The sequence below is a fragment of the Paracoccus tibetensis genome (assembly GCF_900102505.1).
GTDB lineage: Bacteria > Pseudomonadota > Alphaproteobacteria > Rhodobacterales > Rhodobacteraceae > Paracoccus > Paracoccus tibetensis.
Map to the genome: position 1 here is coordinate 162,113 of NZ_FMVT01000001.1, position 54,095 is coordinate 216,207.

Annotated in this window: 54 protein-coding genes and 1 tRNA gene (2 of these 55 running past the window's edge); 37 read left to right on the plus strand and 18 right to left on the minus strand. The window is 68.5% G+C overall.

Going from position 1 to position 54,095, the window contains the following annotated elements; translation table 11 throughout:
- Positions 1-451, plus strand: the final stretch of a protein-coding gene (gene aspS, locus BLP73_RS00860) for an aspartate--tRNA ligase (RefSeq protein ID WP_090739633.1). 1,325 nt of this gene lie to the left of the window's left edge; only the last 451 of its 1,776 coding nucleotides appear in the window; its start codon lies off the left edge, out of view; it ends in the stop codon at positions 449-451.
- Between the two features lie 2 nt (positions 452-453).
- Here the strand turns inward: aspS and BLP73_RS00865 are convergent, their stop codons facing one another.
- Positions 454-1,188: a response regulator gene (locus BLP73_RS00865; protein ID WP_090740023.1), complete on the minus strand. Its 735-nt coding sequence runs from the start codon at positions 1,186-1,188 to the stop codon at positions 454-456.
- Between the two features lie 129 nt (positions 1,189-1,317).
- On the opposite strand from BLP73_RS00865, the gene mce reads away from it, so the two are divergent.
- Together mce and BLP73_RS00875 are read left to right on the plus strand one after the other, a co-directional pair.
- Positions 1,318-1,722, plus strand: a complete 405-nt coding sequence (gene mce / locus BLP73_RS00870; RefSeq protein WP_090739634.1) for a methylmalonyl-CoA epimerase — start codon at positions 1,318-1,320, stop codon at positions 1,720-1,722.
- On the plus strand, positions 1,722-1,991 hold the full coding sequence (locus tag BLP73_RS00875) for a DUF1467 family protein (protein WP_090739635.1): 270 nt from the start codon (positions 1,722-1,724) through the stop codon (positions 1,989-1,991). The genes mce and BLP73_RS00875 overlap by 1 nt, the downstream gene beginning before the upstream one ends.
- Here BLP73_RS00875 and BLP73_RS00880 read toward each other — a convergent pair.
- Genes BLP73_RS00880 through BLP73_RS00890 form a run of 3 tightly spaced genes read right to left on the minus strand, consistent with a single transcriptional unit; the run spans position 1,948 to position 3,493 of the window.
- On the minus strand, positions 1,948-2,664 hold the full coding sequence (locus BLP73_RS00880; protein ID WP_245686486.1) for an EI24 domain-containing protein: 717 nt from the start codon (positions 2,662-2,664) through the stop codon (positions 1,948-1,950). The genes BLP73_RS00875 and BLP73_RS00880 overlap by 44 nt on opposite strands.
- Entirely contained in the window at positions 2,661-3,236 is a 576-nt protein-coding gene (locus BLP73_RS00885; protein ID WP_090739636.1) for a nitroreductase family protein, read from the minus strand. Before BLP73_RS00885 ends, BLP73_RS00880 begins: the two co-directional genes overlap by 4 nt.
- On the minus strand, positions 3,236-3,493 hold the full coding sequence (locus BLP73_RS00890; RefSeq protein WP_090739637.1) for a hypothetical protein: 258 nt from the start codon (positions 3,491-3,493) through the stop codon (positions 3,236-3,238). Before BLP73_RS00890 ends, BLP73_RS00885 begins: the two co-directional genes overlap by 1 nt.
- Positions 3,494-3,642: 149 nt before the next feature.
- Between BLP73_RS00890 and BLP73_RS00895 the strand changes: the two genes are divergently transcribed.
- Entirely contained in the window at positions 3,643-4,410 is a 768-nt protein-coding gene (locus tag BLP73_RS00895) for a M48 family metallopeptidase (RefSeq protein ID WP_281179903.1), read from the plus strand.
- Positions 4,411-4,605: 195 nt separating this feature from the next.
- Positions 4,606-4,971 (plus strand): hypothetical protein, encoded by a 366-nt coding sequence (locus BLP73_RS00900; RefSeq protein WP_090739639.1) that lies wholly within the window; start codon positions 4,606-4,608, stop codon positions 4,969-4,971.
- Positions 4,972-4,987: 16 nt separating this feature from the next.
- Here the strand turns inward: BLP73_RS00900 and ilvN are convergent, their stop codons facing one another.
- The 3 genes from ilvN to BLP73_RS00915 form a co-directional block, all read right to left on the minus strand.
- Positions 4,988-5,548: an acetolactate synthase small subunit gene (gene ilvN, locus BLP73_RS00905; RefSeq protein WP_090739640.1), complete on the minus strand. Its 561-nt coding sequence runs from the start codon at positions 5,546-5,548 to the stop codon at positions 4,988-4,990.
- Between the two features lie 68 nt (positions 5,549-5,616).
- Positions 5,617-7,371 (minus strand): acetolactate synthase 3 large subunit, encoded by a 1,755-nt coding sequence (locus BLP73_RS00910; RefSeq protein ID WP_090739641.1) that lies wholly within the window; start codon positions 7,369-7,371, stop codon positions 5,617-5,619.
- Positions 7,372-7,524: 153 nt separating this feature from the next.
- Positions 7,525-8,364: an arginyltransferase gene (locus BLP73_RS00915; protein ID WP_090740026.1), complete on the minus strand. Its 840-nt coding sequence runs from the start codon at positions 8,362-8,364 to the stop codon at positions 7,525-7,527.
- A 202-nt stretch (positions 8,365-8,566) separates the two neighbouring features.
- Between BLP73_RS00915 and BLP73_RS00920 the strand changes: the two genes are divergently transcribed.
- Entirely contained in the window at positions 8,567-11,368 is a 2,802-nt protein-coding gene (locus BLP73_RS00920) for a [protein-PII] uridylyltransferase family protein (RefSeq protein WP_090740028.1), read from the plus strand.
- Positions 11,369-11,384: 16 nt separating this feature from the next.
- On the opposite strand, the gene BLP73_RS00925 is transcribed toward BLP73_RS00920, so the two are convergent.
- Positions 11,385-13,514: a glycosyltransferase gene (locus BLP73_RS00925; RefSeq protein ID WP_090739642.1), complete on the minus strand. Its 2,130-nt coding sequence runs from the start codon at positions 13,512-13,514 to the stop codon at positions 11,385-11,387.
- Between the two features lie 109 nt (positions 13,515-13,623).
- Positions 13,624-14,772 (minus strand): glutamine-hydrolyzing carbamoyl-phosphate synthase small subunit, encoded by a 1,149-nt coding sequence (gene carA / locus BLP73_RS00930; RefSeq protein WP_090739643.1) that lies wholly within the window; start codon positions 14,770-14,772, stop codon positions 13,624-13,626.
- A gap of 157 nt (positions 14,773-14,929) precedes the next feature.
- On the opposite strand from carA, the gene BLP73_RS00935 reads away from it, so the two are divergent.
- Together BLP73_RS00935 and BLP73_RS00940 are read left to right on the plus strand one after the other, a co-directional pair.
- Positions 14,930-15,391 carry a GatB/YqeY domain-containing protein gene (locus BLP73_RS00935; RefSeq protein ID WP_090739644.1) on the plus strand — a complete coding sequence of 154 codons (462 nt, stop codon included), beginning with the start codon at positions 14,930-14,932 and terminating at the stop codon, positions 15,389-15,391.
- Positions 15,392-15,433: 42 nt separating this feature from the next.
- Entirely contained in the window at positions 15,434-15,616 is a 183-nt protein-coding gene (locus BLP73_RS00940) for a DUF3008 family protein (RefSeq protein ID WP_090739645.1), read from the plus strand.
- A 3-nt stretch (positions 15,617-15,619) separates the two neighbouring features.
- On the opposite strand, the gene BLP73_RS00945 is transcribed toward BLP73_RS00940, so the two are convergent.
- The 4 genes from BLP73_RS00945 to lipB all read right to left on the minus strand — a co-directional run bounded on the left by BLP73_RS00945 (position 15,620) and on the right by lipB (position 19,255).
- A complete protein-coding gene (locus tag BLP73_RS00945) occupies positions 15,620-16,069 on the minus strand; it encodes a DUF2244 domain-containing protein (protein ID WP_342672076.1) in 450 nt (149 codons plus the stop codon).
- A gap of 61 nt (positions 16,070-16,130) precedes the next feature.
- Positions 16,131-17,807, minus strand: a complete 1,677-nt coding sequence (locus BLP73_RS00950) for a cytochrome c oxidase subunit I (protein WP_090739647.1) — start codon at positions 17,805-17,807, stop codon at positions 16,131-16,133.
- Between the two features lie 199 nt (positions 17,808-18,006).
- A complete protein-coding gene (locus BLP73_RS00955) occupies positions 18,007-18,495 on the minus strand; it encodes a c-type cytochrome (RefSeq protein ID WP_090739648.1) in 489 nt (162 codons plus the stop codon).
- Between the two features lie 115 nt (positions 18,496-18,610).
- On the minus strand, positions 18,611-19,255 hold the full coding sequence (gene lipB, locus BLP73_RS00960; RefSeq protein WP_090739649.1) for a lipoyl(octanoyl) transferase LipB: 645 nt from the start codon (positions 19,253-19,255) through the stop codon (positions 18,611-18,613).
- Positions 19,256-19,372: 117 nt separating this feature from the next.
- Here lipB and BLP73_RS00965 point away from each other — a divergent pair.
- The 23 genes from BLP73_RS00965 to trmB all read left to right on the plus strand — a co-directional run bounded on the left by BLP73_RS00965 (position 19,373) and on the right by trmB (position 40,637).
- Positions 19,373-19,459, plus strand: a tRNA-Leu gene (locus tag BLP73_RS00965).
- A gap of 320 nt (positions 19,460-19,779) precedes the next feature.
- Complete coding sequence (locus BLP73_RS00970; RefSeq protein ID WP_425415680.1) at positions 19,780-20,103, plus strand: NADH-quinone oxidoreductase subunit A; 324 nt, start codon at positions 19,780-19,782, stop codon at positions 20,101-20,103.
- Positions 20,094-20,627: a NuoB/complex I 20 kDa subunit family protein gene (locus BLP73_RS00975; protein WP_090739651.1), complete on the plus strand. Its 534-nt coding sequence runs from the start codon at positions 20,094-20,096 to the stop codon at positions 20,625-20,627. The genes BLP73_RS00970 and BLP73_RS00975 overlap by 10 nt, the downstream gene beginning before the upstream one ends.
- Positions 20,628-20,629: 2 nt before the next feature.
- The gene (locus tag BLP73_RS00980) at positions 20,630-21,247 is read left to right on the plus strand and encodes an NADH-quinone oxidoreductase subunit C (RefSeq protein ID WP_425415677.1); all 618 of its coding nucleotides are present in this window, start codon (positions 20,630-20,632) and stop codon (positions 21,245-21,247) included.
- A gap of 4 nt (positions 21,248-21,251) precedes the next feature.
- Positions 21,252-22,493 (plus strand): NADH-quinone oxidoreductase subunit D, encoded by a 1,242-nt coding sequence (locus tag BLP73_RS00985; RefSeq protein ID WP_090739653.1) that lies wholly within the window; start codon positions 21,252-21,254, stop codon positions 22,491-22,493.
- Positions 22,493-23,413: an NADH-quinone oxidoreductase subunit NuoE gene (gene nuoE, locus BLP73_RS00990; protein ID WP_090739654.1), complete on the plus strand. Its 921-nt coding sequence runs from the start codon at positions 22,493-22,495 to the stop codon at positions 23,411-23,413. Before BLP73_RS00985 ends, nuoE begins: the two co-directional genes overlap by 1 nt.
- A 30-nt stretch (positions 23,414-23,443) precedes the next feature.
- Positions 23,444-23,656, plus strand: coding sequence for a DUF5337 family protein (locus BLP73_RS00995; protein WP_090739655.1), 213 nt, complete (start codon positions 23,444-23,446; stop codon positions 23,654-23,656).
- Between the two features lie 27 nt (positions 23,657-23,683).
- Complete coding sequence (gene nuoF / locus BLP73_RS01000) at positions 23,684-24,979, plus strand: NADH-quinone oxidoreductase subunit NuoF (RefSeq protein ID WP_090739656.1); 1,296 nt, start codon at positions 23,684-23,686, stop codon at positions 24,977-24,979.
- Between the two features lie 101 nt (positions 24,980-25,080).
- Positions 25,081-25,500, plus strand: coding sequence for a DUF5333 domain-containing protein (locus tag BLP73_RS01005; protein WP_090739657.1), 420 nt, complete (start codon positions 25,081-25,083; stop codon positions 25,498-25,500).
- A gap of 10 nt (positions 25,501-25,510) precedes the next feature.
- Positions 25,511-27,529: an NADH-quinone oxidoreductase subunit NuoG gene (gene nuoG / locus BLP73_RS01010; RefSeq protein WP_090739658.1), complete on the plus strand. Its 2,019-nt coding sequence runs from the start codon at positions 25,511-25,513 to the stop codon at positions 27,527-27,529.
- Between the two features lie 5 nt (positions 27,530-27,534).
- Positions 27,535-28,281, plus strand: coding sequence for a hypothetical protein (locus BLP73_RS01015; protein WP_139165868.1), 747 nt, complete (start codon positions 27,535-27,537; stop codon positions 28,279-28,281).
- Between the two features lie 18 nt (positions 28,282-28,299).
- Positions 28,300-29,331, plus strand: a complete 1,032-nt coding sequence (gene nuoH / locus BLP73_RS01020) for an NADH-quinone oxidoreductase subunit NuoH (protein WP_090739660.1) — start codon at positions 28,300-28,302, stop codon at positions 29,329-29,331.
- Positions 29,332-29,434: 103 nt separating this feature from the next.
- Positions 29,435-29,926 (plus strand): NADH-quinone oxidoreductase subunit NuoI, encoded by a 492-nt coding sequence (gene nuoI / locus BLP73_RS01025; protein WP_090739661.1) that lies wholly within the window; start codon positions 29,435-29,437, stop codon positions 29,924-29,926.
- Positions 29,923-30,336: a carboxymuconolactone decarboxylase family protein gene (locus BLP73_RS01030; protein ID WP_090739662.1), complete on the plus strand. Its 414-nt coding sequence runs from the start codon at positions 29,923-29,925 to the stop codon at positions 30,334-30,336. The genes nuoI and BLP73_RS01030 overlap by 4 nt, the downstream gene beginning before the upstream one ends.
- Positions 30,333-30,935, plus strand: coding sequence for an NADH-quinone oxidoreductase subunit J (locus BLP73_RS01035; protein ID WP_090739663.1), 603 nt, complete (start codon positions 30,333-30,335; stop codon positions 30,933-30,935). Before BLP73_RS01030 ends, BLP73_RS01035 begins: the two co-directional genes overlap by 4 nt.
- 59 nt (positions 30,936-30,994) lie before the next feature.
- Positions 30,995-31,300, plus strand: a complete 306-nt coding sequence (gene nuoK, locus BLP73_RS01040) for an NADH-quinone oxidoreductase subunit NuoK (protein ID WP_090739664.1) — start codon at positions 30,995-30,997, stop codon at positions 31,298-31,300.
- Between the two features lie 4 nt (positions 31,301-31,304).
- The gene (gene nuoL / locus BLP73_RS01045) at positions 31,305-33,437 is read left to right on the plus strand and encodes an NADH-quinone oxidoreductase subunit L (RefSeq protein WP_090739665.1); all 2,133 of its coding nucleotides are present in this window, start codon (positions 31,305-31,307) and stop codon (positions 33,435-33,437) included.
- A 1-nt stretch (position 33,438) separates the two neighbouring features.
- Complete coding sequence (locus BLP73_RS01050; protein ID WP_090739666.1) at positions 33,439-34,995, plus strand: NADH-quinone oxidoreductase subunit M; 1,557 nt, start codon at positions 33,439-33,441, stop codon at positions 34,993-34,995.
- Between the two features lie 10 nt (positions 34,996-35,005).
- A complete protein-coding gene (nuoN, locus tag BLP73_RS01055) occupies positions 35,006-36,478 on the plus strand; it encodes an NADH-quinone oxidoreductase subunit NuoN (RefSeq protein ID WP_090739667.1) in 1,473 nt (490 codons plus the stop codon).
- Positions 36,471-37,241, plus strand: coding sequence for a biotin--[acetyl-CoA-carboxylase] ligase (locus BLP73_RS01060; protein WP_245686487.1), 771 nt, complete (start codon positions 36,471-36,473; stop codon positions 37,239-37,241). The genes nuoN and BLP73_RS01060 overlap by 8 nt, the downstream gene beginning before the upstream one ends.
- Positions 37,242-37,245: 4 nt before the next feature.
- Positions 37,246-38,028 (plus strand): type III pantothenate kinase, encoded by a 783-nt coding sequence (locus BLP73_RS01065; protein WP_090739668.1) that lies wholly within the window; start codon positions 37,246-37,248, stop codon positions 38,026-38,028.
- A complete protein-coding gene (locus BLP73_RS01070; RefSeq protein WP_090739669.1) occupies positions 38,021-39,697 on the plus strand; it encodes a ribonuclease J in 1,677 nt (558 codons plus the stop codon). Before BLP73_RS01065 ends, BLP73_RS01070 begins: the two co-directional genes overlap by 8 nt.
- Positions 39,698-39,923: 226 nt before the next feature.
- Positions 39,924-40,637, plus strand: coding sequence for a tRNA (guanine(46)-N(7))-methyltransferase TrmB (gene trmB / locus BLP73_RS01075; protein ID WP_090739670.1), 714 nt, complete (start codon positions 39,924-39,926; stop codon positions 40,635-40,637).
- 63 nt (positions 40,638-40,700) lie between these two features.
- On the opposite strand, the gene glmS is transcribed toward trmB, so the two are convergent.
- Positions 40,701-42,518, minus strand: a complete 1,818-nt coding sequence (glmS, locus tag BLP73_RS01080) for a glutamine--fructose-6-phosphate transaminase (isomerizing) (protein ID WP_090739671.1) — start codon at positions 42,516-42,518, stop codon at positions 40,701-40,703.
- Complete coding sequence (gene glmU / locus BLP73_RS01085) at positions 42,518-43,861, minus strand: bifunctional UDP-N-acetylglucosamine diphosphorylase/glucosamine-1-phosphate N-acetyltransferase GlmU (protein WP_090739672.1); 1,344 nt, start codon at positions 43,859-43,861, stop codon at positions 42,518-42,520. The genes glmS and glmU overlap by 1 nt, the downstream gene beginning before the upstream one ends.
- A gap of 129 nt (positions 43,862-43,990) precedes the next feature.
- Between glmU and BLP73_RS01090 the strand changes: the two genes are divergently transcribed.
- Positions 43,991-44,665, plus strand: a complete 675-nt coding sequence (locus BLP73_RS01090) for an HAD-IA family hydrolase (RefSeq protein ID WP_090739673.1) — start codon at positions 43,991-43,993, stop codon at positions 44,663-44,665.
- Positions 44,666-44,686: 21 nt separating this feature from the next.
- Here the strand turns inward: BLP73_RS01090 and bfr are convergent, their stop codons facing one another.
- Positions 44,687-45,172: a bacterioferritin gene (gene bfr, locus BLP73_RS01095; protein WP_090739674.1), complete on the minus strand. Its 486-nt coding sequence runs from the start codon at positions 45,170-45,172 to the stop codon at positions 44,687-44,689.
- A complete protein-coding gene (locus tag BLP73_RS01100; protein WP_090739675.1) occupies positions 45,120-45,413 on the minus strand; it encodes a (2Fe-2S)-binding protein in 294 nt (97 codons plus the stop codon). The genes bfr and BLP73_RS01100 overlap by 53 nt, the downstream gene beginning before the upstream one ends.
- A gap of 123 nt (positions 45,414-45,536) precedes the next feature.
- On the opposite strand from BLP73_RS01100, the gene queA reads away from it, so the two are divergent.
- The 4 genes from queA (at position 45,537) to lpdA (ending at position 50,586) form a co-directional block, all read left to right on the plus strand.
- Positions 45,537-46,583, plus strand: a complete 1,047-nt coding sequence (gene queA / locus BLP73_RS01105) for a tRNA preQ1(34) S-adenosylmethionine ribosyltransferase-isomerase QueA (RefSeq protein ID WP_090740032.1) — start codon at positions 45,537-45,539, stop codon at positions 46,581-46,583.
- A gap of 86 nt (positions 46,584-46,669) precedes the next feature.
- Complete coding sequence (locus tag BLP73_RS01110; RefSeq protein ID WP_090739676.1) at positions 46,670-47,932, plus strand: MFS transporter; 1,263 nt, start codon at positions 46,670-46,672, stop codon at positions 47,930-47,932.
- 51 nt (positions 47,933-47,983) lie between these two features.
- A complete protein-coding gene (locus BLP73_RS01115; protein ID WP_090739677.1) occupies positions 47,984-49,162 on the plus strand; it encodes a rhamnan synthesis F family protein in 1,179 nt (392 codons plus the stop codon).
- 32 nt (positions 49,163-49,194) lie between these two features.
- The gene (gene lpdA, locus BLP73_RS01120; protein ID WP_090739678.1) at positions 49,195-50,586 is read left to right on the plus strand and encodes a dihydrolipoyl dehydrogenase; all 1,392 of its coding nucleotides are present in this window, start codon (positions 49,195-49,197) and stop codon (positions 50,584-50,586) included.
- Between the two features lie 103 nt (positions 50,587-50,689).
- On the opposite strand, the gene BLP73_RS01125 is transcribed toward lpdA, so the two are convergent.
- The gene (locus BLP73_RS01125; protein ID WP_090739679.1) at positions 50,690-53,107 is read right to left on the minus strand and encodes a penicillin acylase family protein; all 2,418 of its coding nucleotides are present in this window, start codon (positions 53,105-53,107) and stop codon (positions 50,690-50,692) included.
- A gap of 139 nt (positions 53,108-53,246) precedes the next feature.
- Here BLP73_RS01125 and BLP73_RS01130 point away from each other — a divergent pair, with 139 nt between their 5' ends.
- Positions 53,247-54,095, plus strand: partial view of an NAD(P)-dependent oxidoreductase gene (locus BLP73_RS01130; RefSeq protein ID WP_090739680.1) — the 5' portion only. Its footprint extends 18 nt past the window's final position; only the first 849 of its 867 coding nucleotides appear in the window; it begins with the start codon at positions 53,247-53,249; its stop codon lies beyond the right edge, outside the window.

The following is a 54,095-nucleotide window of genomic DNA, read 5'->3' on the forward strand; positions in this document are numbered from 1 at the left end:
GAAGACCGACGACGGCAAGATCGACTTCAGCCACAACCCCTTCTCGATGCCGCAGGGCGGGATGGAGGCGCTGGCGGGCGATCCGCTGGCGGTCAAGGGCTACCAGTACGACCTCGCCTGCAACGGCTACGAGCTGATCTCCGGCGCCATCCGCAACCACAAGCCCGAGATCATGTTCAAGGCCTTCGAACTGGCCGGCTACCCGGCCTCCGAGGTGGAGAAGCGCTTCGGCGGCATGGTCAAGGCGTTCCGCTATGGCGCCCCGCCCCATGGCGGCTGCGCGGCGGGGATCGACCGGATCGTGATGCTGCTGGCGGACGAGCAGAACATCCGCGAGGTCATCATGTTCCCCATGAACCAGCGTGCCGAGGACCTGATGATGGGCGCCCCGTCCGAGCCCACCAACGAGCAGATGCGCGAGCTGCGGCTGCGCGCCCTGCCCAAGGAGTAGCCCTACATCTCGGCCACGCGGGCGAGGCGGTCATGCACCATGCCGCTGAGCCGCGCGAGGTCGGTCGCCAGCGCGTTTCCTGCCTGATGATCGCGGGCGAGGGCGCTTGCAGCCTCTTCCAGCGCCGGATCATGGGCCGAGTGGGCGACTCCCGCCAGGAAGCGCGCGATGTAGTCGATGGCCGAAGTATCCTCGGCGCTGGCCAGGATCTCGGCCACATGGGCCAGGTCGTCGCGCAGGCCCGACTGGTCGGGCTGGATCATGTCGTCGGGCAGGATGCGCGGGCCGAACCCCGTCTGCTCGACCGGCAGGGCCGAGAGGATCGCCTGCTGGAAGGCCGCCAGACTCTCGATCGGCTTGGCTAGGAAACCGTCCGCCCCGGCCGCCAGCGCCGCCCCGGCGGCATCGGGATCGCCCGAGATGCCGAGGATCACAGGCACGCGGGGCTGGGTCTCGTGCATCTTTCGGATCAGGCCGGCGCCGTCGCCGTCGGGCAGGCCCAGATCGACGATCACCACCGCCGGCCGGTAGGTCTGCAGGTGCCGCGCCGCCGAGCGCAGGCAGTCGGCGCGGCGAATGCGCGCACCCGAGCGCAGGCAGAGCAGGCGCACCGCCTCGGACGCGAAGCGCGAGTCCTCGACCACCAGCACCGTCAGGCCAGTCAGGGGGCGGCGCGGCATGGACAAGCGCCACATCGGCAAGGGCTTATCGGCCTGGCTCTGCGTCTGCGTCAACATCTTCACACCCTCGTTCATCCGCTTTCCCGCAGTAGAGCCCCGAATCGCTAACGGCAGGTTAACCGAAGCGGTTTTCCTTTCGCCGGCCGCGCAAAGCGCGTAAAAAGCCGCCGTCGATGGAGGGCGCAGATGATCGGACGGTTGAACCACGTGGCCATCGCAGTCCCGGACCTCGCGGCTGCGGCGGCTCAGTATCGCGGCACGCTCGGCGCCACGGTGCGCGATCCGCAGGACGAGCCGGACCACGGCGTCACGGTGGTCTTCATCGAGCTGCCGAACACCAAGATCGAGCTTTTGCACCCTCTGGGACCGGACAGCCCGATCCGCAGCTTCCTGGACAAGAACCCCTCCGGGGGCATCCATCACATCTGTTACGAGGTCGAGGACATCCTTGCGGCGCGTGACAGGCTGAAGGCCGATGGCGCGCGCGTGCTGGGCACGGGCGAGCCGAAGATCGGCGCCCATGGCAAGCCGGTGCTGTTCCTGCATCCCAAGGACTTCAACGGCTGCCTCGTCGAATTGGAGCAAGTCTGATGAACCTGACCGGTGGAATCGTCCTCTTCGCCTCGCTGTGGTTCCTGACGCTGTTCGTGGTCATGCCGATCGGCCAGCGCAGCCAGGCCGATGCGGGCGAGGTCGTTCTGGGCACGCACGAGGGCGCGCCGGCGGGCGTTCCGTGGCGGCGCAAGCTGGCGCTGACGACGGCGATCACGGCGCTGATGTGGGCGGCGATCGCCTATGTGATCTTCAGCGGCACGATCACCCGCGCGGATATCGCGAATCTCGACCAGCTGATCCGCTGACGATCTGGAAGAGATGCGTGAAGGCCGCGGCCGCCAGCAGCGGCAGCGCGATGTTGACGATCGGGATCGTCAGCCCGATCGCCACCAGCACGCCCGTCGCCAGCACCTTGCCGGAATGGGCGCGCCGCAGATCATGCGCGCCGGCCTCGGAAAGGTGGCGGCGCGCGGCCATCTGGAAGAACTCGCGCCCCAGCAGCCAGCCGTTCAGCCCGTAGAACAGCACCGGCGCGAAGGGTCCGAGGAACGGCGTCAGCACCAGCGAGAGCAGCGCCACGCCCAGCACCGCCAGCACCACCGCGGCCGATTCGAGCAGCCCGTCGAAGAAGTCCAGCGAGGCGCCCAAGCGGTCCGGGTAGTGGATGCGCTCGACCGCCTCGGCGACGTTTTCCGCGAAAAGACCGGCAAATCCGGCCGCGACCGGCGCCATCAGAAAGATGCTCAGCAGCGGGAAGAGGGCCAGCGAGCCCCAGGACAGAAGGGCGCCGAACTCGAGCTGGCCGAGCCAGGGCAGCGTGAGCCCGCCCGGCACCCACAGGCGCAGGAGCCAGAAGATCCCTGCCTGAAGCGCCGCGAAGAGCAGCAGCGTCAAGCCGACCCCCAGCAGCACGAGGCGCAGGACCTGCGGCCGCAGAAGGTCCTGCCAGCCCAGCAGCAGCGCGCGCAGCGGCGTCACGGCTGAAGCCAGGTGGTCTTGGCCGCGATGTCGGGGCGGGGGCGGTCGGGCGGCGCCGCCGTGCTGCTGCCGATATGGATCAGCCCGGCCATCATCTCGCCGTGTCCAAGGCCCAGATGCGCCTCGGCGAAGTCGCGGTTTGTCGCAGCGAAGCCGGTCAGCCAGCAGGCCCCCCAGCCCTCGGCCAGCGCCGCGTTCACGAGGCTGAGGCAGACGGCGCCGGTCGAGAGCTGCTGCTCCCAGAGCGGGATCTTCGCACTTTCGACAGGCGTGTGGATCACGGCCACCACGACCGGCGAGGCCAAAGCCGAGGCCGCCTTGTCGGCCGCCGCCTGGTCCTGGCCGTCGCGGAGGACCGCCGCATGCAGCAGCGGCGCCAGCCGGTCCAGCGCCGCCCGCTCCAGCACCACGAATCGCCACGGCTCCAGCTTGCCGTGATCGGGCACACGGGCGGCCAGCGTCAAAAGCCGCAGGAGCGATTCGCGGTCCGGTCCGGGCGCAGCGAGCAGCTTCGGCGGATGCGAGCGGCGGGCGGCGAGGAAGGCGAGGGCGGCGTCGTTCGCGGTGGGCATCACAGGCCCTTTCCGTCGCGCTGCTCGAGGCGATAGTTCCCCTCGGGCAGGTTCAGCGCCAGCCGCAGCTCGGTCAGCTGGTGCATGGTGAAGACGACCCGGACCACCTCGTCGCCCTCGGGGCTCATCTGCTCGACCACGACGCGGTCGTCGAAGGACAGGATCACCACGTCCTCGTTCAGCGGACGCGTGTTCGGCTCGGCCTCGTCGATGAGGGTGATGACCGTGGCGTCGAAATCGTGTTCGATGGTGAACATCGGGCTCTCCTCTTACTGGAGCCGACAATTGCGTGATCCGCCCCCGGGGGCAAGCCGCCGGGGTTTGCGCGGCGCGTTCCCGCAGGATAGGATATTTGCCAAAAGCAGGGAACGAGGCGGGCGCCATGATCTTGAAACGCGGACGGTTTATGGCGGCGCTCACCGCGGGACTGCTGGCGCTGGCGGCCTGTGCGCCGCTGCCGATGGACATGCCGCCGGCCGCACCGCCCGTGAACGCGCCCGTCACCGCGCCGGCCGGCCCGATCCGCGGCCTACCGCCCCCGTCGGCCCCCCATGCCGGCACGCCCGACGCCGCCGCCCGGACCTTCGTGCAGGTCATGCGCCGGATGGAGCCCGCCGTGCGCGAGGAATGCTTCGCCCGCCGCACGCGCCCGATCAGTTGCGACTTCACCTTCGTGGTGGACGACCGCCCGGGGCTCGAACCCAACGCCTTCCAGACCGTCGACCGCAACGGCCGGCCCATCGTCGGCTTCACCCTGTCGCTCATCGCCCAGACCCGCAACGCGGACGAGATCGCCTTCGTCGTCGGCCACGAAGCCGCGCACCACATCCTGAACCACCTCGACCGCCGCTCGGGCGCGGCGACGGCGGCGGCGGTGGTGCTGGGCAGCATCGCGACGGCCTATGGCGGGGATACCGCCGCGGTCGAGCGGGCGCAGCAGGTCGGCGCCTCGGTCGGCTCGCGCTACTACTCGCGGGACTGGGAGCTGGAAGCTGACTATCTCGGCTCGATCATCACGCTCAATGCGGGGTTCGATCCGGTCAACGGCGCCCGCCTCTTCGAGCGAATCCCCGATCCCGGGAACCACATCCTCGGCACCCATCCCTCGCGCGGGCAGCGGATCGCGCAGGTCGCTCGCGCTGTGGGAGACGTGCAGGCCGGGCGCACCCGCTGAGCGCGCAAATCGTCTGCACTACTTGAGGATGAGTGCGGCGCAGCAACCGCAGGGTGAAAGAATCTCAACAAGAAGTTAAATTAAAGCTTCCATATCGGCGGATTTCTGCTTTAGTTCGCTCGAGTTCTGGTTGAATGGACTTTCAGGTTGACACTACCGGCGGTTGTTAGAGCCGATTGACAGGAAGGGGCGCCGATGATCGGGGTGGTCGTTTGGGCGAGTGAGATTCGCGAGAAGGCGATCATCTGGTGCGAGGACCAGGCGACGTTGGCCTACCTGCAGGGTCGGGAGAACCTGTCCAGTGCAGAGGCCTCCTGGCCGCGCCCCGGCGATCTCGTCGAGCTCGAGACCGAAACGCTCGGCAGCCTGCGCCACGCGCGCGGCGTCACCCTGATCTCGGAACAGTGCTGCCCCGACCTGCCGCGCCTTCTGGCCGACGCCAAGCCCACCGCCGCAGCCGAGCCGACGCACCTGCGCGTCGTCAGCAGCACGGACATCCGCCCGGCGCCTGCCGCCGACGAAGCGGCCTGCGCGTTCCCCCGCATCGGCGCGGCCGGCTAAGGCCGCGCGCCGCGGCTCAGGCGCCGCGTGCCAAGGCCGCCACCCCGGTCCGCGCCAGGTCGTTCAACCCGAGCGGCCGCATCAGGTCGGCGAAGGCGTCCAGCTTGCTCGACGTCCCCACCAGCTCGAAGACGAAGCTTTCCAGCGTCGAGTCGACCACGTTGGCCCGGAAGATCTCGGCGATCCGCAGCGCCTCGACGCGCTTCTCGCCCTGTCCCCGCACCTTGAAAAGACCCAGCTCCCGCTCGACCGACGGCCCCTCGACCGTCAGGTCATGGACCTCGTGCACCGGCACGATCCGCCCCAGCTGCGCCTTGATCTGCTCGATGACCGACGGCGTGCCGCGCGTCACCACGGTGATGCGCGAGCGGTGGCCCGTGTGATCCACCTCGGCCACGGTCAGGCTGTCGATGTTGTATCCGCGCCCAGAGAAGAGGCCGATCACGCGCGCCAGCACGCCCGGCTCGTTCTCGACCATGATCGCCAGCGTGTGGCTCTCCTCGATCTGCGAATTCGGATCGCGCAGGTCATAGGCCGAATGGCTCGACATGCCCTTCTGGATGTTCAATGCGTTCATCGCCGCGCCTTTATCTTCTTTGCTGAAATATCCCGGGGGGTCCGGGGGGCTGGCCCCCCGGCGTGCTGTCAGACGAGCACCGCGCCCTCGGACTCGATCACGCCCTGCGTCACCGCCTCGCCCAGCAGCATCTCGTTATGCGGCTTGCCCGAGGGGATCATGGGGAAGCAGTTCTCGTGCTTCTCGACCAGCACGTCCAGGATGAACGGGCCGTCATAGTCGAGCATCTGCTGGATCGCGTCGTCCAGGTCCTTGGGATCGCGCACCTGCGCGCCCTTGCAGCCGAAGGCCTCGGCCAGCTTGACGAAATCGGGCAGGCTGTCCGACCAGCTCTGGCTGTACCGCTCGCCATGCAGCAGCTGCTGCCACTGGCGCACCATGCCGAGACGCTCGTTGTTCAGGATGAACTGCTTGACCGGCAGGCGGAACTGCACAGCCGTGCCCATCTCCTGCATGTTCATCAGCCAGCTCGCATCGCCCGCGACGTTGATCACCAGCGCGTCGGGATGCGCCATCTGCACCCCGATCGAGGCCGGCAGCCCGTAGCCCATCGTCCCAAGCCCGCCCGAGGTCATCCAGCGGTTCGGTCCCTCGAACCCGAGATATTGCGCGGCCCACATCTGGTGCTGGCCGACCTCGGTCGTGATGTAGCGGTCGTGGTTCTTGGTCAGCGCCTCCAGCCGCTCCATCGCGTATTGCGGCTTGATGATCTTGTCGCTGTTCTTGTAGCCGAGGCAGTCCTTCGCCTTCCACTCGCCGATTTGGCGCCACCAGGCGGCCAGCCCCTCGCGGTTGACCTTGCGGCCGCGGGACTTCCAGACCTTCAGCATGTCCTCCAGCACATGCGCGACATCGCCCACGATGGGAATGTCCACCCGCACGACCTTGTTGATCGAGGAGGGGTCGATGTCGATATGCGCCTTCACCGAGCCGGGGCTGAAATCGGCGATGCGGCCGGTGATCCGGTCGTCGAAGCGGGCGCCTACGTTGATCATCAGGTCGCAGCCATGCATGGCGAGGTTCGACTCGTAGGTGCCGTGCATCCCCAGCATCCCCAGCCAGCCCTTGCCCGAAGCCGGGTAGGCGCCCAGCCCCATCAGCGTCGAGGTGACGGGAAAGCCCGTTCCGTCCGCCAGTTCGCGCAGCAGCTGGCTGGCAGCGGGGCCCGAGTTGATGACGCCGCCGCCGGTGTAGAAGATCGGCCGCTCGGCCTGCTCGATCAGCTCGACGAGGCGCGTGATCGCGGCCAAATCGCCCTTCTTGACGGGCTGGTAGGTCGGCACCTCGATCTGCTTCGGCCCGACATAGGCGTCGGTCGCGAACTGCACGTCCTTCGGGATGTCGACCAGCACCGGCCCCGGACGGCCCGACGTGGCGACGTGGAAGGCCTTGTGGATCGTCTCGGACAGCTTGCTCGTCTCCTTCACCAGCCAGTTGTGCTTGGTGCAGGGGCGGGTGATGCCGACCGTGTCGGCCTCCTGGAAGCCGTCCGTGCCGATCATGAAGGTCGGCACCTGGCCCGACAGCACGACCAGCGGGATCGAGTCGAGCAGCGCATCGGTCAACCCCGTGACCGCGTTCGTGGCGCCCGGGCCCGAGGTCACCAGCACGACGCCGGGCTTGCCGGTGGCGCGGGCATAGCCCTCGGCCATGTGGACTGCGCCCTGTTCGTGGCGGACGAGGACATGGGTGATGTCGTTCTGCTGGAAGATCTCGTCATAGATCGGTAGCACCGCCCCGCCCGGATAGCCGAATACGGTATCGACGCCCTGATCGCGCAGCGCCTCGACCACCATTCTCGCACCCGTCATCATTCGGGACATGACTTTGCTCCATCACAAGATCAATCCGCCGCAGATGCGATGCACCCGCGGCGTCGGCGCAAACTATGCAGCCGCCCCGGCCGGGTCAATGGCCGCAGGTGGATAAAATGACGCGGGGCGGCCGAAGTTTGAAATTATCTTGCGCGGCCCGGTCTAGCGGTCGAACTGCGGCAGGGCGATCCGGGCGACCTGCTCGACGATGGGATCGACCGATAGCGGGTGCGCCTCGCTCGAGTGGTCGGCCGGGCTGCCGATGTCCTGCCAGGCGCCGTTCTTGTAGATCTCGAGCGCGTTGAACCGGGCCTTGTAGTCCATCTTGCGACTGCCCGGCACCCAGTAGCCCAGGTAGACATAGGGCAGGCCCGCCGCGCGCGCGATCTCGATATGGTCGAGGATGATGTAGCTGCCGAGGCTCATCGCCTGCAGGCCCGGATCGTAGAAGCTGTAGACGAGGCTGAGGCCGTCATCCAGCACGTCGGTCAGGCAGACGGCGGCCAGCCGGTCGTCGCCCGGCGCGATCCGGCCCGGCTCGCCCGCGGCGCAGCGGTACTCGATGACCCGCGTCTTGACCGGCGTCTCCTCGATCATGGCGGCGAATTCGAAGATGTCCATGTCGGCCATCCCGCCATCGGCATGCCGGCTGTCCAGGTAGTGGCGGAAGAGATCGAACTGCTCCTCGGTCGCCCAGGCACTGGTCGCCAGCCGCCGCAGCGCGCCGCTGCGCGCGGCCACGCGGCGCTGCGTGCGCGAGGGCTGGAAATCCGCCACCCGGATGCGCGCGGACATGCAGGCCACGCAGCTCTCGCAGCTGGGCCGGTAGAGCACGTTCTGCGAGCGGCGGAAGCCCTGGCGCGACAGGGCATTGTTCAGCTCGGCCGCGTTCTCGCCCTGAAGGGCGGTGAACAGCTTGCGCTCGGCCCGGCCATGCAGATAGGGGCAGGGCTGGGGCGCGGTGACGTAGAACTGCGGGGCATGGGGCAGCGTGTGGCGCATCAGCTCCACCCGGTCGGCAAATCGATGATCTGATACTCGCTCATGCGGGACTGCGCGCCGGTTCGCCTGCCTGTTCTCGGACGGAGCCTAACAACGAATTCCTGACGGGCCAAGAAGGGAAAGGGTTAATGCGACGATCCATGCGGAATCCGGCCGTGGCAGGCCATTGACGGGCCACGGCCCCGGCCGCATTCTCCGCCGCATGAGCTTTGCCGACCGCATCACGCGCCTGCCCCTGCCGATCGATCCGGCCCGCGGGCGTGACGCCGCCGACCTCTTTTCCGACCTGCCGCCGCGCCTGCGCGAGCTGATCGCGGGCGCCGCCGGCAGCAGCCCCTACCTCGCCGACCTGATCCGGAAGGAGGCCGCGTGGCTCCCCTCCGGGCTGGACCGGGACGATGTCGTCGCGGACGAGACGCAGGGCCTCGAGACGCTGGCCCCCGCGGATCTGGACATCGCGCTGCGCCGGGCGAAGCGGCGCGTGGCGCTGCTGGCGGCGCTGGCCGATCTGGGCGGCGTCTGGCCGCTGGAGCGGGTGACGGGGGCGCTGTCGGACCTTGCGGACCGGGCGGTGGACCTTGCCCTGCGCGCCCATGTCGCGGCCGAGGCGCGGCGCGGCAAACTGCCCCCGACGGATGCCGATGCGGGCGGCATCTTCGCGCTGGCCATGGGCAAGGGCGGTGCGGGAGAGCTGAACTACAGTTCGGACATCGACCTCATCGTGCTCTTCGACGAGACCGCCTATGCCGAGGCCGACCAGATGGAGGCGCGCGCCGCGCTGATCCGCGCCACGCGCAAGATGGCCGCGACGCTCTCGGACGTCACCGCGCATGGCTATGTCTTCCGCACCGACCTGCGCCTGCGCCCGGACGCCGCGGTGACGCCGGTCTGCATCTCGGCCGCCGCCGCGCTGGCCTATTACGAGGCCGAGGGCCGCACATGGGAGCGTGCGGCCTTCATCAAGGCCCGCGCGGCCGCCGGCGACATCGCGGCCGGCCAGCGCTTCCTGCGCGAGCTGCGCCCCTTCATCTGGCGCAAGCATCTGGACTTCGCGGCGATCCAGGACGCCCACGACATGCGGCTGAGGATCCGCGACCACAAGGGCCTCGGCGGCCGGCTCGAGATCGCGGGCCACAACATGAAGCTCGGCCGCGGCGGCATCCGCGAGATCGAGTTCTTCACCCAGACCCGCCAGCTGATCGCGGGCGGGCGCGATCCCGACCTGCGGACCCGCGGCACCGCGCCGGGGCTGCGTGCGCTGGCCGCGAAGGGCTGGGTGCCGGGCGAGGTGGCCGAGGAGCTGATCGCCCATTACCGCGAGCACCGCGACATCGAGCACCGCATCCAGATGGTGAACGACGCGCAGACCCACAGCCTGCCGCGCGATCCGCAGGCGCTGGCCGGCATCGCGGCGCTGATGGGCGAGGCCGATCCCGAGGCGTGGTGCGCGCGCCTCAAGACCCGGCTCGAGCGGGTGCACGCGCTGACCGAGGATTTCTTCGCCCCCTGCGAGGCCGCGGCCGCCATGCCCGACCTGTCCGAGGAGTCGCAGGCGATCGTGGCGCGCTGGCAGGACTATCCCGCCCTGCGCTCGGACCGGGCGCGGCAGATCTTCCGCCGGATCGAGCCGCAGCTTCTCGCGCGCATGGCCGAGGCCGGGCATCCCGCCGAGGCGCTGGCCCGCTTCGACAGCTTCCTCGCGGGTCTGCCGGCCGGGGTCCAGGTCTTCTCGCTCTTCGAGGCGAACCCGCAGCTGATCGAGCTGATCGTGGACATCTGCGGCACCGCGCCGGGCCTTGCAGCCTACCTGGCGCGCCACCCCTCGGTCCTCGAGGCGGTGCTGGGCGGCAGCTTCTTCGCACCCTGGCCCGGAGCCGCCGGCCTTCGATCCGAGCTGGATCAGGCGCTCGCCGCGACCTTGCGCGGCCCGCAGGGCGGCTACGAGCGTGCGCTGGATGCGGCGCGGCGTTGGGCGCATGAATGGCAGTTCCGCATCGGCGTGCACCACCTGCGCGGCCTCATCGACGCGGACGAGGCGGGCGGTCAATATGCGGACCTCGCAGATGCCTGCGTCGCGGCGCTCGCCCCGGTGACGGCCGCGGACTTCGCCCTGCGGCACGGGCCGCCGCCGGGGCGGGGCGCCGTCGTCCTCGGGATGGGCTCGCTTGGCGCGCGGGTGCTGAACGCCGGCTCGGACCTCGACCTCATCGTCATCTACGACGCGGCCGGGGCCGAGGGGTCGGATGGGCCGCGCCCGCTCGGCGCACGGCCCTATTACGCGCGGCTGACGCAGGCGCTGATCACGGCCCTCTCGGCACCGACCGCCGAGGGGCGGCTTTACGAGGTGGACATGCGCCTGCGCCCCTCGGGGCGGCAGGGGCCGGTCGCGACCTCGATCCAGAGTTTCGAGAACTACCAGCGGACCGAGGCCTGGACTTGGGAGCATCTGGCCCTGACCCGCGCCCGCGTGGTGGCGGGCCTTGGCCCCGACGCCGAGGATCTGGGCCACGAGGTCGAGGCGCTGCGCCTTTCGGTGCTGCGCCAGGCCGGACCGGCGGCGCGGGTCATGCCCGACCTTGCCGAGATGCGGGCGCGGCTCTTTGCCGCCAAGCGGCCGGACGGCCGATGGGAGGCGAAGACAGGGCCGGGGCGACTGCAGGACATCGACCTTCTGGCGCAGTCCTGCGCGCTGCGGGCGGGCGATCCCGCGCGGGCGACGCTGGCGCAGCTGCGGGCCGGCCAGCGCGCCGGGCTTCTGACGCCCGAGGCGGCGGCGCGGCTTGCCTCGATCTGGCGCGGTTTCTGGCGCCTGCACGCCTCGGGGCGGCTTCTGACCGAGCGGGCGCTGGACATGGAGGCGCTCGGCCGGGGCGGGCAGAAGTTCCTGCTGCGCGAGACGGGGGCCGGCGATCTTGCCGCGCTCGGCGCGCAGCTCGATACCGAAATCCGCGAGGCCGAGGGCCTGATCGACGGTCTTCTGGCGCCCGCGCCAGCCGCGTCCTAGGCGGGCGCGGCCGGGCTCAGCCCGCGAGCTTGCGCAGGGGCTGCTCCTGCGGCGCAGCAGCGGGCGCTTCGGCGGCCGGCGCTTCGCGGGCGGGCGCGGGCCGGACGGCCTCCATGTTGGCGGCCCGCTCCTCGAGGCGGATGCCGCCGATCTGACCGACCAGCGGGATCGACACCATGCCCGGCACCAGCGGCGCATCGGCGGCCGCCGCCTCGGCCTCGACAAAGAGGCCGTGGGCCGTCTTGTCCCAGTAGAAGGGCTTGGTCACCACCTCGTAGATCGCCTTCCAGCCGGCGAGACAGCCGAGCGGGAAGTAGAAATGCAGGCTCGGCACCCAGGCCATCAGGTGGCGGTGCTTCGCGCCGCGGCATGCGCGCATGCCGACGAAGATCGACAGCGCCTCGGAGGCGACGAAGAGCCCGAAGAGCAGGGGGATCGCCCACCCGCCCCACATCCCCTCCAGCGGGCCGCGCAGCGGGTGCGGCAGGCCGAGCGTCAGCAGCCAGAAGCTCCAGAGGACGGGCGCCAGCAGGTATTGCGACAGCGCGCCCAGGAACTGGACCTGGAAGCCCCAGAAGCGGCGCGGCCCCAGCTCACGGTAAAGCTGCACCGGGTCGCGCATGTGCACGCCCCAGGTCATCGCATAGCCCTTGAGCCAGCGCGAGCGCTGCTTGACCCAGGGCAGGGCGCGGCAATTCGCCTCTTCGTCGGTGGTCGTCTCGAGGATCTCGGTGCGGTAGCCGCGGCGCGCGAGGCGCACGCCGAGATCGGCGTCCTCGGTGACGTTCCAGCTGTCCCATGCCCCGACCTCGTCCAGCATCGGGCGGCGGAAGAACAGCGTCGTGCCGCCGAGCGGGACGACGAGGCCGAGCCGCGCGACGCCCGGCAGCAGCACCCGGAACCAGGCCGCGTATTCGATGGTGAAGCAGCGGGCCAGCCAGTTGGTGCGCGGGTTGTAGAAGTCCAGCGCGCCCTGCAGGCAGGCGACGTCGGCCGGCGCGAAGTGGAAGCGGCGCGCGACCTTGTGCAGCTGGTCGGGATCGGGCCGGTCCTCGGCATCCCAGATGCCCACGATCTCGCCCCGGCAGAAGTTCAGCGCGTAGTTCAGCGCCCGCGGCTTGGTCTTGATCGGCCCGTCCGGCACGCGCACCACGCGGATCCAGAACGGCAGCTGCGCCCCCTCCAGCGCCTTGGAGGTGACGTGGTCGCTGTCCTCGATGACCAGCAGGATGTCGGTCAGCTCGCGCGGATATTCCAGCCGCGCGAGCCGCGCGACCAGCTTGCCGGCCACGTCGCTCTCCTCGAACAGCGGCACCATGACCGAGATGAGGGGCAGGGGCGCGTCCATCTCGGGCGCGGGCATGGCGCCTTGAGCGATGGCGGCGGCGACGGCGCCCTCATCGGCGCGGACGCGGCGGGCGGCGAGGAAGGACATGAGCTTCAGCCCGCTCTGCGTCAGCAGCGTCAGCACCGCCCAGGCCACCAGCAGGCCAGTGGTCAGCGCCGGCGCCAGCGCGGCCCCCAGGACCAGCAGTCCCAGCAGGGCGACGGCGATGCGGCTGGTGCGGACCTGGTTCTGGGTGCGGCAGCTCTCGGCCGCGGGAACGCGCGATTCCGCCTCGCGGATGAGGCGGGTCTTGCGGCTGTTCAGCACGCCCTCGGCCGCCTCGGTCTCGGTGCAGAGCAGCATGCGGACGGTGCCGAACTCGGCCGGAAGCTGCGGCAGAAGGGCGGTGAAGTCGTCCGGGCGCGCGGTCGCGATCCAGGTGACGCCGCCGATGCGGCGCCAGGGCAGGATGGCGTGGCGAAGGCAGAAGCCGGGGCCGGCCGCGTCGATCAGGCGCGGGTCGGCCGGGCTGCGGACCGGATCGACGGTCGTCGTGCGCCACTGGCGCGACAGCGCATGGGCCAGCGCCTCGGGGGTGACCCAGCCATTGCCCAGCAGGATCTGCCCGAGCCGCGCATTCTCGCGCCGCCGCATCACCGTGGCCTTCAGCAGGTTGCCCGGATCGACCGCGCCATCCTCGACGAGGATCTGGCCAAGCGGAAGCTGGCTGCGCGGCGCAAGCGTCGGACCGGCGACGACGACGCCGCCATCCTGCGGGTCGACCTTCGCCTCGCGGTCGGTCAGAGCGGCCTGTGCCATGAGCGGACTCCTTCTGGATCGGCTCGTGGTGGCACATCCATGCTTAACAGGAGGTTAAGCCGGCGACCCCCGCGGCGATGTTCCGCAGGGGTTCGTCATCGGTTCGCGTTTACGCCCTGCGCGTGCGCATCGAGGCCGCGAATCGCTCGAAGAGATAGAGGCTGTCCTGCGGCCCCGGCGCGGCCTCGGGGTGATACTGGACCGAGAAGACCGGACGGTTTTCCATGCGGATGCCGCAGTTGCTGCCATCGAAGAGGCTGACATGCGTCTCGAGAACGCCCTGCGGCAGGCTTTGGGAATCGACGGCGAAGCCGTGGTTCATCGAGGTGATCTCGACCTTGCCTGTCTCGACGTCGCGCACCGGGTGGTTCGCGCCGTGATGGCCGTGGCCCATCTTCACCGTCTTCGCGCCGAGCGCCAGCGCCAGCATCTGGTGGCCTAGGCAGATGCCGAAGATCGGCAGGTCCTTGTCCAGCAGTCCTTGGATCATCGGCACGGCATATTCGCCCGTGGCCGCCGGATCGCCAGGACCGTTCGAGAGGAACACGCCCTCGGGCTCGTGCGCCAGCACCTCCTCGGCGGTGGCGGTGGCGGGCAGGACCGTCACGTCGGCGCCGTGGGCCACCAGCGAGCGCAGGATGTTGCGCTTCGCGCCGTAGTCCAGCGCCACGACCTTGAAGGGCTTGCCCTCGGGCGCGGCGCCGAAGCCATTGCCCCATTCCCACGCGCCCTGATCCCACCGGTAGCTCTGCGCGCAGCTGACCGTCTTGGCCAGGTCGAGGCCGACGAGGCCCTTCCAGTCCCGCGCCTTCGCGATCATCGCGGGCAGATCGAAGTTCCCGTCGGGGTCATGGGCCAGGACCACATGGGGCGCGCCCTGCTGGCGGATCGCGCGGGTCAGGCGGCGGGTGTCCACGCCGCCCATGCCGATGCGCCCGCGCCGCGCCATCCAGCCCGCCAGATCGCCGGCCGCGCGCCAGTTCGACGGATCGGTCGGGTCCCACCTGACAACGATGCCGCTGGCGACCGGGTCGGGCGCCTCGTCATCCTCGGGCGTGATGCCGGTGTTGCCGATATGGGGGAAGGTGAAGGTGACGATCTGGCTGGCATAGGAGGGATCGGTCATGATCTCCTGGTAGCCGGTCATCGCGGTGTTGAAGACCAGCTCGGCCACCACCTCGCCGGGGGCGCCGAAGCCCTGGCCATAGAAGACGGTTCCGTCGGCTAGCGCCAGGCAGGCGGTCGGTTTCTTGGCCATCTCGGCACCTCTGGTCTGAAATCAGCCGGTGGATAGAGGGCGGGCCCCGCAAGGTCAACCCGCCGCAGGCCTGCACCGAGCGCCAGCTTGATCTGCGGGGCCGGGCAGACTACATCGGCGGGCCAACGATCCGCATCCGCCAGCCGGGAGAAGCCAGATGGAACTGCGAGCCAAGCTGCAAGCTGCCACCAAGGAGGCGATGAAGTCCAAGGACAGCGCGCGCCTCTCGACGCTGCGCCTGATCTCGGCCGCGATGAAGGACCGCGAGATCGCCGCGCGCGCCGGGGACGGCGACGGCACCCTTACCGAGGCCGACCTGGTGCTGATCCTGTCGCGGATGGTCAAGCAGCGCCAAGAATCGGCGCGCGCCTACGAGGAGGGCGGGCGGCTGGAGCTGGCGGGCAAGGAAGAGGACGAGATCCGGATCATCCAGGAATTCCTGCCGCGCCAGATGGACGCGGACGAGACCGAGGCCGCGATCGCGCAGGCCATCACGGATCTCGAGGCGACCGGGCTGCGCGACATGGGCCGGGTGATGGGCGCGCTCAAGGACCGGCATGCCGGGCAGATGGACTTCGGCGCCGTCGGCCCGCTGGTCAAGGCGCGGCTGATGGGCTGAACCTAGGGCCGCCGCGCCGCGTTCAGCGGCAGGAGGTGGCCCATGCCCGCATCATCGAAAGCCCAGCAACGCGCGGCCGGCGCGGCCCTCTCGGCCAAGCGCGGCGAGACGAAGGTCAAGGACCTGAAGGGCGCGTCCAAGGACATGTACAAGAGCATGTCCGAGGAGGCGCTGGACCACATGGCCTCGACCAAGCGCAAGGGCCTGCCCGAGAAGAAGGACTGAGGCTCAGCCCCTGACCGTCCCGAGCGTGCGCGTCAGCTCCTCGCAGAGCGTGCGCCGCTCGTCGGGGGTCAGGAAGGCGCCCAGCTCGATCTCGCGCTGGCCATCGGTCACGGTGAGATAGGCCTCGACCGGGCCTTTCCTGAGGGCTGCGCGGACCCAGTAGCTGTTCGTCTGCCATTCGCGCATGGGGCGGCCGGGATCGAAGCGGCGCACCGTCAGCAGGCGGCGGTCGAGCCGCAGCTCCTCCAGCGCCTCGCCGCTCTCGTAGGTTTTCTGGATCGCGAACCAGACGCCGGCCACGGCCAAGGCGGCGAAGGGCAGGACCCCCCACATCACGGCCGTTCCCAGCACCGCCAGCAGCGGCAGCAGCAGCAGCGCCGCCGTCACGCCGATGAACCAGGCGAAGCCGCGCCGGGGCAGCGAGCGGTGCGGCCAGATCCTCAGCTCATGCAAAACGGCCCCGGACTGATCCGGGGCCGCATTCGTTGTCCACTGGTAAGGCATCAGCCGTCCCTTAATGCGCCGGGCTGCGATCCCAGTCCTCGCGCTTGGGCAGCTGCTCGAACGTGTGCTCGGGCGGGGGCGAGGGCAGGGTCCATTCCAGCGTGTCGGCGTATTCGTTCCAGTAGTTGTTCTGGGTGACGCGCTTGCCGGCGAACAGGGTGTAGAAGACGATCCCGATGAAGAACAGGAACGAGGCGAAGGACAGATAGGCGCCCCACGAGCTGATCGCGTTCCAGAAGGCGTATTCCACCGGATAATCGATGTAGCGGCGCGGCATGCCCTGGCGGCCCAGGAAGTGCTGCGGGAAGAAGGTCAGGTTCGCACCGATGAACATCATCCAGAAGTGCAGCTTGCCCGCCCATTCCGGGTACTGCCGGCCCGACATCTTGCCGATCCAGTAGTAGACCCCGGCGAAGATCGCGAAGACCGCGCCGAGCGACATCACGTAGTGGAAGTGCGCCACGACGTAGTAGGTGTCGTGATAGACGCGGTCCAGCGGCGCCTGGCTCAGCACGACGCCGGTGACGCCGCCCACGGTGAACAGGAACAGGAAGCCGAAGGCCCAGAGCATCGGCGTCTTGAACTCGACCGAGCCGCCCCACATCGTCGCGATCCACGAGAAGACCTTGATGCCCGTGGGCACGGCGATCGTCATGGTGGCCAGCATGAAGTAGGCCTGCTGGGTCAGCGACATCCCGACCGTGTACATGTGGTGCGCCCACACGACGAAGCCCAGGATCCCGATGGCGGCCATGGCGAGGACCATCGGAAGGTAGCCGAAGATCGGCTTCTTCGAGAAGGTCGCGATGACGTGGCTGATGATGCCGAAGCCGGGGAGGATGATGATGTACACCTCCGGGTGGCCGAAGAACCACAGGATGTGCTGGTAGAGCACGGGATCGCCGCCGCCGGCCGGGTTGAAGAAGTTGGTGCCGAAGTTGCGGTCCATCAGCAGCATGGTGATGGCGCCGGCCAGGACGGGCAGGGCCAGCAGGATCAGCCAGGCGGTGATGAAGACCGACCAGGCGAACAGCGGCACCTTGAACAGCGTCATGCCGGGGGCGCGCATGTTCAGGAAGGTGGTGATGATGTTGATCGCGCCGACGATCGAGCTGGCACCCGAGACGTGGACCGCGAAGATCGCGAGGTCCATCGAGTAGCCGCCCTCGTTGGTGGACAGCGGCGGGTAGAGCACCCAGCCCACGCCCGAGCCCAGCTGCTGGTTGCCGCCCGGCGACAGCAGCGAGGCGACGCCCAGCAGCAGGCCCACGACATAGAGCCAGTAGCTGAGGTTGTTCATGCGCGGGAAGCTCATGTCCGGCGCGCCGATCTGCAGCGGCATGAAGTAGTTGCCGAAACCGCCGAACAAAGCCGGGATCACGACGAAGAACATCATGAGCACGCCGTGATAGGTGATCAGGACGTTCCACAGATGCCCGTTCGGGGTGCATTCGCGAGTCGCGTCGGCAAAGAGCCGCGCGCCTTCCATGCACATGTACTGCACGCCCGGCTCATGCAGCTCGAGGCGCATGTAGATCGTGAAGGCGACCGCGATGAAACCCGCGATGCCGGACGTGAAAAGATAAAGGATGCCAATATCTTTGTGATTGGTGGACATGAACCAGCGGGTGAAGAACCCGCGTTGGTCATGATGGTCGTCGTGGCCGTGTGCGGCTGCGTCTGCCATACCCGAACTCCCTCAAGATTCCGTCAGGGCCGGCCTGACGGACCGGCATCATCACGCGTTCTTTAGACCAGCGACACCGACCGGGCAATGCGTCACGATGGTCTGGATGGAGAACGCCCCCGCAGGATAGTGCCCTGCCGGGGGCGCTGATGATCTTTCTGCTGCGGCAGCTTGCCGCAGCGCCGTGATGGCCGTGCCGTTACTGCGCGGGAGCCGCCTCGCCCTCGGCCGCCTCGCCGGCTTCCGCGGCGCCGCCGGGGGTGTAGTCGGGCGAGACGCTGGCGAGGTAGGCGGCGACGTCCTCCTGCCCGCGGTTCAGCTTGAAGGTCATCTTCGAGCGGGCCGACGCGTCGCCCGACTTCTCGCGCACCCAGGCCGTCGGGTCGGTCACGTAGGCGACCATCTCCTCTTCGGTCCAGGTGAAGTCCGGGTTCGCCTCGCGCGCGGCCAGCAGGCCCTCGCCGTAGCGGAAGCCCTCCTCATGCGCGATGGGCGCGCCCATGATGTTCCACAGGTTCGGGCCGGTGGCGCCGCCGCGGACGATGTCGGTGCCGTCGGCGTCCTGGATCATGTGGCAGGCGCGGCATTTGCGGAATTCCGATTCGCCCGCTGCCACGTCCCCGGACTGCGCGGCGGCGGGAACGGCTAGGGTCGCGCCCAGAAGGGCGCCGGTGATGAAGGCTTTCATGTGTTTACCTCGCTAGACCTTGTCAGGCGGTCTTTCCCGCCACGGACTATAAACGCGGCAGATGCCGTTTCCAGCCACCGAAAGGTCGCACGGATGCAAATGTGATGAAGCGGCCTCAGCCGAAGGCGGCCGGGAAGGTCTGCCGCAGCGCGAGGTCCAGATCGTCCATCGTCACCGGCAGCCCCAGATCCACCAGGCTGGTCACGCCATGCCCGCTGATGCCGCAGGGGACGATGCCGCCGTAATGCGCGAGGTCCGGCTCGACATTGATCGAGATGCCGTGGAAGCTGACCCACCGGCGCAGCTTGATCCCGATGGCGGCGATCTTGTCCTCGCGCATGGACCCGTCGGGCAGGGGCGGCTTGTCGGGGCGGGCGACCCAGACCCCGACGCGGCCCTCGCGGATCTCGCCGCGGATGCCGAACTCCGCGAGGGCGGCGATGACCCAGCTCTCGAGCCGGGTGACGAAGGCGCGCACGTCCCGGCCGCGCCGGTTGAGGTCCAGCATGACATAGACGATGCGCTGGCCGGGCCCGTGATAGGTGTATTGCCCGCCGCGCCCGGTCGGGATGACGGGAAAGCGCGCGTCCAGCAGGTCCGCCGCGCGGGCGCTCGTTCCGGCGGTATAAAGCGGCGGATGCTCGAGCAGCCACAGCGCCTCGTCCGCGCGCCCCTCGTGGATGGCCGCGACGCGATCCTCCATGAAGGCCACGGCCTCCTCGTGGCTGACAAGCCCGCGGCTGTTGATCCATTCCACCATGCGCCGCATCTGTCCCGCCGCGCCGGCCGCGTCAATGGCGAAGCGCGCGCGCTTTTTTCCGCAGACCCCCCTTTCCAAGCCCCGCGCGCTCGGCTATCAGGCCGGAACTGCCCGGATGCGGTCGTGGCGGAATTGGTAGACGCGCAGCGTTGAGGTCGCTGTTCCTTAACCGGAGTGGAAGTTCGAGTCTTCTCGACCGCACCATCACCTTCCCTTAAATCGGAAAGATCGCGGCGCCATGCCGCAGCGTCGGCGCCCCGTGCGGGGTTGATGCAGCGCCCGGACGGGCCCATCTTTCGCCGAGTGACGCAGCCGCCGTGCAACCTGTGGTTCAGCCGGCCATCGTCGCCATTTGCATCAAATCGCCGGGCGTTCTGCGGCCCGCGCCCGTTGACCCGGCGCCGTGCCGGGTCTAAACGGCACTCAGCCAACCGTCGCGGGGGAGCCATCGATCCCCGCGACCGACAAGGGGATCATCGCCCGTGCAAAACCTGCTGCAGGACTATCTGCCCGTCCTCGTCTTCATGGGGATGGCGGCGGCGCTCGGCCTCATTCTGCTGTTCTCGGCCGTCGTCATCGCGGTCCGCAACCCGGACCCCGAGAAGGTCAGCGCCTATGAATGCGGCTTCAACGCCTTCGACGACGCGCGGATGAAGTTCGACGTGCGCTTCTACCTGGTCTCGATCCTGTTCATCATCTTCGATCTGGAAGTGGCCTTCCTGTTCCCTTGGGCGGTCAGCCTGTCGGGCATCAGCGACGTGGCCTTCTGGTCGATGATGGTCTTCCTGGGCGTCCTGACCGTCGGCTTTGCCTATGAATGGAAGAAAGGGGCGCTGGAATGGGCGTGATGACCGGAGCCAACACGGCCGGTCCCGACCGCGAGGTCGCGACGGCCAGCCTCAACCGCGAGCTGCAGGACAAGGGCTTCCTGCTGACCACGACCGAGGACATCATCAACTGGGCGCGAAACGGGTCCATGCACTGGATGACGTTCGGCCTGGCCTGCTGCGCCGTCGAGATGATGCACACCTCGATGCCGCGCTACGACGTGGAACGTTTCGGCACCGCCCCCCGCGCCTCGCCGCGCCAGTCCGACCTGATGATCGTGGCCGGCACGCTGACCAACAAGATGGCCCCCGCGCTGCGCAAGGTTTACGACCAGATGCCCGAGCCGCGCTACGTCATCAGCATGGGCAGCTGCGCGAACGGCGGCGGCTACTACCATTACAGCTATTCCGTGGTGCGCGGCTGCGACCGGATCGTGCCCGTGGACATCTACGTCCCCGGCTGCCCGCCGACGGCCGAGGCGCTGCTCTACGGCATCCTGCAACTTCAGCGCCGGATCCGGCGCACCGGCACGCTGGTGAGGTAATGATGATCGCCTATCCCGATCTCGACGCGCTGGACCAGCTGGGCGAGCACATCCGCGCCCGCCGCCCCGACACCGTCGCCGATGCCGCGGTCCGCAACGGCGATCTGACCATTACCGCGACCCAGAACGGCATCATCGACCTGATCGAGTTCCTGCGCAGCGACGGCTCGTGCCGCTTCTCGACGCTGGTCGACATTACGGCGGTGGACTACCCGGCCCGCGCGCAGCGCTTCGACGTCGTCTACCACCTGCTGTCGATGTACCAGAACCAGCGCATCCGGGTGAAGGTCGCCATCCGCGAGGACGAGATGATGCCCTCGCTGACCGGCATCTTCCCCTCGGCCAACTGGTTCGAGCGCGAGGTGTTCGACATGTTCGGCATCCTCTTCACCGGACACCCGGACATGCGCCGCATCCTGACCGATTACGGCTTCACGGGCCATCCGCTGCGCAAGGACTTTCCGACCACGGGCTATGTCGAGGTGCGCTACGACGAGGCCGAGAAGCGCGTGATCTACGAGCCGGTGAAGCTGGTGCAGGAATACCGCCAGTTCGACTTCCTCTCGCCGTGGGAAGGCGCGAAATACGTGCTGCCCGGCGACGAGAAGAGCAAGGGGTAAGGCCATGGACGGCGACATCCGCAAGAACCAGTACGACGACAGCTCGAGCGACATGGAGACGCAAGAGCAGTCGCTGCGGAACTTCAACATCAACTTCGGCCCCCAGCACCCGGCCGCGCATGGCGTGCTGCGGATGGTGCTGGAGCTGGACGGCGAGATCGTCGAGCGCGCGGACCCGCATATCGGCCTGCTGCATCGCGGCACCGAGAAGCTGATGGAAAGCCGCACCTACCTGCAGAACCTGCCCTATTTCGACCGGCTGGACTACGTCTCGCCGATGAACCAGGAACATGCCTGGTGCCTGGCCATCGAGCGCCTGACCGGCACGCCGGTCCCGCGCCGCGCCAGCCTGATCCGGGTGCTCTATTGCGAGATCGGGCGCATCCTGAACCACCTGCTGGGCCTGACGACCGGGGCGCTGGACATCGGCGCGCTGACCCCGCCGCTCTGGGGCTTCGAGGCGCGCGAGGATCTGATGATCTTCTACGAGCGTGCCTCGGGCGCGCGCCTGCACGCGGCCTATTTCCGGCCCGGTGGCGTTCACCAGGACCTGCCGCCCGACCTGATCGACGATCTTGAGGCATGGTGCGAGAAGTTCCCGCATCTGCTGGACGATCTGGACACGCTGCTGACCGAGAACCGGATCTTCAAGCAGCGCCTCGTCGGCATCGGCGTCGTGACCGAACAGGACGCGCTGGACTGGGGCTTCTCGGGCGTCATGGTGCGCGGTTCAGGCATGGCCTGGGACCTGCGCCGCAGCCAGCCCTACGAGTGCTACAACGAGTTCGACTTCAAGATCCCGGTCGGCACGAATGGCGACTGCTACGACCGCTTCCTCTGCCGGATGCAGGAGATGCGCGAGTCGACGCGGATCATGCAGCAGGCGATCGCGAAACTCCGCGAGCCGGCGGGGCAGGGCGACATCCTGGCGCGCGGGAAGATCACGCCGCCGACCCGCGGCGACATGAAGCGCGACATGGAAAGCCTGATCCACCACTTCAAGCTCTACACCGAAGGCTTCCGCGTCCCGGCCGGCGAGGTCTATGCCGCCGTCGAGGCGCCCAAGGGTGAGTTCGGCGTCTACCTGGTCAGCGACGGCACCAACAAGCCCTACCGCGCCAAGCTGCGCGCGCCGGGTTTCCTTCACCTGCAATCGATGGACTGGATGGCGAAAGGCCACCTGCTGGCCGACGTGCCGGCCCTCATCGCGACGCAGGACATCGTTTTTGGAGAGGTTGACCGCTGATGCTGCGCCGCCTTCACCCTGTCCAGCCGGACAGCTTCACCTTCACGCCCGCCAACCTGGCCTGGGCGCGCGCGCAGATGAGCAAGTATCCCGAGGGGCGCCAGCAATCCGCGATCATCCCGATCCTGTGGCGCGCGCAGGAGCAGGAGGGCTGGCTGTCCCGCCCGGCCATCGAATACTGCGCGGACCTTCTGGGCATGGCGCATATCAGGGCGCTGGAAGTCGCGACCTTCTACTTCATGTTCCAGCTTCAACCTGTTGGAAAGATTGCCAACATCCAGATCTGCGGGACCACGACCTGCATGATCTGCGGCGCCGAGGCGCTGATCGAGGTCTGCAAGCGCAAGATCGCGCCGACGCCGCACACCCTGTCGGCCGACGGCAAGTTCAGCTGGGAAGAGGTCGAGTGCCTCGGCGCCTGCGCGAACGCGCCGATGGCCCAGATCGGCAAGGACTATTACGAGGACCTGACGCCCGAGAGCCTCGAGGCGCTGATCGACCGCATGTCGGCCGGCGAGGTTCCGACCCCCGGCTCGCAGACGGGCCGCTTCGCCTCCGAGCCGGCGGCGGGGCTGACTAGCCTTGCCGAGCAGAAGGGCCAGCAGGAGCGCAATGCCAGCGTGACCCTGGCGGCCGAGCTGGGCGAGACGCTGAAGCGCATCGACGGGACCGAGGTGCCGATCCTCACGAAGTGGGTGCGCCAGCAGCCGAAGGCGGCCGCCGACGACCGCTCGGGCGAGAACACGGTGGACGAGTCCGATCCGCATCCCTCCGAGAACCGCCCGGTCGACAGCACCGGCGTGACGAAGCAGGAAGCGCCGGCCAGCTCGGCCGCGCGTCCGGTCTCGGCCCGCGAGCCGGCGGGGGCGCGCGCCGACGAGGACAAGACCGAGGTCCGCGGCGAGGGCGACAAGAAGTAGGGCCCCCCGGGCTTCAGGAGCGAGGGCAGGATGAACCGGCCGGTCGATCAGGATGCGAGGCAGATGCGGCTGGTGGCCATCGTCATCGCCGCGACCATGGTGATCTGGCTCTTGGTGCAGGCCCTGGGGGCAGAGTATCAATGGGCGGCGGAGTGGGCCTTTCTGGCCGACCTCGCCGCCCTTGCGGGATTTGTCTGGTCGCTTCTGGTGACCTGGCGTATCTGGCGGCGCAGGAATGCGTGACGCCGGTTTGAGAGGATCGAGGAACGGATGCTGAAAGATCAGGATCGCATTTTCACCAACCTCTACGGGATGGGTGACCGCAGCCTGAACGGCGCGAAGAAGCGCGGCCACTGGGACGGCACCGCCGAGATCCTCGCGCGCGGGCGCGACAAGATCGTCGAGCAGATGAAGGCCTCGGGCCTGCGCGGCCGGGGCGGGGCGGGCTTTCCGACCGGCCTGAAATGGTCCTTCATGCCCAAGGAAAGCGACGGCCGCCCGTCCTACCTGGTCATCAACGCCGACGAATCCGAGCCCGCGACCTGCAAGGACCGCGAGATCATGCGGCACGACCCGCATACCCTGATCGAGGGGGCGCTGATCGCCAGCTTCGCGATGGGCGCGCATGTCAGCTACATCTACCTGCGCGGAGAATACATCCGCGAGAAGGAGGCCCTGCAGGCCGCCATCGACGAATGCTACGACGCGGGGCTTCTGGGCGCGAACGCCGCCGGCTCGGGCTGGGATTTCGACCTTTACCTGCACCACGGCGCCGGCGCCTATATCTGCGGCGAGGAGACGGCGCTTCTGGAAAGCCTCGAGGGCAAGAAGGGCATGCCACGCATGAAGCCGCCCTTCCCGGCGGGCGCGGGCCTCTACGGCTGCCCGACCACGGTGAACAACGTCGAATCCATCGCGGTCGTCCCGACCATCCTGCGGCGCGGGCCGGAATGGTTCGCGGGCTTCGGCCGTCCCAACAATGCCGGCGTCAAGCTGTTCGGGCTGACCGGCCACCTCAACACGCCCTGCGTGGTCGAGGAAGCCATGTCGATCCCCATGAAGGAGCTGATCGAGAAGCATGGCGGCGGCGTGCGCGGCGGCTGGAAGAACCTCAAGGCGGTGATCCCCGGCGGCGCCTCGTGCCCGGTCCTGACGGCCGAGCAGTGCGAGGGTGCGATCATGGACTATGACGGGATGCGCGATCTGCGCTCGTCCTTCGGGACGGCCTGCATGATCGTGATGGACCAGGACACGGATGTCATCAAGGCGGTCTGGCGCCTGTCGAAGTTCTTCAAGCACGAGAGCTGCGGGCAGTGCACGCCCTGCCGCGAGGGCACGGGCTGGATGATGCGCGTCATGCACCGCCTCGTGACCGGCGAGGCCGAGGTCGAGGAGATCGACATGCTGCTGGACGTTACCAAGCAGGTCGAGGGCCACACGATCTGCGCGCTCGGCGACGCGGCGGCCTGGCCGATCCAGGGTCTCATCCGCAATTTCCGCGGCGAGATCGAAGACCGGCTGAAGGCCAAGAAAACCGGGCGGATGGGGGCGATGGCGGCGGAATGATCGCGGCGGCGGGACATCACGCGGCGCGCACGCGCTCGTGTCGGGCGAAAGCCCGGACCGGTGATTATGTGGAGGCACATCATCACCGGAAGGATAGTGCCATGTTCCGCTCTCTCATCGCCGCTGCCGCGCTTGTCGCCAGCCTCGGCCCTGCCACCGCCACCGCCACCGCCGCCGCCCAGGTGCCGCTGGCGCAGAACAGCTACATCACCGACCGCCTGGTGCAGGCGCGGGTGGCCGACCTCGTGCGGCGTGGCTGCCCCTCGATCGACGCGCGGATGGTGCGGGCCTTCCGCGAGGCGCGGGCGCTGAAGCGTCACGCGCTGGACCAGGGCTACACCGAGGCGCAGATCGACGCCTTCCTCGACAGCCGGGAAGAGCGCAGCCGCATCTACGCGCAGGCGGACCGATACATGCGCGACAGGGGCGTGGTGAACGGGCAGCCGGACACCTTCTGCCGCCTCGGGCGGGACGAAATCGCGCGGCAGACGATCGCGGGATCGCTGCTGAGTGCCAGATAAGGATGAAATCATGGCAGAATTGCGGACAATCAAGATCGACGGGACCGAGATCGAGGTCGATCCGAACCTGACCCTGATCCAGGCCTGCGAGCTGGCCGGGATCGAGATCCCGCGGTTCTGCTACCACGAGCGACTGTCCATCGCCGGCAACTGCCGCATGTGCCTGGTCGAGGTCGTGGGCGGCCCGCCGAAGCCGGCCGCCAGCTGCGCCATGCAAGTCAAGGACCTGCGCCCCGGACCCGAGGGCGCGCCGTCCGAGATCCGCACCAACAGCCCGATGGTCAAGAAGGCCCGCGAAGGGGTGATGGAGTTCCTGCTCATCAACCACCCGCTGGACTGCCCGATCTGCGATCAGGGCGGGGAATGCGACCTGCAGGACCAGGCGATGGCTTATGGCGTCGACTTCAGCCGCTACCGCGAGCCGAAGCGCGCCGCAGAGGAACTGAATCTCGGCCCGCTGGTCGAGACGCACATGACCCGCTGCATCAGTTGCACCCGCTGCGTGCGCTTCACGTCGGAAGTCGCGGGCATCAGCCAGATGGGCCAGACCGGTCGGGGCGAGGACAGCGAGATCACCAGCTATCTCAACGAGACGCTGGCCTCGAACCTGCAGGGCAACATCGTGGACCTCTGCCCGGTGGGCGCGCTGGTCTCCAAGCCCTATGCCTTCACCGCCCGCCCGTGGGAGCTGTCGAAGACCGAGACCATCGACGTGATGGACGCGCTTGGCAGCAACATCCGCGTGGACACGAAGGGCCGCGAAGTGATGCGCATCCTGCCGCGCAACCATGACGGCGTGAACGAGGAGTGGCTGTCGGACAAGTCCCGCTATGTCTGGGACGGCCTGCGCCGCCAGCGCCTTGACCGGCCCTATATCCGCGAGAACGGCAAGCTGCGCCCGGCTGACTGGCCCGAGGCGCTGGCGGCGGCGGCCTCCGCCATGAAGGGCCGCAAGGTCGCGGGCTTGGTCGGCGATCTGTCCTCGGTCGAGGCGGCCTTCAGCCTGAAGATGCTGGTCGAGGGCCTCGGCGGCGCGGTCGAGTGCCGCACGGATGGTGCGAAACTGCCCGAGGGCAATCGCAGCGCCTATGTTGGCACGGCCGAGATCGCGGACATCGACAGTGCCAAGCGGATCCTGCTGATCGGCACCAACCCGCGCGACGAGGCGCCGGTGCTGAACGCGCGCATCCGCAAGGCCTGGGTCAACGGCGCGCAGATCGGGCTGATCGGCGAGGCGGTCGACCTGACCTATGACTACCACCATGTCGGCAACGACCGTGCCGCGCTGGCCGCGATGCTGGACGAGGACATCTCGAACGACGATGACGAGCCGCGGCTGATCATCGTCGGGCAGGGCGCCTTGCGCGAAGCGGACGGGGCGGCGGTGCTGGCCCATGCCATGCGGATCGCGGAGCTCGGCAAGTGCCGCCTGCTGGTCCTGCACACGGCGGCCAGCCGTGTCGGCGCGATGGACGTGGGCGCGGTGACGCGCGGCGGCCTGCCGGCGGCGCTGGACGGGGCGCAGGTGATCTTCAATCTCGGCGCTGACGAGGTCGAGATCGCGGCCGGCCCGGTGGTGATCTACCAGGGCAGCCACGGCGACCGGGGCGCGCACCGCGCCGACATCATCCTGCCGGCCGCCTGCTACACCGAGGAGATGGGCCTTTTCGTCAACACCGAGGGCCGCCCGCAGCTGGCGCTGCGCGCCAACTTCGCGCCAGGCGAGGCCAAGGAGAACTGGGCCATTCTGCGCGCCCTCTCGGCTGAACTGGGCGCGACGCTGCCCTGGGACAGCCTGCCGCAGCTGCGCCGCAAGCTGGTCGAGGCCGTGCCGCATCTGGCGCAGGTCGACCAGGTGGCCGAGAACGAGTGGCAGCCGCTGGAGCTGGGCGACCTGGGTCGCGCCAGCTTCGTGAACGCGGTGCGCGACTTCTACCTGACGAACCCGATCGCCCGCAGCTCGCCGCTGATGGGCGAATTGTCCCGGATGGCGGCGGCGCGCAGTGCGACCGCCTTGGCGGCGGAGTAGTTTTCATGGTGACGCAATCTGCAATGCGCGGCGCGGCCTTCGTGGCGGCGGCGCTTCTTCTGGGCGGGTGCTGGGACGGCGCCTCGGACACGGAGCGGACCTCGGTCTCGTCTTCGGGTTCGGGCGCGCGGCTCGCCGGCGTGTCCTCGCCGGCGCGCGTGTCCTCGAAATCGGGCGAGATCCTGATTCTCGAGGAGGATGGCAGCGTCACTGCGATGGATCTCGACAGCGAGGCCGGGCGCGACGCCTTCCTCGTGACCGAGGCTGACCTGGCGCAGCTCAACGCGAATCTCGACCTCGATTTCGGCCGCGTCGCCCCCCTCGGCCGCGCGACGCCGCGGCGGCAGACCGCGCAGGAGAAGGCCATCGAGGATTTCGCGGCGCGCACGCAGCCCGCGCTGCCGACTTGGGTGGCGGGCACAACCGTCGAGCCCGAGATGTTCATCGGCGCCAAGATCGACACCCTGGGCGAGGGGCGCAACGCCGATCTCGTCGAGGTCACCGTGAACCTGCGGCGGGGGGTGGACGCCGATATCGGCTTTGCGTATGCCACCTGCGCATTGGCCGGTTGGGCCAAGGAGAACAAGGTCGCCTACGGGCGGCACATCCGCACCTTGCAGGACACCCGCAACGGCAAGCTTCTGGTCGGCTCGGCTTTCATGCTGTCCGACAGCCGTCCGCTCGGACTGCGGCTGATGGAGACCGAAGACACCTTGCGCGAATGCAAGACTCGCGGCATTCCCGCGGCGTGAAGACAGGAACGGGCGATCATGGCTGAATTCTGGACATCCTCCTGGGGCATCGCGCTGATCCTTCTGGCGCAGGGCCTGGCGATCATCACCTTCGTGATGCTGTCGCTGGTCTATATGGTCTATGGCGACCGCAAGGTCTGGGCGGCCGTGCAGATGCGCCGCGGCCCGAACGTGGTCGGCCCCTGGGGCCTGCTGCAGACCTTCGCCGACGCGCTGAAATACGTCGTCAAGGAGGTCGTCGTCCCGGCCGGCGCCGATCGCTTCGTGTTCTTCCTGGCGCCCTTCCTGTCGATGACCCTGGCGCTGCTGGCCTTCGTCGCGATCCCCTTCGCGCCGGGCTGGGTCATGGCCGACCTGAACGTCGCGATCCTGTTCATCTTCGCCGTCTCCTCGCTCGAGGTCTACGGCGTCATCATGGGCGGTTGGGCCTCGAACTCGAAATACCCGTTCCTCGGCTCGCTGCGCTCGGCCGCGCAGATGATCTCCTACGAGGTCTCGCTTGGCCTCATCATCATCGGCGTCATCATCTCGGCCGGGTCGATGAACCTGACGGCCATCGTCGAGGCGCAGCGCGGGGCGGGGATCTTCTCGTGGTTCTGGCTGGCCCATTTCCCGATGATGATCCTGTTCTTCATCTCGGCCCTGGCCGAGACCAACCGCGCCCCGTTCGACCTTCCCGAAGCCGAGTCGGAGCTGGTCGCGGGCTTCATGTCGGAATATTCCTCGACGCCTTACCTCCTGTTCATGGCCGGCGAATACATCGCCATGTGGCTCATGTGCGCGCTGATCTCGCTGCTGTTCTTCGGCGGCTGGCTCTCGCCCATCCCGGGCCTGCCGGACGGCGCGCTGTGGATGTTCGGCAAGATGTGCTTCTGGTTCTTCATGTTCGCGATGGTGAAGGCGATCGTGCCGCGCTACCGCTACGACCAGCTGATGCGCGTGGGCTGGAAGGTCTTCCTGCCGCTGTCGCTGGCCTGGGTGGTGATCGTCGCCTTCCTCGCCCGCTTCGAGGTCGCCGGAGGCTTCTGGGCCCGTTGGGCCGGGCTGTGAGCCGGCCACGCAAGTCTCGCCCCGCCACATGGCGGGGCTGCAAGATGCCAGGAAGGGCAGGGGCCGCGCGCCGCTGCCTCGACCACGCAAGGAGAGCGAACTGATGGCTTTCGACATCGCACGCGCCACCAAGTATTTCCTGCTGGTGGACTTCATCAAGGGCATGGGCGTGGGGCTGAAGTACTTCTTCGCGCCCAAGGCGACGCTGAACTACCCGCACGAGAAGGGCCCGCTGTCGCCGCGCTTCCGGGGCGAGCACGCGCTGCGCCGCTACCCGAATGGCGAGGAACGCTGCATCGCCTGCAAGCTCTGCGAGGCGATCTGCCCGGCGCAGGCCATCACCATCGACGCCGAGCCGCGCGCCGACGGCAGCCGCCGCACGACGCGCTACGACATCGACATGACCAAGTGCATCTATTGCGGCTTTTGCCAAGAGGCCTGCCCGGTCGATGCCATCGTCGAGGGCCCCAACTTCGAGTTCTCGGTCGAGACGCGGGAAGAGCTGTATTACGACAAGGCCCGGCTTCTGGACAACGGTCTGCGGTGGGAAGCCCAGATCGCCCGCAACCTTGCCATGGATGCGCCCTACCGATGACCGATCCGTTCCAGAAGATGTTCCAGCAGATGCTGGCCCAGGGCCAGGAGATGGCGCGCGCCTTCAACCCGGCGCTCGAGCATTTCGACATGAAGTCGTTCGAGAAGATGTTCCCCACCATGCCGGCCGACATGCTGGAAATGTGGTTCGGCAAGACCTTCAACCGGGACGGGCTCGACGCCAAGACCCGCCTTCTGGTCACCATCGCCGCGATGACCGTGCAGGGCGCCATGGCCGAGCCGCAGATGCGCATCACCATCCGCCATGCCATCGAGGCGGGCGCGAAGCCGCGCGAGATCGCCGAGGTCATCTACCAGATGGGGATGTTCGGCGGCCTTCCGGCGATGCAGAAGGCGCTGGAGATCGCCCAGAGCGTCTTCGCCGAATCCGAGGGGAGCAAGCCCGCATGATGACCTTCGCCTTCTACCTCTTCGCCACCATCGTCTGCCTGTCGGGCGTGATGGTCGTCATGGCGCGGCACCCGGTCCATTCCGTGCTGTGGCTGATCCTGGCCTTCATCTCGGCCGCGGGGCTCTTCATCCTGCTGGGCGCCGAGTTCGTCGCCATGCTGCTGATCATCGTCTATGTCGGCGCCGTCGCGGTGCTGTTCCTCTTCGTCGTGATGATGCTCGACATCGACTTCGCGAGCCTCAAGACCGAGCTGGTGTCCTTCGTCCCGGTGGGCGGGCTGATCGCGCTGGTGCTGCTGGCGGTCCTCGCCGTCGCCTTCGGCGACTGGCAGTCGGCCGAAGGCGCGGGGGATCTGGTCGCGGTGCCGGTGGGGCAGGGCGTGCAGAATACCAGCGGCATCGGGCTCGTACTCTATGACCGCTACATCCTGCCGTTCCAGGTCTCGGGCCTGATCCTGCTGGTCGCGATGATCGGGGCGATCACGCTGACCATGCGCCACCGCACCAACGTCAAGCGCCAGGACGTGATCCAGCAGATGCACCGCGACCCGGCCAAGGCCATGCAGCTGCGCGACGTCAAGCCGGGGCAGGGGCTCTAAGCCCCGCCACCGGCCCGGAAGAAAATGCAACGGGTGGAAGACCCGGAGGGACAGAAACGATGATCGGATTGTCACATTACCTGATCGTGGGGGCGGTGTTGTTCGTCACCGGGATCTTCGGCATCTTCGTGAACCGCAAGAACGTCATCGTCATCCTGATGTCGATCGAGCTGATGCTGCTGGCGGTCAACATCAACTTCGTCGCCTTCTCGGCCCATCTGGGCGATCTGACCGGGCAGATCTTCACCATGTTCGTGCTGACCGTCGCCGCCGCCGAGGCCGCCATCGGCCTTGCGATCCTGGTGGTCTTCTTCCGCAACCGCGGCACGATCGCGGTGGAAGACGTCAACGTGATGAAGGGCTGAGGGCATGGCACAGTTCATCCTCTTCGCGCCGCTGCTGGCGGCGCTAGTTGCGGGCTTCGGCTGGCGCCTGATCGGCGAGCGCGGCGCGATGGTCCTGACGACCGTCGTGCTGTTCGCCGCCGCCGCGGCAAGCTGGATCATCTTCCTCAGCTTCGACGGCGTGATGCGGCAGATCCCGGTCATGGACTGGGTCGTCTCGGGCGACTTCACCAGCCAGTGGGCGATCCGGCTGGACCGGCTGACCGCGATCATGCTGATCGTCATCACCTCGGTCTCGGCGCTCGTGCATCTCTACTCGTTCGGCTACATGGCCCATGACGAGAACTTCACCGATGACGAGCCCTACCGGGCGCGCTTCTTCGCCTATCTCTCGTTTTTCACCTTCGCCATGCTGATGCTGGTGACGGCCGACAACCTGCTGCAGATGTTCTTCGGGTGGGAGGGCGTGGGCGTCGCCTCGTATCTGCTGATCGGCTTCTACTACAAGAAGCAGTCGGCTGGGGCTGCGGCGATGAAGGCCTTCATCGTCAACCGGGTGGGCGACTTCGGCTTCCTGCTGGGCATCTTCGGCATCTGGTGGCTGACCGGCTCGATCCAGTTCGACGAGATCTTCGCCCAGGTCCCGGCGCTGGCCCAGACCCAGATGACATTCCTCTGGCGCGACTGGAACGCGGCGAACGTGCTGGCGATCCTGCTGTTCATCGGCGCGATGGGCAAGTCGGCGCAGCTGTTCCTGCACACCTGGCTGCCGGACGCGATGGAGGGGCCGACCCCCGTCTCGGCCCTGATCCACGCCGCGACCATGGTGACGGCGGGCGTCTTCCTCGTCTGCCGCATGTCGCCGCTCTATGAATTCGCGCCCGAGGCGAAGCTGTTCATCGTCATCATAGGCGCCTCCACTGCCTTCTTCGCGGCGACCGTGGGTCTCGTGCAGAACGACATCAAGCGCGTGATCGCCTACTCGACCTGTTCGCAGCTGGGCTACATGTTCGTGGCGGCGGGCGTCGGCGTCTATTCGGTCGCGATGTTCCACCTGTTCACGCATGCCTTCTTCAAGGCGATGCTGTTCCTCGGCGCCGGCTCGGTCATCCACGCGATGCATCACGAGCAGGACCTGCGAAACTATGGCGGGCTGCGCAAGAAGATCCCCTTCACCTTCTGGGCCATGCTGATCGGCACCCTGGCCATCACCGGCGTCGGCATCCCGCTGACGCATATCGGCTTCGCGGGCTACCTTTCGAAGGACGCCGTGATCGAGAGCGCCTTCGCCTCGGGCAACGGCTACGCCTTCTGGCTTCTGGTGATCGCGGCGCTGATGACCAGCTTCTATTCCTGGCGGCTCATGTTCATGACCTTCTGGGGCAAGCCGCGCGGCGATCATCACACCCATGACCACGCCCATGAGAGCCCGCGCGTCATGCTGGTGCCGCTCGGCGTGCTGGCGCTCGGCTCGGTCTTCGCGGGGATGATCTGGTACAACAGCTTCTTTGAGGAAGAGGGCGTCACCCGCTTCTTCGGCCTGCCGCAGATTGAGGCGCATCACGACGCGGGCCATGACGAGGCCGGCGCCGCCGGCACCGAGACCGCGCTGGACGGCAGCGTCGCCGAGGCCGACCACGCCGCCCCACAGGGCGAGGCGCTGCACGGCGCCGCCGGCGCCGCGACCGACCCGGCCGAGATCAGCGTGACCGGCGGGGCGATCTTCATGCATCCCGACAACCACGTGATGCACGACGCCCATTACGTTCCGACCTGGGTGAAGCTGTCGCCCTTCGTCGCGATGCTGATCGGGCTCGGCCTTGCCTGGCTGATGTATATCCGCCACCCGGACGCGCCGGCGAAGCTGGCCGCGCAGCAGCGCGGACTCTACCAGTTCCTGCTGAACAAGTGGTATTTCGACCAGCTCTACGACGTCGTCTTCGTGCGCCCCGCGCGCTGGATCGGCCGGGCGCTGTGGACGGGCGGTGACGGAGCCGTTATCGACGGCGCCATCAACGGGCTGGCGATGGGAATCATCCCGCGCCTGACCCGCTTCGCCGGGCGCGTGCAGTCGGGCTATCTGTTCCACTACGCCTTCGCGATGGTCCTGGGCATCGTGGGCTTGCTGATCTGGGTGATGATGCGGGGCGCGCAATAACATGACGAACCTTCTTTCGATCATCACCTTCCTGCCCATCGTGGCGGCGGGGATCCTGGCCCTGTTCCTGCGCGGCGACGACGCGGCCGCGCAGAAGAACGCCAAGTGGCTGGCGCTGATCGCGACGACCGCGACCTTCCTCATCTCGCTGTTCTTGCTGGCGGGTTTCGATCCCTCGAACACGGGCTTCCAGTTCGTCGAGGATCACGCCTGGATCATGGGCCTGCGCTACAAGATGGGCGTGGACGGCATCTCGATCCTCTTCGTGCTGCTGACGACGTTCCTCATGCCGCTGACGATCCTGTCCACCTGGGACGTGACGACGCGGGTGAAGGAATACATGGTCGCCTTCCTCGTTCTGGAAGGGCTGATGATCGGCGTCTTCACCGCGCTGGACCTGATCCTCTTCTACCTCTTCTTCGAGGCCGGCCTCATCCCGATGTTCCTGATCATCGGCATCTGGGGCGGGGCGAACCGCATCTACGCGGCGTTCAAGTTCTTCCTTTACACCTTCATCGGCTCGGTCCTGATGCTGGTCGCAATGATCGCCATGGCGCGCACCGCGGGTACGACCGACATCGTCCAGCTTCTGGCCTACGACTTCCCGTCCGAGACGATGCGGGTCCTCGGCTTCACGATCGTCGGCGGGATGCAGACGCTGCTGTTCCTCGCCTTCTTCGCCAGCTTCGCGGTGAAGATGCCAATGTGGCCGGTCCATACCTGGCTGCCGGACGCGCACGTGCAGGCGCCGACCGCGGGCTCGGTCGTGCTGGCGGCGGTGCTGCTGAAGATGGGCGGCTACGGCTTTTTGCGCTTCTCGCTGCCGATGTTCCCGGTGGCCGCGGACCTCTTGCAGACCTTCGTTCTGTGGATCTCGGCCATCGCCATCGTCTACACCTCGCTGGTGGCGCTGGCGCAGAGCGACATGAAGAAGCTGATCGCCTATTCCTCGGTCGCCCACATGGGTTACGTCACCATGGGCATCTTCGCGGCCAATCAGCAGGGGCTGGACGGGGCCATCTTCCAGATGCTGTCGCACGGCTTCATCTCGGGCGCGCTGTTCCTCTGCGTGGGCGTCATCTACGACCGCATGCACACGCGCGAGATCGACGCCTATGGCGGGCTCGTGAACCGGATGCCGGTCTACGCGCTGGTCTTCATGTTCTTCACGATGGCGAACGTGGGCCTGCCCGGCACCTCGGGCTTCGTGGGCGAGCTCCTGACCCTGCTCGGCACCTTCCGCGCCAACACCTGGGTCGCCTTCTTCGCCTGCACGGGCGTGATCCTGTCGGCCGGCTATGCGCTGTGGCTCTATCGCCGCGTCACCCTGGGCGCGCTGATCAAGGAGAGCCTCAGGACCATCACCGACATGACCCCGCGCGAGAAGTGGATCTTCGCCCCGCTGATCGCCATGACCCTGATCCTCGGCGTCTACCCGCGCCTTGTGACCGACATCACCGGCCCCTCGGTCGAGGCGCTGCTGGTGAACTTCAACGACGCGCTGCCCGAGGACCCCTCGGCCAGCGACGACCTGGCCCATGCCAGCGTCAGCCACTGAGGACAGTTTGATGACCGGTCTCGATCTCTCCACCATCCTGCCCGAGCTCTGGCTGGCGGTCTTCGCGCTGGCGGCGCTGATGGCGGGCGCCTATTTCGGCAAGGACCGGATCGCGGTTCCGATCCTCTGGGCCAGCGTTCTGGCGCTGCTGGCGGCGGGCTTCTATGTCGGCTTCGCCGACCGCCCGCAGCAGGTGGCCTTCTTCGGCATGTTCGCCGACGACGCCTTCGCGCGCTTCGCCAAGATGACGCTGCTGCTCTCGGCCGCCGCCGTGCTTGCGATGAGCGCGGACTACATGGGCCGCTACAAGCTGCTGCGCTTCGAATATCCGATCCTGATCGTGCTGGCCTCGCTCGGCATGATGCTGATGGTCTCGGCGAGCGACCTCTTGATGCTCTACATGGGGCTCGAGCTGCAATCGCTGGCGCTCTATGTCGTCGCCTCGATCCGGCGCGACAGCGGCAAGTCCTCCGAGGCGGGCCTGAAGTATTTCGTGCTCGGCGCGCTCTCCTCGGGCCTGCTGCTCTACGGCGCCTCGCTGGTCTACGGCTTTGCCGGCACGACCAGCTTCGAGGGCATCCTCAGCGTCGTCACGGCGGGAGAGCTGTCGACGGGCCTGCTGTTCGGCCTCGTCTTCCTGCTGGTCGGGCTGGCCTTCAAGGTCTCGGCCGTGCCCTTCCACATGTGGACGCCCGATGTCTACGAGGGCTCGCCGACGCCGGTCACCGCCTTCTTCGCGACCGCGCCCAAGGTTGCGGCCATCGCGCTGCTGGCGCGGCTGCTCTTCGACGGCTTCGGTAACGTGACTGCCGACTGGACGCAGATCATCGCGCTTCTGGCGGTGCTGTCGATGTTCCTCGGCTCGATCGCGGGGATCGGGCAGCGCGACATCAAGCGGCTGATGGCCTATTCCTCGATCGCCCATATGGGCTTCGCGCTGGTCGGACTTGCCGCCGGCACCGTGGTCGGCGTGCAGGCCATGCTGCTCTACATGGCGATCTACGCGGTGATGAATGTCGGCACCTTCGCCTTCATCCTGTCGATGGAGCGGGACGGCCGCCCGGTCACCGACCTCTCGGCCTTCAACCGCTTCGCGCAGACCGACCCGATGAAGAGCTTCGCGGTCCTGTTCCTGATGTTCAGCCTGGCCGGCGTGCCGCCCTTCCTGGGGTTCTTCGCCAAGTACGGCGTGCTGACCGCCGCCGTCGATGCCGGGATGGCCTGGCTGGCGGTGCTGGGCGTGATCGCCTCGGTCATCGGGGCGTTCTACTACCTGCGGATCGTCTACTACATGTTCTTCGGCGACGAGATCGAGCCGGTCCAAAGCCGAATGGGCGGCGTGCAATACGCGGCGCTCATGATCCCGGCAGCCATCCTGCTGCTGGGCGCGGTGACCATGCTGGGCGTCGATCAGGCCGCCGCCACCGCCGCGCGCTCGCTGACGGGGGATGTCTCGCTGATCGAGCCGGCGCCGGGTGGGTAATCCGCCGCCGCTGGACTGGCCCGAGGGCGTGGCGCGCCACGTCCTCGCCCGCGTGGACAGCACCAATGCCGAGGCGATGCGGCTTGCGCCGCAGCTGAGCGGTCCGACCTGGATCATGGCCCGCCGGCAGGAGGCGGGCCGCGGCCGTCGCGGCCGCGCCTGGACCGATCCCGAGGGCAACTTTGCCGCGACGCTGCTGCTCCGGCCACAAGGGGGGCCCGCGGCGGCGGCGCAGCTGTCCTTCGTCGCGGCGCTGGCGGTGCATGATGCGCTGAAGACGCTCTGCGGCCCGCAGCTTAACCTTGCGCTGAAATGGCCCAACGACGTGCTGCTGAACGGCGGCAAGCTCTGCGGCATCCTACTGGAGAGCGCCGGCAGCGGCGGGCAGGTCACGGCGCTGGCCGTCGGCATCGGCATCAACCTCGCGGCCGCTCCCGAGGCCGGCGCGGTCGAGCCGGGCGCGCTGCGGCCGGTCTGCCTGAAGGACGAGACCGGGCTGCTGCCGGACCAAGACCTCGTCCTCGACGCGCTGGCGGCCAGTTTCGATCACTGGTGGCGCCAGCACCGGGACTTCGGCTTCGCGCCCATCCGCACCGCATGGCTGGCGCGCGCGGCGAGGCTGGGCGAGACGGTGACGGCGCGCAGCGGCACGCAGGAGACGACGGGCAGGTTCGAGGGCATCGACGAGAGCGGCGCGCTGATCCTGACCGGGCCGCGCGGGCGCGTGGCCATCCCCGCGGCCGACATCCATTTCGGAGCCTGACGCCATGCTTCTGTGCATCGATACCGGCAACACGAACACCGTCTTCTCGATCTGGGACGGCGCGCGGTTCCTTGCGCATTGGCGCATCAGCACCGACCACCGCCGCACGGCCGACGAGTACTTCGTCTGGCTGTCGACGCTGATCCAGCTTCAGCAGTTGGACGGGTTGCAGATCGACGGTTGCATCGTCAGCTCGACCGTGCCGCGGGTCGTCTTCAACCTGCGGGTCCTCTGCAACCGCTACTTCAACACGCGGCCGCTGGTCGTGGGCAAGCCGGACTGCCTGCTGCCCGTCCCGCCCCGCGTCGATGAGGGAACGACCGTGGGGCCGGACCGGCTGGTCAACACCCTGGGCGCCTTCGACCGGCACGGGCCCGACCTGGTCGTGGTAGATTTCGGCACCGCCACGACCTTCGACGTGGTGGACGCGGACGGGGCCTATATCGGCGGGGTCATTGCGCCGGGCGTCAACCTGTCGCTGGAGGCGCTGCACATGGGCGCGGCCTCGCTGCCTCATGTGGATGTGACCATGCCCGCGCGCGTGATCGGCACGAATACGGTTGCCTGCATCCAGTCGGGCGTGTTCTGGGGATATGTCGGTCTGGTCGACGGCATCGTGGAGAAGATCCGCGCCGAGCGCGACCGTCCGATGAAAGTGATAGCCACTGGCGGGCTTGCGCCACTGTTCGATCAGGGCTTCGACCTGTTCGACGCAATCGAAGACGATCTGACGATGCACGGGCTTCGGCTCATTCACGACTACAACAAGGAGATGGGAAATGGCTGACCGCCTGATCTATCTGCCGCTTGGCGGCGCGGGCGAAATCGGCATGAACGCCTATGTCTACGGCTATGGCCGGCCCGGGAAGGAACGACTGATCCTGGTCGACCTGGGCGTGACGTTTGGCGACATGGATGGAAGCCCGGGGATCGACCTGATCCTGCCGGACATCACCTGGCTGCAGCAGAATCGCGACCGGCTGGAGGCGATCTTCGTCACCCACGGCCACGAGGACCATATCGGCGCGCTCGGCCACCTCTGGGGCCGGCTCGACGTGCCGATCTATGCCCGGCAGTTCACCGGCGCCTTGGTGCGGCTGAAGATGGAGGAGCACGGCCTGCCGGGCGAGGCGGTGAACATCACCGGCCCGCGCCCCGAGGTGACGCAGGTCGGCCCCTTCACGGTGCAGTTCGTGCCGATCAGCCACTCGATCCCGGAAAGCTCGGCACTGATCATCGACACGCCGGCGGGGCGGATCGTCCATTCGGGCGATTTCAAGATGGACGCGACGCCGGTCGTCGGTGACGCCTTCGATCCGATGGTCTGGCGCGAGATCGCCTCGGAAGGGCCGGGGGTGAAGGTGCTGGCCTGCGACAGCACCAACATCTTCTCGACCCATCCGGGCCGGTCCGAGGCGATCCTGGCCAACCCGATCCTGGAATGGGTGGTGGCGCAGAAGGGCATGGTCGTCGCGACCACCTTCGCCAGCAACATCGCGCGGCTGAAGACGCTGGCGGATGCGGCGCTGGCCTCGGGGCGGAAGGTCTGCCTCTTGGGCCGGGCGATGCGGCGCATGGTCAGCGTCGGCATGGAGACGGGGGTGCTGACGGACTTTCCCGACACGGTCGGCCCCGAGGAGGCGGCGCGCCTGCCGCGCGGCGACGTGATGCTGATCGTCACCGGCAGCCAGGGCGAGCGCCGGGCGGCCAGCGCGCAGCTTTCGCGTGGGCGCTACCTGGGGCTGTCGCTGCAGGACGGCGACAGCTTCCTCTTCAGCTCGAAGACCATCCCCGGCAACGAGAAGTCGGTCGGGCGGATCATGAACGCGCTGAGCGAGCTGGGCGTCGAGGTCTATGACGCCGATGACGGGCTCTACCACGTCTCGGGCCACGCGAACCGGCCCGACATCGAGGCGCTGCACGACCTCTTGAAGCCGCAGGTCGTCATCCCGATGCATGGCGAGCACCTGCACCTGCGCGAGCATGTGATGCTGGCGCGCGGCAAGGGCATCGGCGCCGAGATCGTGACCAACGGCACGGTCGTGGAGCTGACGGGCGAGCAGCCCCGCGTGGTGGACCAGGTCGAGACGGGCAAGCTGTACCTGGACGGCTCGCTCCTGATCGGGGCGATGGACGGCGTGGTGCGCGACCGCATCCGCATGGCGCTGAACGGCCATGCGCTGGTCAGCGTGATCGTGGACGAGGACGACAACGCGCTGCCCGATGCCTGGGTCGAGCTGATGGGCCTAGCCGGCCGCACCCGCGGCGGCGAGGACCTGGCGCGCCACATCGAGGGCGAGCTGTCCGAGTTCCTGGAGCGCGCGGACGCGAAGACCGTGCGCGACGACGGCAAGATGGACGAGGCGATCCGCAAGATCACCCGCCAGGTCGCCATGGAGGAGATCGGCAAGAAGCCCGAAGTCACGGTCATCATCAGCCGTCTGATGGCGGACTGACCGTCACCGGCGAGTTGCGTCCCGCGGTGGCCGGGGGGCCGGCCCCCCGGTCCCCCCTCTGTCCTGCTAAGCGTCAGATGCCGCGCCCCACACTGGCGCGGCGCGGCAGCGGGTCCGGGGGACGCGCAGCTCCCCCGGCTGCCCGCGGGACACAATCTGCCCGTGTCGCCGCGCCGCTCCTCGGCGGGCTTGATCTCGGCCGCAGCTTCGGGCAGTTCCCCCGGTCATGAGCGAGCACCCCGTTTCCCCCTTCGATCCGAACCCGCCCCGGCGCAACTTCTATGGCCGCCGGCACGGCAAGACGCTGCGCCAGAGCCAGAAGGGCTACCTCTCCGAGGATCTCGGCGATCTTCGCCCGCGCGGCATCACCATCGCCGAGAACCCCGAGCGGCGGCAGATCGACCCGGCCACGATCTTCGGCGACGACCGGCCCGTCTGGCTGGAGGTCGGCTTCGGCGGCGGCGAGCACATGGTCCACATGGCCGCCCGGTACAGGCAGATCGGGATCATCGGCTGCGAGCCCTTCATCAACGGCGTCGCCATGCTGCTGGGGAAGATCCGGGCCGCGGGCGTGAGCAATGTCAGCGTCCATCCCGGTGATGCGCGCGATCTGATGGACGTGCTGCCCGATGCCTCGGTCGAGCGCGCCTTCCTAATGTATCCCGATCCCTGGCCCAAGGCGCGCCACCACCGGCGCCGCTTCGTGACGCCCGAGCATCTGCTGCCGCTCGCCCGCATCATGCGTCCCGGCGGCGAGTTCCGCGTGGCGAGCGACATTCCCGACTATATCCGGCAGACGCGCGAGGAGGTGCCGCTGGCCGGCTTCGCGCTGGTCGCGGACACCGCCGAGCCGTGGGAGGACTGGATCAGCACCCGCTACGAGCAGAAGGCGCTGCGCGAGGGGCGGGCGCCGCATTACGTGACCTTCCGCCGGCTCTGATCGCCCGGCGCCGTGCTTGTGGCGGCGCCAACGGGTATTTTGGCAACGGAGAAGAGGCGGCGCCTATTCCACCGTCACCGACTTAGCGAGGTTGCGGGGCTGGTCGACATCCGTCCCCTTCGCGACCGCCGTGTGGTAGGCGAGATACTGCATCGGCACGGCGTAGAGGATCGGCTGGAAGACCCCCCCGCCCGAGGGCAGGGTGAGGCTGGCCGTGACGCCCTCTCCGGCGGCCGCGATGCCGCCCGCATCGGAGATGAGCAGGATGCGGCCGTGGCGGGCCATCACCTCCTGCATGTTCGAGATGGTCTTGTCGAAGAGCGCGTCATGCGGGGCCAGCACCACGACCGGCACGTCGCCGTCGATCAGGGCGATGGGGCCGTGCTTCAACTCGCCCGAGGCGTAGCCCTCGGCATGGATGTAGCTGAGCTCCTTCAGCTTCAGCGCCCCTTCCAGCGCCACCGGGTAGAGCGCGCCGCGGCCGAGATAGAGCACGTCGCGCGCCTGCGCCAGCCAGTCGGCCTGGGCGCGGCACTCGTCCGACAGCGCCAGCGCCTGGCTCAGCAGCGCCGGGATCGCGCGCAGGTCGCCGAGATGGCGCGCGAACGCCGCGTCATCGATGCGGCCGCGGTCATGGGCCGCCTTCAGCGCCAGCACCGCCAGCACCGTCAGCTGGCAGGTGAAGGCCTTCGACGAGGCGACGCTGACCTCGATTCCCGCCAGCGTCGGCAGGGCCACGTCCGCGTCGCGCGCAATGGCAGAGGTGCCGACATTCACGAGGCCGAGGGTCCGGTCCACCTTGCCGCGCGCATAATGCAGCGCCGCGAGCGTGTCGGCGGTCTCGCCCGACTGGCTGATGGCGATGAACCAGCTGTCCGGCGACAGCGGCGGCTCGCGGTAGCGGAACTCGGAGGCCACGTCGATGTCGACCGGCAGGCCGGCGAGCTGTTCGAACCAGTATTTCGCGACATGACCCGCCAGATGCGCCGTGCCGCAGCCGACCAGCGCCACGCGCTCGGCCTTGGCGAAGTCCAGGCCCTCGGGCAGGACGATCCGGTCGCCCTTGACGTAATGGCCGAGGACATCGCCGATCACCACGGGCTGCTCGGCGATCTCCTTGGCCATGAAGTGGCGGTGGCCGCCCTTGTCGATGACGGCGCTGCCGGTGTCGATGCGGCTGACGGGGCGCGAGGTCTGCTGCTCCGCTGCGTCGTAGATCGTGACGCCGGCGCGGGTCAGGACCGCGTGGTCCCCGTCCTCGAGATAGGTGATGCGGTCGGTGAAGGGCGCCAGCGCGACCGCGTCCGAGCCGAGGAACATCTCGCCGGTGCCGTGGCCGATGGCCAGCGGGCTGCCCTTGCGCGCGGCGATCATCAGGTCGTGCTCGCCCTCGAAGATGAAGGCCAGCGAGAAGGCTCCGTGCAAGAGCGCCAGCGTGGCGCGCGCCGCCTCCAGCGGGGCCAAGCCCTGGTCCAGGTGGTGCGCGGTCCAGAGCGCGACGGTCTCGGTGTCGGTCTGGGACTGCGGCGTTATGCCGAGCGGCTCCAGCCTTGTGCGCAGGTCGCGGAAGTTCTCGATGATGCCGTTATGCACGACGGCGACGCGGCCCGACTGGTGGGGATGGGCGTTCACCTCGGTCGCGGCGCCGTGGGTGGCCCACCGGGTGTGGCCGATGCCGATATGGCCGGGCAGGGGCTGGTGGACCAGCCGGTCGGAGAGGTTCACCAGCTTGCCGACCGCGCGGCGGCGGTCCAGCCGGCCCGCGGCGTCCACCGTGGCGACGCCAGCGCTGTCATAGCCGCGATATTCCAGCCGCCGCAGCGCGTCGACCAGCTGGGGCGAGACCTCGTGGCTGCCGAGGATGCCGATGATCCCGCACATCAGCGCGCCTCCTTCTTCGCCTTGAGCGCGGCCATCAGGCGCAGCGCGAGGCCGGGCTTCGTCGCCTGCCGCGCGCGGCCGATGGCGAGCGCGCCGTCCGGCACGTCCTCGGTGATGGTGCTGCCCGAGCCGGTCATGGCGTCCGCGCCGATGCGGACGGGGGCGACCAGCATCGTGTCGCTGCCGATGAAGGCGCGGGGGCCGATCTCGGTGCGGTGCTTGCCGACGCCGTCATAGTTGCAGGTGACCGTGCCGGCGCCGATATTCGTGTGCTCGCCGACATGGGCGTCGCCCAGATAGGTCAGGTGGCCGACCTTCACGCCCTCGTCCAGCACCGCGTTCTTGATCTCGACGAAGTTGCCCACATGAACGTCGCCGCCCAGCTCGGCGCCGGGGCGCAGTCGGGCGAAGGGGCCGACGCGGGCACCCGAGGAGATGTGACAGCCCTCGAGATGGCAGAAGGGCAGGATCTCGGCGCCGGATTCCACGGTCACGCCGGGGCCGAAGACGACGTTGGGGCCGACCACGGTGTCGCGGCCGATGACCGTGTCCAGCGCGAAGAAGACACTGCCGGGATCGGTCAGCGTCACCCCGTCCTCCATCGCGCGGGCGCGGGCGCGAGTCTGGAACAGGGCTTCGGCGCGCGCCAGCTCGGCCCGGGTGTTGATGCCGAGCGTCTCTTCCTCGTCACAGGTCACCACCTCGACCCGGCGCCCCTCGTTGCGGGCATGGGCGACGAGGTCGGTGAGGTAATACTCGCCGGCCGCGTTCTCGTTCGTCAGGCGCGGCAGGAGCTGGCGCAGCAGCCCCGCCTCCAGCGCCATCACACCGGAATTGCACAGCGCGATCTCGCGCGTGGCGGCGTCGGCGTCCTTGAACTCGACGATCCGTTCGAGGCCGCGCGAGGTCACCACGAGGCGGCCGTAGCGGCCCGGGTCCTCGGCCTCGAAGCCCAGCACGACGAGGTCGGCGGGATGGCTGGCGAGGGCACCGAGCGTGTCCTCGCCGATGAAGGGCGTGTCGCCGTAGAGAATCAGGACCTTGCCCTCGAAGCCCTCGATCTCGGGCAGGATCTGGCGGACGGCATGGCCGGTGCCCAGCTGCTCGCGCTGCAGGACGATGCGCGCGTCGGGGTCCAGCTTGCCGACGGCCTTGGTGACCGCCTCGGCGCCGTGACCGGCGACGACGATGACCTGCTCGGGTTGGAGGCTATGGGCGGCGGTGATGGCATGGCCGACCAGCGGCACGCCCCCGAGCCGGTGCAGCACCTTGGGAAGGTCCGACTGCATCCGGCTGCCCTGTCCCGCCGCCAGGATCGCCACCGTCACCGCGCCATCCGTCATGCCATCCCTCATCGCCTGTTTGCTTTTGTTGTCTGGCGTTCTAATCCTGCCCGGCAGCGCTGGCTAGGGCCGGCGCATCACCTTTGTTGTCGGATCATTTCCGACCTCTTGCATGGAAGGCGCGCAGGCATGGCGGGAACGGTGGTCTTCGATCTGGATGGGACACTGGCGGACACGTCGGGGGACCTGGTCGCGGCGGCCAATGCCTGCTTCCGCGCGCGCGGCCTCGGCGACCTGCTGGACCCGACCCAGGATGCGCTGACGGCCTTCCACGGCGGGCGGGCGATGCTGCGCGCGGGCTACAGCCGCATGAGTACCGAGCATCTGCTGCCGCCGGGCGCCGAGGACGAGGATTTCGACCGCCTGCTGTCGCATTACGGCGCTGCCATCGCCGTGCATACGAAGCTGTATCCCGGCGTCGAGGCGGCGCTGGACCGGCTGGCGGAGCAGGGGCACCGGCTGGCCGTCTGCACCAACAAGCCCGAGGCGCTGGCCGAGACGCTGCTGCGCGAGCTGGGCATTCGTGACCGTTTCGCGGCGATGATCGGGGCGGACACGCTGCCGGTGCGCAAGCCGGACCCGCGGCCCTATACGGCGGCGGTGACGGGCGCGGGGGGCGAGGTCGGGCGGTCCTTCCTGGTGGGAGATACCGAGACCGACCGCAAGACCGCGGCGGCGGCGGGGGTGAAGGTGGCGCTGATCACCTTCGGGCCGGAGGGCGAGGCGATCTCTCGCCTCGCGCCCGATGCGTTGCTGGCCCATTTCGACCAGCTTCCCGACCTGGCGCGGGACTGGCTGGGCTGACCGGCCCGCCCGCGCCGCCGTTCACTCGGCCTCGTCGGCCGATTTCGCGTTGAGCTGGCCGTAATTTTGCGCGCCGATCGTCTCGTAGAGGTCGATCTGCGTCTCGAGATAGTCGATATGGCCTTCCTCGTCCTGGATCAGCTCCTCGAAGAGGATCTTCGAAGGGTAGTCGCCGACGCTGTCGCAGTAGTCGCGCGCCTCGATATAGAGCGTGCGCGCGTCATGCTCGGCCGCGAGGTCGGAATCCAGCGTCTCGCGCAGGTTCTGCCCGATCCGCAGCGGGTCCAGCTTCTGCAGGTTGGGATGGCCTTCGAGAAAGATGATTCGCTGGATCAGCCGGTCGGCGTGATGCATCTCTTCGATCGACTCGGCCTTCGACTTGTCGGCGATCTTGCCGAAGCCCCAGTCCTCTTGCAGCCTATAGTGCAGCCAATACTGGCTGACGGCCGTCAGTTCAGACCGCAGCGCGGCGTTGAGATACTCGATGACCTTGGCGTCGCCCTTCATGGGTGGCTTCCTCTTTGCTTGCTGTTCTGGGCCGCAAGATCGGCGGCGCGACGCCAAGCTTATCGCATGATCTCATGGTGTCCAGAAACAGCGGCATGCAGCCGCCGCAGTCCGCGCGCCGCCCGAGGGCGTGGTAGATCTTGCCGGGGGTGATGATCGTCTGAGGGTCCGCCGTGCGCATCCAGTCGATGGCGGCACGGATGTCGTGGTCCGAGATTTGGGTGCAGTGGCAGACGATCATGGCGCGCTCCTCTGGTGTCCTGTCTGATCGAAATCGTCGGTTTTGTAAAGACCGACGAAATTCGTAAGGCGTCACGGCGGCGTGAGGCTTGACCTGTCCCGGCGGTCGGCGCAGAAGCCGGCCATGCAACTCTCCGACTTCGATTTCGACCTGCCCGAAGACCTGATCGCGACGCGGCCCGCGCGGCCGCGCAGCGCGGCGCGGCTGCTGCACCTGGCCGGGGACGCGATGACGGACCGCCGCGTCAGCGACCTGCCCCAGATCCTGCAGCCCGGCGACGTGCTGGTGCTGAACGACACCAAGGTGATCCCGGCCCGGCTGACCGGCACCCGCACCCGTGCGGGCGCGGCGGGCGAGGGCGTGGCGCGCATCGAGGTGACGCTGCTCGAGCCTGCCGCGACGGGCTGGCGCGCACTGGCCAAGCCCCTGCGCAAGCTGCGCGCGGGCGAGGTGATCGTCTTCGGCCCGCAGCTGTCGGCCGAGGTCGCCGAGATCGCCGAGGGCGAGCTGCGCTTGGTCTTTGCCGCCTTGGGCGACGCCTTCGACGCCGCGCTGGCCGAGGTGGGCGCGATGCCGCTGCCGCCCTACATCGCCAGCCTGCGGGCGCCGGACGAGGCGGACAAGGACGATTACCAGACGGTCTGGGCCGCGCGGCAGGGCGCCGTGGCCGCGCCCACCGCCAGCCTTCATTTCGACGCGCCCCTGCTTGCGGCGCTTGCGGCGCGGGGCGTCCAGTTCGTCCATGTGACGCTGCATGTCGGTGCGGGCACCTTCCTGCCGGTCAAGGTCGATGACGTGACGACCCACCGGATGCATGCCGAATGGGGCGAGGTCAGCGCCGAGGCCGCCGCCGCCATCAACCGCGCCAAGACCGAGGGCCGCCGCGTCATCCCGGTCGGCACCACCGCGCTGCGGCTGATCGAATCGGCCGCCTCGGGCGAGGGGCGGATCGCCGCCTTCGAGGGCACGACCGACATCTTCATTTATCCCGGTTTCCGCTTCCGCATCGCGGACGGGCTGATGACGAATTTCCACCTGCCGCGCTCGACGCTGATGATGCTGGTCTCGGCGCTGATGGGCCGCGAGCGGATCATGGCCGCCTATGCCCATGCCATCGCGCAGCGCTACCGCTTCTTCAGCTATGGCGACGCGTCGCTCCTGATCCCCTGACGTCGGATTTCGGCTGGCAGCGGGACCGCGCCGGGGGTAGGGCAGGGCGCGTGACCTCCGCCCGCCCCTGACGAGACAGTCGCCCCATGATTTCGGTCCTGCGAACAACCTGGCCCCTCCTCCTGGGCATCCTTCTGCTGATGGTCGGCAACGGGATGCAGGGCACGCTGCTGGGCATCCGCGGCGGGATCGAGGGCATCCCGACCTTCCTCATGTCCATCGTCATGTCGGCCTATTACGCGGGCTTCCTGGCGGGCAGCCTGATGGTGCCGGGGCTGATCAAGAACGTGGGGCACGTGCGCGTCTTCGCGGCGCTCGGCTCGCTGATCTCGGCGGCGCTGGTCCTCTTCGCGGTCGAGCCGCACTGGATCAGCTGGGCGCTTCTGCGCCTGCTGATCGGCTTCTGCTTCTGCGGGGTCTACGTGACGGCGGAAAGCTGGCTCAACGCGGGCTCGACGAACGAGAACCGGGGGCAGGCGCTGTCGGCCTACATGATCGTGCAGCTTCTGGGCATCGTCGCGGCGCAGGCCCTGCTGAACGTGGGCGATCCGGCCGGCTTCCTGCTGTTCATCATCCCCTCGGTCCTCGTCTCGCTGGCCTTCACGCCGATCCTGCTGTCGGCGCAGCCCGCGCCGCAGTTCGAGACGATCAAGCGTATGAGCTTCCGGCGGCTCTATCAGGCGTCGCCCCTTGGCTGCGTCGGGATCTTCCTGATCGGCGGCGTCCTGGCGGGGCTGTCCGCCATGTCCTCGGTCTGGGGGGCGATGATCAACCTCTCGGTCGCGCAGATCAGCATGTTCGTCGCGGCGATCTACGCCGGAGGCCTGGTGCTGCAATACCCGATCGGCTGGATCTCGGACCGCTACGACCGCCGCAAGCTGGTGCTGATTCTGGCCGGCCTCGGCGGGTTGGCTGCGCTGGTTGTGATCGCGGCGCAGCCGGGCACGGTGGGCCTCGTCATCGCGGGGGCGATCATGGGCGGCGTGGCGAACCCGATCTACGCGCTCTTGCTGGCCTACACGAACGACTACCTGGACCAGTCGGACATGGCGGCGGCCTCGGCGGGTCTGCTGTTCATCTTCGGGATCGGCAGCATGGGCGGGCCGATCATCACCGGCTGGCTGATGGGCGCCATCGGGCCGGACGGCTACTGGGTCTATATGGGGGTCCTCTTGATGCTGCTGACGGGCTATGCCGGCTGGCGCGCGACGCAGCGCCGCGCTCTGACCCCGGACGAGCAGGGCAGCTACGCCGTCATCACCCCAAGCGCGACGCCGGTCGCGGTCGAGGCGGTCCTGGACGAGGCGCAGTCGGACGGCAGCGGTCAGGCCGGAGCGGCAACCGGTTGACCTTCGGTCCGTCCGGGCCGACCTTCGCGCGAGTACAACCAAGAGGGGATCATGACGGCAAGCCTGAAGCTTGGCGCACGCCTGCGCCGCCGCATCCTGTGGGAGGGGCAGCGGCTGTCGCTGTGGTGGAACGACACCGCCCGGATGCGCTGGCATGACGCGACGCAGGCGCGGCGGCTGCGCGTGCAGGACGGCGCGGTGCCGCTGGCGCGCCGGCTCGCCATCCTCGCGATCTATCCCAACCGCGGCTTGCAGCCCTCGCATCTCGCGACGCTCCGCCACCTGCAGGGGCGCGGCTATGCGCCGCTGGTCGTCTCGAACCTGCCGCTGCCAGAAGCGGACGCGGCGCAGCTTCGCCCGCTCTGCTGGCGCCTGATCCAGCGGCCGAACTACGGCTTCGACATCGGCGGCTTCCGCGCCGCGCTGGACTGGCTTGGCCCGAGGCTGGACGAGCTGGACAGGTTGGTGCTGACGAACGACTCGATCTGGTTCCCCATCGGCCCGGCGCGTGACTGGCTGTCGGTGGCGGACGATCTGGCGAAGGCCGATCCCGCGGGTGGCCCGGACCTCATCGGCGCCGTCAGCAATGGCGGCATGGCGCGGGACGAGCGGTCGGGCGAGTGGCGGCTGGATCGGGAGAGCCCGGACTTCCACTACTGCTCGTTCGCCCTGTCCTTCGGCCCGCGCGTCCTGCGCGACCCGGATTTCCGCCGCTTCTGGCAACAGATGCGGCTGACCGACGACAAGCACGAGATCGTCAGGCGCGGCGAGATCGCGATCAGCCGGTGGGTCATCGGCCGCGGCTACACCCACGCCGCCTGCTGGGACATCGAGGGGCTCGAGGCGCGGCTGGCGGCCCGACCGCTCGACGACCTCGTGCCGCTCATCGACGCCCTGATCATCCCCGAGGATCCTCAGCTGCGGTCCCGCCGCGACGCGTTCCGCGCCTCGGATCAGGTCCGCGACCACGAGGCGGTCATCCGCTTCCTGATGACCGCGATCGTGGAAACGGGCCCGGCCTATGCCCTGCCGGCCTGGACCCTGCGCGAGGATGGGTTCGGCTTTCTCAAGAAGTCTCCCTTGCGGCTCGACCCTCTGGGGCGGCAGCAGACGCTCGCGGTGCTGGGCGACACGCCTGCGCTGCTGCGCGAGGCGCGGGAAATCGCAGGCCCGCCCACCGCGGATGCGGCCACCGGCCGTCCGCTTGCTGACCGGCCGGATATGATTTAACGCTGAACTATATTCAGCAAGCGGGGGACAGGATGGCCCAGAATTTCGACATGGTGGTGATCGGCGCCGGACCCGGCGGCTACGTCGCCGCGATCCGGGGCGCGCAGCTGGGCCTCAAGGTCGCCTGCATCGAGCGCGAGCATCTGGGCGGCATCTGCCTCAACTGGGGCTGCATCCCGACCAAGGCAATGCTGCGCTCGGCCGAGGTCTATCACCTCATGCACCGGGCCAAGGATTTTGGGTTGAAGGCCGACGGGATCAGCTATGACCTCGACGCGGTGGTGAAACGCTCGCGCGGGGTCGCCAAGCAGCTGTCGGGCGGGATCGGGCACCTGTTCAAGAAGAACAAGGTGACGGTCATCATGGGCGAGGCGAAGCTGGCCGGGAAGGGCAAGGTTTCCGTCAAGACCGATAAGGGCACCGAGGAGGTGACCGCCAAGTCCATCGTGCTGGCGACCGGCGCGCGGGCGCGCGAGCTGCCGGGGCTGGAGCCGGATGGCAAGCAGGTCTGGAACTACAAGCACGCCCTCGTGCCGCCGCATATGCCCAAGAAGCTGCTGGTCATCGGCTCGGGCGCCATCGGGATCGAGTTCGCCAGCTTCTTCAACACGCTCGGCGCCGAGACGACCGTGGTCGAGGTCATGGACCGCGTCCTGCCGGTGGAAGACGCTGAGATCAGCGCCTTCGCCAAGAAGCAGTTCGTCAAGCAGGGGATGACGATCCTGGAGAAGGCGTCGGTCAAGAAGCTGGACCGCAAGGACGGCGTCGTGACGGCGCATATCGAGGCGGGCGGCAAGACCGAGACGCGCGATTTCGACACGGTCATCTCGGCCGTCGGCATCGTCGGCAATACCGAGGGGCTGGGCCTGGAAGAGGCCGGGATCAAGGTCGACCGCACCCATGTCATCACGGACGAATACTGCCGCACCGGGGTCGAGGGCGTCTACGCCATCGGCGATCTGGCCGGCGCGCCCTGGCTCGCGCACAAGGCCAGCCACGAGGGCGTCATGGTGGCCGAGCTGATCGCGGGCGGGCATCCCCATCCGATCAAGCCGGGCAGCATCGCGGGCTGCACCTACTGCCAGCCGCAGGTCGCCTCGGTCGGGCTGACCGAGGCCAAGGCCAAGGAGCAGGGGCTGGAGATCAAGGTCGGCCGCTTCCCCTTCATCGGCAACGGCAAGGCCATCGCCCTCGGCGAGCCCGAGGGGATGATCAAGACGATCTTCGACGCCAAGACGGGCGAGCTGCTGGGCGCCCACATGGTCGGCGCCGAGGTGACCGAGCTGATCCAGGGCTATGTCGTCGGCCGCCAGCTTGAGACCACCGAGCAGGACCTGATGGAGACCGTCTTCCCGCACCCGACCCTGTCCGAGATGATGCACGAGGCGGTGCTGGACGCCTACGGGCGCGCGATCCACTTCTGAGCGGAACCGCATGGCGAGGCGGCGGGGGGCCTTGCGCCCCCCGTTGCGATTCTTGCGCCGCCTCCCGTTGGTCCGGACGCCGGCCCTCGGCGTCCGCCCCCAGTCAGGGCGCCGGGCTGAGATGCGTCGTGCCGACGGAGGCCGCGCGGGCAAGCTCGGGATCGAGCGACATCCGCGCATATTCGCCGCGCCGCCAGAGCCCGGCGAGATCGTCGTAATGGCGCGAGAGCGGGTGGCCGGACTGGCCCGTCGAGATGATGAAGACCGAACTGTCGGGATCGGCAAGGTCGAAGACGCCGCGAAAGCCGGCCCCGTTGACCGCCGCGAAGGGTTGATCCCCCTGGCCGAAGAGGCCGCTGCGGGCGATGGTGAAATCGCCGCCCGAGACCGATTGCGTGATGTTCATGATCCAGCCGAGCGCTGGCAGGCGCCCGAGGCCCGGATGGATGTGGCGCGCCTGGTGCGCATCGCCCCACCGCCAGCTGGCGACGTCCGGACCGAAGCGGGCGCTGAGGTCCAGGATCGCGCGGTCCAGCGCCTGCCGCGCGATGGTCGTGCAGTCCTCGACCGCGGCGCTCTGGATAATGTCGCACCACCGCGCCGCGCCGCCGCGGTTGCGGAAGACGGCGTCCATGAAGCCGGGCTGCAGGTCCGTGATGTCGTCGGCCAGCGGTCCCAGTTCGTCGCGGATCAGGCGGTCCTGCAACGCGGCCATCCAGGCGGCGTAGATCAGCGGCTCGGGCAGGTGTTCGCTCATCGCGCCGTCCCATTCGGCCAGAAGCGCGAGGGCGTCCTGGCGCTGGCGGTCACTCGTGCCGGGTGCGGCGGGATCGCCGGTGAACCACAGGTCCGCCCCAACCAGCGGCAGCAGCGCGCGGGCGGCGGGGCTGACGACGTCCAGCTGCGCGGCGATGAAGCTGTCGCGGGAATGGACCTCGCGCTCGCCCAGCAGCCGCGAGAGGCGGGCGTGGCGGAGCCCGTCGCGGCCCGGCTCCTCGGAGGCGACGGCGATGCCGCTGTCGGGGATCGCGGGCGCGCCGGCCAGCGGCACGAGGCCGGTCCAGTCGGTCTCGTCCAGCCAGCCCGGCGCGGGCAGGGCGCCGCCGCCCGGGTGCTCGGGATGGCGCTCGGGCACGAGGCCCCCGCGGATGGTGCTGACCTGCCGCTGCTCGGCCAGCGTGACCGTGACCGCGGGCGCGACGACGCCTTGCAGCGCCCGGGCCGCCGCTGCGGCGCTGCCTGCGCGCATCATCCCCATCAGCGCCGACATCGTGCCGTCCTCGCGCGAGAGGCCGGTCCAGCGCAGCGCCGCGACATGGCCGATGGGCGTCACGTCGCGCAGGCCCGGATCGAGGCCGGGCACGATGGGACCGTTGGCCGTCTCGCGCAGGGTGATGGTCTGGTCACTGCCGCCTTCGACGCGGATCACCTCCTGCCGCGTGTCGAAGGCTGTCCAGCCGTCCCGGCCGCGGTAGCGGTCCGAGTTGCCGGGCTGCACCTCCTCGATGACGACATCCGCGTCGTCGATGGCGGCCGGTGTCAGCGACCAGGCGAGGTCATGGCCGCGCCCCGCCAGGATCAGCGGCATGCCGGGGATCGTGGCGCCGATGATCCCGCCCGAGTGCAGCTCGAGCCGGGCGAGGTAGTAGAGCGAGGGAACGGTCAGCTTCACGTGCAGGTCGGCGGCCAGCAGCGTGCTGTCGCCGGTCGTGCGCCGGGGCGCGGCGGCGAATGCGTTGCCGCCGAGGGCGAGGCCGGGGCGCAGATAGCCGACCGGATCGTGCCGCGCCGCCGGGTCCAGCCGCCGCTCCGGCGTGCCGAGACGCGCGCCGGTGAAGAGGTCCGCGTAGCGGGGCAGGTTCGCCGGCAGGCCCGGGCGCGCCAGCAGTTCGGTCCCGTGCTGCGGAAAGGCCAGCGACAGGCGGGCGCGCAGGATCTCGTCCGCGGCGGCGTTGGTGGTGCTGGCGGCGAGCAGCTTCAGGATCGCCAGCGAATCCGCTGGTTGCCAGTAGGGGATGACGTCGGGAAACAGGAAGAACTCGGGCGCGCCGCGGCCGCGGGCACCCTCGTTCACCAGCCGGATCCACTGGTTCACCCCGTCGGCATAGGCCGCCAGCGCCGCTCGGGTCGGCGCGTCCTGCGCCTCGAGCGAGGCCTGCGCGCGGCGGTAGAGGCCGAGCCTGCGCGCCAGATCGTCCGCCGGCAGCGCGCGCGGGCCCTGGATCTCGGCCAGCCGGCCCTGCGCGGCCCGGCGCAGCACGTTCATCTGGAACAGCCGGTCCTGCGCATGGGCGAGGCCGAGGGCGAAGAACACGTCCTCGTCCGACTGGCCGAAGATGTGGGGTACGTTCTCGGTCGAGCGGACGATCTCGACGGGGGCGGTGATGCCCGTGACCTCGTAATTGGCCGAATAGGTGGGAAGCGAGCGGATCGCGAAATACCAGGTCAGCACCCCGGCCAGCACCAGCAGCAGAAGAAGCCCGACGGTCAGCCGCAACAGCCAGCGAAACATAGTCAGCATGCGGGGCAGGTCCTTCGGTCGTCGGCCCGCGCGGCACGGGTTGACGTGGCCGCGCGAGGGGTGATGCTACGGTTGCATAGGATAGCCGGCCCGCCAATTCAACGCGGCCGGCGGGCGCGATCATCAAGAGGGTGGAACTGTGGCAAAGACGGCGTTTCTGGGTCTGGGCGTGATGGGTTTTCCGATGGCGGGGCATCTGGCCCGTGCGGGTCACGAGGTCACCGTCTACAATCGAAGTGCCGCCAAGGCCGAGGCCTGGGCGGGCCAGCACGGCGGCGCGCGCGCCGCGACCCCGCGCGAGGCCGCGGCGGGGGCCAGCTTCGTGATGGCCTGCGTCGGCAATGACGACGACCTGCGGCAGGTCTGCTTCGGGCCGGACGGCGCCTTCGCCGGGATGGCGGCGGGGGCGGTCTTCGTCGATCACACGACGGTCTCGGCGCAGGTGACGCGCGAGCTGGCCACGGCCGCGCGCGAGGCGGGCCTCGGCTATGTAGATGCGCCTGTCTCGGGCGGGCAGGCGGGGGCCGAGAACGGGCAGCTCTCGGTCATGTGCGGCGGGGCCGAGGCGGACTATGCCGCGGCCGAGCCGGTGATCGCCGCCTATGCCAAGATTTGCCGCCGCATGGGCGATGTCGGCGCAGGGCAGCTGACCAAGATGTGCAACCAGATCGCCATCGCGGGCCTCGTGCAGGCGCTGTCGGAATCGCTCGCCTTCGCCGAGAAGTCGGGCCTTCAGATCGCGGACGTGGTCGAGGTGATCAGCCAGGGCGCCGCGGGCAGCTGGCAGATGGTCAACCGCCACAAGACCATGGCCGAGGGTCATTTCGAACATGGCTTCGCCGTGGACTGGATGCGCAAGGACCTCGGCATCTGCCTTGCGGCGGCGGACGAGGTCGGCGCCTCGCTTCCGGTGACGGCGCTCGTGGACCAGTTCTACAAGGAGGTGCAGGGCATGGGCGGCAGCCGGTGGGACACGTCCTCGCTGATC

Excerpts from the sequence above, each read along its gene's own strand:
- mce (WP_090739634.1), top strand. The coding sequence starts at position 1,318 with ATGATCGGACGGTTGAACCACGTGGCCATCGCAGTCCCGGACCTCGCG.
- BLP73_RS00980 (WP_425415677.1), top strand. The coding sequence starts at position 20,630 with ATGATCGCCTATCCCGATCTCGACGCGCTGGACCAGCTGGGCGAGCAC.
- nuoK (WP_090739664.1), top strand. The coding sequence starts at position 30,995 with ATGATCGGATTGTCACATTACCTGATCGTGGGGGCGGTGTTGTTCGTC.
- BLP73_RS00915 (WP_090740026.1), bottom strand. The coding sequence starts at position 8,364 with ATGCGCCACACGCTGCCCCATGCCCCGCAGTTCTACGTCACCGCGCCC.
- nuoE (WP_090739654.1), top strand. The coding sequence starts at position 22,493 with ATGCTGCGCCGCCTTCACCCTGTCCAGCCGGACAGCTTCACCTTCACG.
- lipB (WP_090739649.1), bottom strand. The coding sequence starts at position 19,255 with ATGGTGGAATGGATCAACAGCCGCGGGCTTGTCAGCCACGAGGAGGCC.
- trmB (WP_090739670.1), top strand. The coding sequence starts at position 39,924 with ATGAGCGAGCACCCCGTTTCCCCCTTCGATCCGAACCCGCCCCGGCGC.
- nuoH (WP_090739660.1), top strand. The coding sequence starts at position 28,300 with ATGGCTGAATTCTGGACATCCTCCTGGGGCATCGCGCTGATCCTTCTG.
- BLP73_RS00975 (WP_090739651.1), top strand. The coding sequence starts at position 20,094 with ATGGGCGTGATGACCGGAGCCAACACGGCCGGTCCCGACCGCGAGGTC.
- BLP73_RS00985 (WP_090739653.1), top strand. The coding sequence starts at position 21,252 with ATGGACGGCGACATCCGCAAGAACCAGTACGACGACAGCTCGAGCGAC.
- queA (WP_090740032.1), top strand. The coding sequence starts at position 45,537 with ATGCAACTCTCCGACTTCGATTTCGACCTGCCCGAAGACCTGATCGCG.
- BLP73_RS00920 (WP_090740028.1), top strand. The coding sequence starts at position 8,567 with ATGAGCTTTGCCGACCGCATCACGCGCCTGCCCCTGCCGATCGATCCG.
- BLP73_RS00935 (WP_090739644.1), top strand. The coding sequence starts at position 14,930 with ATGGAACTGCGAGCCAAGCTGCAAGCTGCCACCAAGGAGGCGATGAAG.
- BLP73_RS00875 (WP_090739635.1), top strand. The coding sequence starts at position 1,722 with ATGAACCTGACCGGTGGAATCGTCCTCTTCGCCTCGCTGTGGTTCCTG.
- BLP73_RS01070 (WP_090739669.1), top strand. The coding sequence starts at position 38,021 with ATGGCTGACCGCCTGATCTATCTGCCGCTTGGCGGCGCGGGCGAAATC.
- BLP73_RS00995 (WP_090739655.1), top strand. The coding sequence starts at position 23,444 with ATGAACCGGCCGGTCGATCAGGATGCGAGGCAGATGCGGCTGGTGGCC.
- BLP73_RS00910 (WP_090739641.1), bottom strand. The coding sequence starts at position 7,371 with ATGTCCCGAATGATGACGGGTGCGAGAATGGTGGTCGAGGCGCTGCGC.
- BLP73_RS00970 (WP_425415680.1), top strand. The coding sequence starts at position 19,780 with ATGGGGATGGCGGCGGCGCTCGGCCTCATTCTGCTGTTCTCGGCCGTC.
- BLP73_RS01110 (WP_090739676.1), top strand. The coding sequence starts at position 46,670 with ATGATTTCGGTCCTGCGAACAACCTGGCCCCTCCTCCTGGGCATCCTT.
- BLP73_RS00925 (WP_090739642.1), bottom strand. The coding sequence starts at position 13,514 with ATGGCACAGGCCGCTCTGACCGACCGCGAGGCGAAGGTCGACCCGCAG.
- nuoG (WP_090739658.1), top strand. The coding sequence starts at position 25,511 with ATGGCAGAATTGCGGACAATCAAGATCGACGGGACCGAGATCGAGGTC.
- BLP73_RS01050 (WP_090739666.1), top strand. The coding sequence starts at position 33,439 with ATGACGAACCTTCTTTCGATCATCACCTTCCTGCCCATCGTGGCGGCG.
- BLP73_RS01115 (WP_090739677.1), top strand. The coding sequence starts at position 47,984 with ATGACGGCAAGCCTGAAGCTTGGCGCACGCCTGCGCCGCCGCATCCTG.
- nuoN (WP_090739667.1), top strand. The coding sequence starts at position 35,006 with ATGACCGGTCTCGATCTCTCCACCATCCTGCCCGAGCTCTGGCTGGCG.
- BLP73_RS00885 (WP_090739636.1), bottom strand. The coding sequence starts at position 3,236 with ATGCCCACCGCGAACGACGCCGCCCTCGCCTTCCTCGCCGCCCGCCGC.
- nuoF (WP_090739656.1), top strand. The coding sequence starts at position 23,684 with ATGCTGAAAGATCAGGATCGCATTTTCACCAACCTCTACGGGATGGGT.
- BLP73_RS01035 (WP_090739663.1), top strand. The coding sequence starts at position 30,333 with ATGATGACCTTCGCCTTCTACCTCTTCGCCACCATCGTCTGCCTGTCG.
- BLP73_RS00940 (WP_090739645.1), top strand. The coding sequence starts at position 15,434 with ATGCCCGCATCATCGAAAGCCCAGCAACGCGCGGCCGGCGCGGCCCTC.
- BLP73_RS01015 (WP_139165868.1), top strand. The coding sequence starts at position 27,535 with ATGGTGACGCAATCTGCAATGCGCGGCGCGGCCTTCGTGGCGGCGGCG.
- BLP73_RS00865 (WP_090740023.1), bottom strand. The coding sequence starts at position 1,188 with ATGTTGACGCAGACGCAGAGCCAGGCCGATAAGCCCTTGCCGATGTGG.
- BLP73_RS00895 (WP_281179903.1), top strand. The coding sequence starts at position 3,643 with ATGGCGGCGCTCACCGCGGGACTGCTGGCGCTGGCGGCCTGTGCGCCG.
- nuoI (WP_090739661.1), top strand. The coding sequence starts at position 29,435 with ATGGCTTTCGACATCGCACGCGCCACCAAGTATTTCCTGCTGGTGGAC.
- bfr (WP_090739674.1), bottom strand. The coding sequence starts at position 45,172 with ATGAAGGGCGACGCCAAGGTCATCGAGTATCTCAACGCCGCGCTGCGG.
- glmS (WP_090739671.1), bottom strand. The coding sequence starts at position 42,518 with ATGTGCGGGATCATCGGCATCCTCGGCAGCCACGAGGTCTCGCCCCAG.
- BLP73_RS00890 (WP_090739637.1), bottom strand. The coding sequence starts at position 3,493 with ATGTTCACCATCGAACACGATTTCGACGCCACGGTCATCACCCTCATC.
- BLP73_RS00900 (WP_090739639.1), top strand. The coding sequence starts at position 4,606 with ATGATCGGGGTGGTCGTTTGGGCGAGTGAGATTCGCGAGAAGGCGATC.
- BLP73_RS00950 (WP_090739647.1), bottom strand. The coding sequence starts at position 17,807 with ATGGCAGACGCAGCCGCACACGGCCACGACGACCATCATGACCAACGC.
- BLP73_RS01030 (WP_090739662.1), top strand. The coding sequence starts at position 29,923 with ATGACCGATCCGTTCCAGAAGATGTTCCAGCAGATGCTGGCCCAGGGC.
- lpdA (WP_090739678.1), top strand. The coding sequence starts at position 49,195 with ATGGCCCAGAATTTCGACATGGTGGTGATCGGCGCCGGACCCGGCGGC.
- BLP73_RS01005 (WP_090739657.1), top strand. The coding sequence starts at position 25,081 with ATGTTCCGCTCTCTCATCGCCGCTGCCGCGCTTGTCGCCAGCCTCGGC.
- ilvN (WP_090739640.1), bottom strand. The coding sequence starts at position 5,548 with ATGAACGCATTGAACATCCAGAAGGGCATGTCGAGCCATTCGGCCTAT.
- BLP73_RS01065 (WP_090739668.1), top strand. The coding sequence starts at position 37,246 with ATGCTTCTGTGCATCGATACCGGCAACACGAACACCGTCTTCTCGATC.
- BLP73_RS01125 (WP_090739679.1), bottom strand. The coding sequence starts at position 53,107 with ATGCTGACTATGTTTCGCTGGCTGTTGCGGCTGACCGTCGGGCTTCTT.
- glmU (WP_090739672.1), bottom strand. The coding sequence starts at position 43,861 with ATGACGGATGGCGCGGTGACGGTGGCGATCCTGGCGGCGGGACAGGGC.
- BLP73_RS01100 (WP_090739675.1), bottom strand. The coding sequence starts at position 45,413 with ATGATCGTCTGCCACTGCACCCAAATCTCGGACCACGACATCCGTGCC.
- nuoL (WP_090739665.1), top strand. The coding sequence starts at position 31,305 with ATGGCACAGTTCATCCTCTTCGCGCCGCTGCTGGCGGCGCTAGTTGCG.
- BLP73_RS01090 (WP_090739673.1), top strand. The coding sequence starts at position 43,991 with ATGGCGGGAACGGTGGTCTTCGATCTGGATGGGACACTGGCGGACACG.
- carA (WP_090739643.1), bottom strand. The coding sequence starts at position 14,772 with ATGGCCAAGAAACCGACCGCCTGCCTGGCGCTAGCCGACGGAACCGTC.
- BLP73_RS00955 (WP_090739648.1), bottom strand. The coding sequence starts at position 18,495 with ATGAAAGCCTTCATCACCGGCGCCCTTCTGGGCGCGACCCTAGCCGTT.